The following is a 46,870-nucleotide window of genomic DNA, read 5'->3' on the forward strand; positions in this document are numbered from 1 at the left end:
CTTGTCGAAGCGGGGGGTGTCCTGCGGCTGCTGCTGCGGGGACTGCTGCTCGCCGGAGCCGCCCTCGATGGCCTGCTGCTGACCGGAGGTGCCCCCGGCCAGCTCCGCCTTCATGCGCTGGAGCTCCAGCTCCACGTCCGTGCCGCCGGAGAGGCGGTCCAGCTCGGCCTGGATGTCGTCCTTGGCCATGCCCGAGGGGTCGTCGAGGGCGCCGGAGGCGAGCAGTTCGTCGATCGCGCCGGCCCTCGCCTGGAGCTGGGCGGTCTTGTCCTCGGCGCGCTGGATGGCCAGGCCGACGTCGCCCATCTCCTCGGAGATGCCGGAGAACGCCTCGCCGATGCGCGTCTGGGCCTGGGCGGCGGTGTACGTCGCCTTGATCGTCTCCTTCTTCGTACGGAAGGCGTCGACCTTGGCCTGGAGTCGCTGTGCCGCCAGGGTGAGCTTCTCCTCCTCGCCCTGGAGGGTCGAGTGCTGCGTCTCCAGGTCCGTCACCTGCTGCTGGAGGGCGGCGCGGCGGGACAGCGCCTCTCGGGCCAGATCCTCACGGCCCAGAGCGAGCGCCTTGCGGCCCTGGTCCTCCAGCTTGGAGGACTGCTGCTGGAGCTGGTTCAGCTGGAGTTCGAGGCGCTTGCGGGAGGTGGCCACGTCGGCGACGCCGCGGCGGACCTTCTGGAGCAGCTCCAGTTGCTTCTGGTACGAGTAGTCGAGGGTCTCGCGCGGGTCCTCGGCCCGGTCAAGGGCCTTGTTCGCCTTCGCGCGGAAGATCATCCCCATACGCTTCATGACACCGCTCATGGGCTTCGCGCGCCCCCTTCTGACGGACTCCGGCTCACCGATCTGCGACAGAACCCACAGTACGGGCCCTGCCTCCATTACCGCACTGTTCGGGGACGGATGCGCTCATCCCCAAGGACGACTGCGTACGTTCCCGCTCCGGCGTGAGGAGTAGGTGCCTCCCGGGGTACCGGCGGGCGAACCGTCTGCAACGTCCCCTCTGTCCCCCTACAGACGAGCGGTGTTGCCGGATCGTTCCCCGCCTGGCTGGGGTCGAACCCCGGCCACCCCGTACCCTTGGGTTTTGTGTTCCGTAGCCGTGCCAAGGAAGAGAAGGCCCCCGCCTCGAAGGCGGCGGTGACCGACTCCAAGCAGACCCGTGACCCGCAGGCCCCCAAGGGCCGCCCCACGCCCAAGCGCAGTGAGGCCCAGTCCCAGCGCCGCAGCGTGGCCAACACGTCGGTGACGCGCAAGGACGCCGCCCGGCGCCAGCGCGACGAGCGGCGTGCCCAGATGGAGCGCCAGCGCCAGGCGCTGGCGGGTGGGGACGAGCGCCATCTGCCGGCCCGGGACAAGGGACCGGTCCGCAAGTTCGCGCGCACCTGGATCGACTCCCGCTTCAACGTCGCGGAGTTCTTCCTGCCGCTCGCCGTGGTGATCCTGGTGCTCAGCGTGGTGCCGGCGCCGGGCGTGCAGAGCATCGCGCTGCTGCTGTGGCTCATCGTGATCGTGCTCATCGTGCTGGACTCGGTCGTCACCGGCGTCCGGCTGCGCAAGCGGCTCACCGAGCGGTTCCCCGACGAGAACCGCCGTGGCGCCGTGGCGTACGCCCTGATGCGCTCCCTCCAGATGCGTCGGCTCCGGCTGCCGAAGCCGCAGGTCAAGCGCGGAGAGCGGCCCTGAGCGCAGCGTGCTTCCCCGAGGACGCCGCGCGGGTTCCGTCGGCCGGGCAGGACGCGCTGCGTGATGTCGTCCGGCGGGAGCTGGTGCCCCGGCAGCTCGACGAGCAGATAGCCGGGCGCTTCCCGGTCGGGCGGCGGCTGCGGGTGCTCGACGTGGGGATGGGCCGGGGGGCGCAGGCGCTGCGGCTGGCCCGCGCGGGACACGAGGTGACCGGCGTCGAGCAGGACCCGGGGGTGATCGCGGCCGCGCGGAAGACGCTGGCCTGCGAGCCGGAGGGCATCCGCGAGCGGGTGCGGATCGTGCAGGGGGACGGGCGGGACACGGGTGTCCATTTCCTGCCGGGGAGTTTCGACCTCGTGCTGTGCCACGGGGTGCTGATGTACGTCGAGGAGCCCGATCCGCTGCTGGCGGGGCTCGCGCGGATGCTCGCGCCCGGGGGGCTGCTGTCGCTGCTGGTGCGCAACGGGGACGCGCTCGCGATGCGGCCGGGGCTGTCCGGGGACTGGGACGGGGCGCTGGCCGCGTTCGACACGGACGTGTACCGCGGCGGGTCCGGGGCCGAGGTCCGGGCGGACCGGCTGGCGGCGGTGACGGCGACGCTGGCCGGGATCGGGGCGCCGCTGCACGCGTGGTACGGGGTGCGGGTGTTCACCGACCTCATGGACGTCGTTCCCGCGGAGCTCGGCCCGGTGATCGAGGCGGAGGAACGCGCCGGCCGCACGGACCCCTACCGGGGGGTGGCGGCGCTGCTGCACATCTGCGGGGTACGAGGCTGACCTGACGCTGCGCGTCGGCCGAGGGCCGCTCGGCACCGCCGAATGGGTGGTGAGTGGCTGGGCGCCGTCGCGGCGGGTTCGTGGTTTGCCGGGGTGACGAGTGGCCGGGGTGGCATGTGGCCGGGGTGGGGGCGGCCTGTTGGGCCGCCCCTCCGGGGGGGTCAGGACGCTTCGGCGTGCAGGCTCATCGGGCCGTAGATCTCCGTGGTGTCCTCGAAGAGTCGTACCTGGTCGGCGCCGCCTGCCGTGAGGTCCTTCCAGTGCTCCCCGAGCCAGGACTCGGCGTCCCCCTGCGTGGTGAACTCCTCGGGCTGCACCGCCGGCTGGACCTCCGTCCCGTCGGCCTTCTCGAACCGCCACGTCCACGCCGCCATGTACGCCTCCCTGGTGTCAGCACGTGCAGAGCCGAGACGGACCTTGATCCGGCTCCTGCCCGCAGCCTAGTCGGATGCGCAAGACCTGCGGCGACAGGTGAAAATCGGTGCGTGGAACTGACACTCCTCGGCACCGGTGCCCCCGCGGGCCTGCCCCGCCCCGACTGCCCCTGCGCGGCCTGCGCGACCGCGCTCGGGCCCGACGCGCGCGCGGCGACCGCGCTGCTCGTGGACGGGGCGCTGCTGCTGGACCTCACGCCGGGCGCGGCGTTCGCGGCGGCGCGGTCGGGCCGTTCCCTGGGCGGGGTGCGGCAGGTGCTGCTGTCCCACCCGCACGACGGCCCCGCGGTGGAGGTCCCGGCCGGGCTGCCACAACCCGTACGGGTGCCGGACGGACGGGAGTTGACGCTGCTGACGGGCCACCGGGTGCGGGCGGTGGCGATGGACGCGGGCGGCACCGGGTACGCGGTGACCGGTCCCGGCGGGCAGCGGCTGCTGTATCTGCCGCCGGGCGGGGCGCCTGCCGGTCTGGAGGAGGGGTCCGCGGAGACGTACGACATGGTGCTCGCCGACGTCGTGGGCCGGCCGGACGCGGTGGCCAGGCTGCGCGCGGTGGGCGCGGTCGGGCCGACCACGGACGTCGTCGCGGTGCACCTCGACCACGACGTGCCGCCCGGCGCGGAGCTGCGGCGGCGGCTGGCGGCGGCCGGTGCGCGGGCGGTGAGGGACGGGACGACGCTGGCGGTGGGGGCGTACGAGGAGGTGCCGGACGTGCCGCGGCGGACACTGGTGCTGGGCGGCGCCCGCTCGGGCAAGTCGGTGGAGGCCGAGCGCCGCCTCGAATCCTTCCCGGACGTGCTGTACGTGGCGACGGGCGGCGCGCGCAACGGGGACACGGAGTGGGCGGCGCGGGTGGCGGCGCACCGGGAGCGGCGGCCGGGTTCCTGGCGTACGGAGGAGACCTGCGACCTGGTGCCGCTGCTGGCGCAGGACGGGCCGCCGCTGCTGATCGACTGTCTGTCGCTGTGGCTGACGGACGCGATGGACGCGGTCGGGGCGTGGGACGACGCCGAGTGGTCCACGGGCGGGGAGCGGGCGCTGCGGGCGCGGGTGCGGGAGCTGACGGCGGCGGTGCGCGCGACCCGGCGGACCGTGGTCGCCGTGTCGAACGAGGTGGGGTCGGGGATCGTGCCCGCGACGGCGTCCGGCCGCCGCTACCGCGACGAACTGGGCCGTCTGAACGCGGCGTTCGCCGACGAGTGCGAACACGTCCTCCTGCTGATCGCCGGCCAGGCCCTCCCCCTGCGCGCCTGACCACCACCCGACCGTAAGCACGCCCCGCAGAGGAGCGCCCCGCACAGGAGCGCCCCGAAGGGGCGCGGGGCTGTCATCGATATGCGGCTCCGCCGCGCGGGCGCGACCAGCCACGACAAGCCCGCGGACGACGGACGACACCCAGCGGCACCCCCCGTCACGCCGCCCCCAGCGGAGCGCCCACCCGGGCGATCAGGCGGTACGTGTTGGCGAAGCGGGTGCGGCTGAGGAGGGGGGCCAGCGCGTGGTCGAGGGCCGTCGCGGCCGCGATCAGGGGGGTGGCCGCCCGCAGCAGAGGTCGGGGCAGGGTGTGGGTGAGGGCCAGGGAGAGCGCGGCGGCCAGGTCGTAGGGGGTGTGGGCGGCGCGGCGGTCGGTGGCGACGATCGTGCAGCCCCGGGTCTCCAGTTCCGCGCGGAGGTTGGCCAGCGGCATCAGGTGCAGATGGCGTGGCTGGCCGTGCGGGAGCCACCACTTGCCGAGCAGGGCGCCGAACGCGCTGTGCGGGTCGGGGAGTTCGACGACGAGGTGGCCGCCGGGGCGCAGGACGGCGAGGGCGGCGTGGATCTCCTCGCGCGGGTCCGGGGTGTGTTCGAGGTGGTGGAACATGCTGACGACGTCGTAGCGGGCGCGCAGCCGGGCCGTCAGCCGGGGATCGGTCAGCCGGCCCACGTACGCCTCCTCGATCCGCCCGGCCGCGCGCGCCTTGGTCACGCGCGGGGTGGGGTCGACGCCGTCGAAGGAGGTGTACGGGAACAGTTCGCGCGCCGCCTCCGGGAAGCGCCCGTGCCCGGTGCCGACGTCGAGCCAGCTCTCCGGCTCGGGGAAGCCGGGTGAGCGGAGCACCGCGCGGGCGGCGCCCCGGTGGCGGCGGGCGGAGCGGATGCGCTCGGCGAGGGGTTCGAGGTGCTCGTCGTAGAAGTCCCGGTGGTGGAAGGCGAGGCCCTCCGGGGTGAGGCGGGGGTTCTGGAAGGCGTGGGCGCAGTCGCGGCACTCGTCGACGACGAAGGTGCCGGGGGCGCGGTAGCGCAGGTCGGGGGTGCGCAGCCGGGTGCGCAGGCGTCGGGAGCCGCACCAGGGACAGTCCTCGCGGCGCGGTTCGTGGAAGGGGGCGGTGGTCCGCCGGGCGGGTGGCGTGGACGGCTCCGGCGGCATGGACGGCTCCCGATCTCGTACGACAATCCACTGCAAAACGGAACGTATGGGATCGCGATCTTGGCTGCAAAGAGGCCGTACGGGTGTGGTGCGGATGTGCCGGGAAAGCGTTCGTGCGCTGCCGGTACTGTTCGGCGAATGAGCTCGCTTAATCTCGACGACTTCTCCGATCTGATCGAGCGCCCCGACGGGGGCGTGCGCCGTGACGCCGAGGCGCGGCGGGAACGTCAGGTCGTGCCGCCCGGGTCCCTGGGCCGGCTCGACGACCTGGGTGAGTGGCTGGCGGCGGCACAGGGCGCGGTTCCGGTTCGGCCCGTGGAGCGGCCGCGGGTGGTGCTGTTCGCCGGGGACCACGGGATCGCCGAGCTGGACGTGTCCGCGCGGCCCGCGGGCGGTGCCGAGCAGCTGGTGCGGGCGGTGCTGGAGGGCGGCAGCCCGGTGGCGGTGCTCGCACGGCGGCTCGGGGTGCCGGTGCGGGTGGTGGACATGGCGCTGGACTGCGCGCCTGACGCCTTTCCCGAGGAGGTCGTACGGCACCGGGTGCGGCGGGGCAGCGGGCGGATCGACGTGGAGGACGCGCTGACCCCGGAGGAGGCCGAGGCGGCCTTCCGGGCGGGGGTCGCGGTGGCCGACGAGGAGGCCGACTCCGGTACGGACCTGGTGGTGCTCGGCGATGTGAGCGTGGGCGGGACGACGGCGGCGGCCGTGCTGGTCGCGGCGCTGTGCGGGACCGACGCGTCGGTGGTGACCGGGCGCGGCGGCCGGCCGATCGACGACCTGGCGTGGATGCGCAAGTGCGCGGCGATCCGGGACGCGCTGCGGCGGGCGCGGCCGGTGCTCGGGGACCAGTTGCAGCTGCTCGCGACGGTGGGTGGGGCGGACCTCGCGGCCATGACCGGGTTCCTGTTGCAGTGCGCGGTGCGGAAGCTGCCGGTGATCCTGGACGGGGTGGTGAGCGCGGCGTGCGCCCTGGTGGGCCAGCGGGTGGCGTTCCGGGCGCCGGACTGGTGGCTGGCGGGGCACGACAGCGGGGAGCCGGGGCAGGCGAAGGCGCTGGACCGGATGGCGCTGGAGCCGCTGCTCGACCAGGGTGTGAAGGTGGGCGAGGGCGCGGGCGCGCTGCTGGCGCTGCCGCTGGTGCAGGCGGCGGCATCGTTGTCGGCGGAACTGCCGGAGGTGCCGGAGACACCGGAGGTGCCGGCGGCGCCGGAGAAGTCCGACTGACCTGGTCCAAGGGGCCACGAGTCCTGCCGCCCGGGCGGCAGGGCTCTTTTCGTGCGTGCCGTCGCGGCGGGGGAATCACACCGAGCGATTGACGCTTTTGCCTACTTTGCGGGCCTATGATCACTTTTTATGGGTGATGGGCGTGCGAGGCGGAGTGCCGGTGAGTGGGGGGCCTCGGCCGCCGTCTGGTACCTGCGGGCGGTCGCCTTCGTCAACTTCCTCAGCGCCGTGTGGGTCTCGCTCGGACAGGACGTGCGGCGCCACAACCAGGCCGACTTCTTCACGCCGTACCTGCTGACCGCCGGCTTCGCCTCCGGTGTGTTCACCGCGTTCCTCGCCATCACCATGCGCCGCCGCAAGCGCGCCGCCTGGATCCTCAACCTGGCTCTGAGCGGAGCGTTCCTCGTCCTGTTCGCCGCCGCCATGACGTACCCGGAGATCCGCGCGTACGCCCAGAACTGGATCTCCTTCGTCCTCACCGCCGCTTTCGTCGCCGCCCTGCTCGTCGGCCGCCGCGAGTTCTACGCCAAGGGCGACCGTTCCAACCCCCGGCTCGCCGCCACCGTGGCCCTCGGCGGCGGACTCGCCGCCTCCCTGTTCGCGGCCCTCCTCGTCACGCTCACCAACCGCGCCCCGGACGCCGGGAGTTCGACCTTCGCCGAGCGCTGGCACTACGGCACCCTCCGCCTCGTCTCCGTCGCCGCGGACGAGACCCGCTTCCCCGCCGTCTCCACCCCCAACTGGGTCAACGTCGTCATCAACGTGCTCAGCACGGTCCTGGTCCTCGCCGTGTTCTACGCCGCCTTCCGCTCCCGCAGGGCCGTCGACCCGCTGACGGCGGAGGACGAGAAGCACCTGCGCGAACTGCTCGACCGGCACGGCGAACGCGACTCGCTCGGCTACTTCGCACTGCGCCGGGAGAAGAGCGTGGTGTGGTCGCCGACCGGCAAGGCGGCGGTGGCGTACCGCGTCGTCGGCGGGGTCTCCCTCGCCTCCGGCGACCCGCTGGGCGACCCCGAGGCATGGCCGGGCGCCATCGCGCCGTGGCTCGCCGAGGCCCGCGCGCACGGCTGGATCCCGGCGGTGATGGGCGCGGGCGAGGAGGCGGGCACGGTGTACGCCCGGCACGGCATGGACGCGCTGGAGCTGGGCGACGAGGCGGTCGTCGAGGTCGCCGAGTTCACCCTGGACGGGCGGGCGATGCGGACCGTGCGGCAGGCGTACAACCGGGTGAAGCGGGCCGGGTACACGGTGTGTGTCCGGCGGCACGAGGACGTGCCGGCCGACGAGATGGCGTGCTTCGTGGAACGGGCCGACGACTGGCGCGACGGGGCCACCGAACGCGGGTTCAGCATGGCGCTCGGCCGGCTCGGCGACCCGGACGACGGGCGCTGCGTCCTGGTCGAATGCCGGGACGCCGAGGGCGGGTTGAGGGCACTGCTGTCCTTTGTGCCGTGGGGTCCGCACGGGCTGTCCCTGGATCTGATGCGGCGTGACCGCGCGTCCGACAACGGGCTGATGGAGTTCATGGTCATCAACCTGCTCCAGGGGGCGCCGGGCATCGGGGTCTGCCAGGTCTCGCTCAACTTCGCGATGTTCCGGTCGGTCTTCGAACGTGGCGAGCGCCTCGGCGCCGGCCCGGTGCTGCGGCTGTGGCGGTCGCTGCTCGGCTTCTTCTCACGCTGGTGGCAGATCGAGTCGCTGTACCGGGCCAACGCCAAGTACCGGCCCATCTGGGAACCGCGTTTCCTGCTGTTCGAGAAGAGCGCGGACCTGCCGCGCATCGCCCTCGCCTCGGCGCGTGCCGAGGGGTTCCTGGAGGCACCGGGACTGCCGAAGTGGCTGCACCGCACGCACCTGGAGACGCGTCGATGAGGACCACCGGATGAGACGGCCGGGCCGCTGGGCCCGCACCGAGTGGGGGCCGCTGTACGCCGCCGTGCGCGAGCCCCTGCTGCGGCGGCGCGCGGCGGCGGTGCCGATGACCCTGGCGGCGGTCGGTCTGACGGCGGTGCTGCACGTCGCGCAGCACCGGTCGTGGGGGTACGGGTTCGTGCGGGACGTCGGCGCGGTGTGCGCCGCCGACCCGTTCTGGCTCGCCCTGCTGCGCACTCCCCTGTCGCTGTTCGTCCCCGCGCCCGACCTGCCGGTGTGGGGCGCGCTCGCACAGGTTCTGCTGGTCTTCGGGATCGCCGAGGTGTGCCTGGGCCGACGGCGCACCCTGGCCGTGGCGTACACGACGACGCTCGCCGGAACGCTGTACGCGCGCGTGGGCGTCGCGCTCGGGCCGGACCTTCCGCCGGGTCTGCCCGCCTCGGACGCCCACGTCGTGGACACCGGTCCGTCGGCCGCCGTGGTGGGCCTCGCCGTGTACCTGGGGTGGTGCTACGGCGCCCGGGTCACGGCCGGCGCGGTGGCCCTGGCGATGGTGGCCGAGGTCCTGGTGAAGGACAACCTCGCGGGCCGGGAACACCTGGCCGCGCTGGTGGCGGTGGCCCTCCTGTACGCGGCGGCGGAGCTGCGCGCCCGCGTGCGGACCTCCCCGGTGGCCGGACCCGGTCAGCGGCGCTCCGGGACGCGCACCGGATCGGGCTTGCCGCCGATCCAGTCCTGGAACGCGCGGGCCCGGCCCGTCCAGCGCCGGTCGTGGCGGTAGGCGCGCAGCAGGGCGCGGGAGCGGGCCCGGGGGCGGCGGCGGTAGAAGCGGCGGGCCCACGGGGAGCCGGGGCGGGCCAGCCGCAGGGCACCGACCAGGGCGACGACCGGGATGATCACACCGAACAGCGCGGTGCGGGTCTTGCCCTTGCCGAGGGCGAGCAGGGCGAAGAGGAAGTTGGCCACGACGCCGACAATGGCGGTGCCGCGGTCCTGGAGCTCGTCCTGCGAGAGGTCGTTGACGCCGAAGGGGGCGAACCCGGCGAGGAGCAGCCCGACCAGCGCCGCGGTGAGGACGACGACCTCGACGCTCTTGCGGCCCTCCTCGGTCCAGTAGACGTCGTCGAGGTGCAGGATCAGCGCGAACTCGTCGAGGACCAGGCCGGCACCGACGCCGAACACGACGGCGGAGCAGGAGGCGCCGAAGCCGTGCCGGCCGCTCGCGACGGCGCCGAAGCCGCCGATCACGGTGAGGACGACACCGGGGACCACGTGGTGGATGTGCAGCCCGCCCGCCCTGACATTGCCGAACGGACCCCGGCCGGCCCGGATCAGCCGGGTGACGACACGGGTGGCCACGAAGGTGAGGACGAACGCGGCGAGGGCGAGGAGCAGCGGGAGCTTGCCGGGTTCAATGATGTTCCGGTACAGCCACGGTCCCATATGCGCACTTTATCCTCAGGGCTCGGACGCCCCCCTCCTGACCGCCGGGTAACCTGCGCCGGTGTCCAAGACCCCCTGGCCCGACGGCCTGCGCTTCGCCTTCGGCACCCTGACCGTGCTGCCGGTCGGTGTCACCCGCTGGGACCGCGCGGCGGCCCGCGGCGGCATGCTCTGCGCCCCGCTGGCCGGCCTCGTGGTCGGCGGCTGCGCGGCGGCGCTGGGCGGGCTGCTGCTGTTCCTCGGCGCGGCCCCGCTGCTCGCCGCCGTCGCGACCGCCGCCGTACCGGCCGCCCTCACCCGGGGCCTGCACCTCGACGGGCTCGCGGACACCGCCGACGGGCTGGGCAGCGGGAAGCCCGCCGAGGACGCGCTGCGGATCATGAAGCAGTCGGACATCGGACCGTTCGGGGTCCTCACGCTGCTGTTCACGCTGCTCGCGCAGGTGGCGGTGCTGGCCCAGGCGTACGGCGGCTCCTGGGCCCGGGGCGCCGTCGCGGCGGTCGTCGCGGCCGCCGCCGCCCGGCTGGCGCTGACCCTCGCCGCCCGCGCGGGCGTGCCGGCCGCCCGGCCCGAGGGACTGGGGGCGGCGGTCGCCGGAGTGGTGCCGAGGGGCGGCGCGGCGGCGGCGACGGTGGCCGTGCTCGCGGCGGCGGCCGGCCTCGGCACGGCGCTCGGCGCGTACGACGCCGTCCGGACCGTCCTCGCGGTCGTGGCGGCCGTCGTCGCCGCCGAACTCCTCCTGCGCCACTGCGTCCGCCGCTTCGGCGGAGTGACCGGCGACGTCTTCGGCGCGCTCGCGGAGACCGCGGCGACCACCGCGCTCGTGGTGCTGTCGCTCGGCCGGGGGAGCTGACAACTGCGCGACGGCAAAGGGGTGTTCGGAACACGGGCCGCCGGACCGCGACACCGCGTGGGCGGAACGTTGCCGCTGCGCCACACGCAGGTGAACGACCGCAGCAACGAGCGGGCCCGCACACCCGCGTAGGCTCGTCCCGGGTGTTCGCCGACACAGTGAAGGCCCCGGTGAGGACGCACCCGCGCGACAGCTCTAGGGTCGGCTCCCGGGCCCGGTCGACCCACCCGCTCGACCACAGCAACTTCACATTGGAAGCGAGATTTCACCACCGTGACTGCTCTCACTCTCAGCACCGCCGCGGCGCCCGGCCTGCGGGCCGACGCGATCGTCGTCGGCGTCTCCAAGGGCGCCGCGTCCAAGTCCGGGGGCCTTGTCGTCGCGCCCGGCGCCGAGGCCGTGGACAAGGCCTACGACGGCGGCCTCGCCGGCGTCCTGGAGACCCTCGGCGCCTCCGGTGCCGAGGGCGAGGTGACCAAGCTGCCCGCCCCGGCCGGTTTCAAGGCCCCCCTCGTGGTGGCCGTGGGCCTGGGCGCGGAGCCCGCGAAGGACGCCGCCCCCGACACCGAGGCGCTGCGCAGGGCGGCCGGTGTCGCCGCCCGCGCGCTCGGCGGGACCAAGAAGGCCGCCTTCGCGCTGCCCCTGGCCGACGCCGCCGCGGTCGGCGCCGTCGCCGAGGGCGTGCTCCTCGGCGCCTACTCCTTCGACACCTACAAGGAGAACGGCACCCCGAAGGCCAAGAACGGCAAGGCCCCGCTCGGCGAGGCCGCGCTGCTCGGTGGCAAGCCCCGCGACGCGGCCCACAAGGCCGCCCTGGAGCGCGCCACCGCGGTCGCCGAGGAGCTCAACCGCGCCCGCGACCTGATCAACACCCCGCCGAACGACCTGGACCCGGCGGCGTTCGCGGCCGTCGCGCAGACCGCGGCCAAGGAGCACGGGCTCAAGATCCAGGTGCTTGACGAGAAGGCCCTCACCAAGGGCGGCTACGGCGGCATCCTCGGCGTCGGCAGCGGCTCCGCGTCCGCCCCGCGCCTGGTCAAGCTGTCCTACACGCACCCGAAGGCGACCAGGAGCCTCGCCTTCGTCGGCAAGGGCATCACCTACGACTCGGGCGGCATCTCCCTCAAGCCCGCCGGGCACAACGAGACGATGAAGTGCGACATGAGCGGTGCCGCCGCCGTGTTCGCCGCGGTCGTCGCCGCCGCCCGGCTGGGTCTCCAGGTCAACCTCACCGGCTGGCTGGCGCTGGCCGAGAACATGCCGTCGGGCTCCGCGGTGCGCCCCGGCGACGTGCTGCGCATGTACAGCGGCAAGACCGTCGAGGTCCTCAACACGGACGCCGAGGGCCGGCTGGTCCTGGCCGACGCGCTGTGGGCGGCCTCCGCGGAGAAGCCGGACGCGATCGTCGACGTGGCGACGCTGACCGGCGCGATGGTGCTGGCGCTGGGCAGCCGGACCTTCGGCGTCATGGCCAACGACGACGCGTTCCGCGCGACGATCGTCGACGCCGCCGCGGAGGTCGGCGAGGAGTCGTGGCCGATGCCGCTGCCCGAGCACCTGCGCAAGGGCATGGATTCGGCCACGGCGGACATCGCCAACATGGGCGAGCGGATGGGCAGCGGGCTGGTCGCCGGACTGTTCCTGCGGGAGTTCGTGGGCGAGGGCATCACCTGGGCGCACCTCGACATCGCCGGCCCGGCCTTCAACGAACAGGGACCCTTCGGCTACACGCCCAAGGGCGGTACGGGGTCCGCGGTGCGGACGCTGGTGCGGCTGGCCGAGCTGGCGGCCGACGGGGCACTCGCCTCCTAGCCAGGGAACGACGGAGCGCGGGCGACTGCGGGCCTGTTGTGGCTGATCGCGCAGTTCCCCGCGCCCCTTCGGGGCGCTCCGGTTGGCTCTAAAGCGATGCTTGACAGGGGGACGTGGGGTGTCTCACACCCCGGCCCGGCGTCTCGATCGCCTCCGACAAGTGCGAAGATGGGGCTCGGCAGGACAGGGCCCCCACCACAGGGCCGAAGACAGAGCGGCCGGACACCAGCCGCCGACCGGTCACCGACGACCGGCGTGGCGCACATGCATGGAGGACGTGACGTGGCGAACGACGCCAGCACCGTTTTCGACCTAGTGATCCTCGGCGGTGGCAGCGGTGGTTACGCCGCGGCCCTGCGCGGAGCGCAGCTGGGTCTGGACGTCGCCCTGATCGAGAAGGACAAGGTCGGCGGCACCTGCCTGCACCGGGGTTGCATCCCCACCAAGGCCCTGCTGCACGCGGGCGAGATCGCCGACCAGGCCCGCGAGAGCGAGCAGTTCGGCGTCAAGGCCACCTTCGAGGGCATCGACGTACCCGCCGTCCACAAGTACAAGGACGGTGTCATCTCGGGCCTGTACAAGGGCCTCCAGGGGCTGATCGCCTCCCGCAAGGTCACGTACGTCGAGGGGACGGGCCGGCTGTCCTCGCCGACCTCCGTCGACGTGAACGGGCAGCGCATCCAGGGCCGCCACGTCCTGCTGGCGACCGGCTCCGTGCCGAAGTCGCTGCCGGGCCTGGAGATCGACGGCGACCGCATCATCTCCTCCGACCACGCCCTCGTCCTGGACCGCGTGCCCAAGTCCGCGATCATCCTCGGCGGCGGTGTCATCGGCGTCGAGTTCGCGTCGGCGTGGAAGTCCTTCGGCTCGGACGTCACCGTCGTCGAGGGCCTGAAGCACCTCGTCCCGGTCGAGGACGAGAACTCCTCCAAGCTGCTGGAGCGCGCCTTCCGCAAGCGCGGCATCAAGTTCAACCTCGGCACCTTCTTCTCCAAGGCCGAGTACACCCAGGACGGCGTCAAGGTCACCCTCGCCGACGGCAAGGAGTTCGAGGCGGAGGTCCTCCTCGTCGCCGTCGGCCGCGGCCCGGTCTCCCAGGGCCTCGGCTACGAGGAGCAGGGTGTCGCCATGGACCGCGGTTACGTCCTGGTCGACGAGTACATGCGGACGAACGTCCCCACGATCTCCGCGGTCGGCGACCTGGTCCCCACGCTCCAGCTCGCGCACGTCGGCTTCGCCGAGGGCATCCTGGTGGCGGAGCGCCTGGCCGGTCTGAAGACCGTCCCGATCGACTACGACGGTGTCCCGCGGGTCACGTACTGCCACCCGGAGGTCGCCTCCGTGGGCATCACCGAGGCCAAGGCCAAGGAGATCTACGGCGCGGACAAGGTCGTCGCTCTGAAGTACAACCTGGCGGGCAACGGCAAGAGCAAGATCCTGAACACCTCGGGCGAGATCAAGCTCGTCCAGGTCAAGGACGGTGCCGTGGTCGGCGTCCACATGGTCGGCGACCGCATGGGCGAGCAGGTCGGCGAGGCCCAGCTGATCTACAACTGGGAGGCGCTGCCGGCCGAGGTCGCCCAGCTCATCCACGCCCACCCGACGCAGAACGAGGCGCTCGGCGAGGCCCACCTGGCCCTGGCCGGCAAGCCCCTCCACTCGCACGACTGACCCCTCGGTCGACGAACGCGACGACACAGACTTCCGCAACTCGTAAGGAGCAACCGAAACCATGGCGGTTTCCGTAACCCTTCCGGCGCTCGGCGAGAGCGTCACCGAGGGCACTGTCACCCGCTGGCTGAAGGCCGAGGGTGAACGCGTCGAGGCCGACGAGCCGCTGCTCGAGGTCTCGACCGACAAGGTCGACACCGAGATCCCCTCCCCGGTCGCCGGTGTGCTGGCCTCCATCAAGGTCGCCGAGGACGAGACCGTCGAGGTCGGCGCCGAGCTGGCCCTGATCGACGACGGCACGGGCGCCCCGGCCGCCGCTCCCGCTCCGGCCACCGAGCCCGCCGCGGCTCCGGCGCCCGCCGCCCCGGCCCCCGTGGCCGAGGCCCCCGCCGCGCCCGCCCCGGCGCCCGAGGCTCCGGCCGCCCCCGCGGCCCCGGCCGGCGGCGCCACCGGCACGGACGTGGTCCTGCCCGCGCTCGGCGAGTCCGTCACCGAGGGCACCGTGACCCGCTGGCTGAAGTCGGTCGGCGACTCCGTCGAGGCCGACGAGCCGCTGCTCGAGGTCTCCACGGACAAGGTCGACACCGAGATCCCCTCCCCGGTCGCCGGTGTGCTCCTGGAGATCGTGGTCGCCGAGGACGAGACCGCCGAGGTCGGCGCCAAGCTGGCCGTCGTCGGCGCTCCCGGCGCGGCCCCCGCCGCAGCTCCGGCCCCGGCCGCTCCGGCGCCCGCCGCCGCTGCCCCGGCTCCCGCCGCCCCGGCCGCCCCCGCGGCTCCCCCGGCCCCGGCTCCCGCCCCGGCCGCTCCCGCCGCCGCCCCGGCCCCGGCCGCTCCGGCTCCGGCCGCCCCGGCGCCCGCGCCGGCCGCTCCGGCCCCGGTCACCCCGGCTCCGGCGCCCACCGCGCCCGCCGGTGACGACGGCGCGTACGTCACCCCGCTGGTGCGCAAGCTCGCCGCCGAGCACGGCGTCGACCTCGCCGCCGTCAAGGGCACCGGCGTCGGTGGCCGCGTCCGCAAGCAGGACGTCGTCGCCGCGGCCGAGGCCGCGAAGGCCGCCGCCGCTGCCCCGGCCCCGGCTCCGGCCGCCGCCGCGCCCGCCGCGAAGAAGGCCCCGGCGCTGGAGGTCTCCCCGCTGCGCGGCCAGACCGTGAAGATGCCGCGGATCCGCAAGGTCATCGGCGACAACATGGTCAAGGCCCTGCGCGAGCAGGCCCAGCTGTCCTCGGTCGTCGAGGTCGACGTCACCCGCCTGATGCGCCTGCGCGCCCAGGCCAAGGACTCCTTCGCCGCGCGCGAGGGCGTCAAGCTCTCCCCGATGCCGTTCTTCGTGAAGGCGGCGGCCCAGGCGCTGAAGGCCCACCCGGTCATCAACGCCCGGATCAACGAGGCCGAGGGCACGATCACCTACTTCGACTCCGAGAGCGTCGGAATCGCGGTGGACTCCGAGAAGGGCCTGATGACCCCGGTCATCAAGCACGCGGGCGACCTCAACATCGCCGGCATCGCGAAGGCCACGGCGGAGCTGGCCGGCAAGGTCCGCGCCAACAAGATCACCCCGGACGAGCTGTCCGGCGCGACCTTCACCATCTCCAACACCGGTTCGCGCGGCGCGCTGTTCGACACGATCATCGTGCCGCCGGGCCAGGTCGCGATCCTCGGCATCGGTGCCACGGTCAAGCGCCCGGCCGTCATCGAGACCGAGGAGGGCACGGTCATCGGCGTCCGCGACATGACGTACCTGACCCTGTCCTACGACCACCGCCTGGTCGACGGCGCCGACGCGGCCCGCTACCTGACGGCCGTCAAGGCCATCCTGGAAGCAGGCGAGTTCGAGGTCGAGCTGGGTCTGTAACAGCCCGCGGCGACTGACTGTTCGATGCCCTTGCCCGGAATCCCCGGGCAAGGGCATCGATCTTTTGAGGGCGCAGCCCGAAAAAAAGGGGGCGCGGGGAACTGCGCGAGCGACCACGACGGCGCCGCACCCGCGCAACAACACAACGCACCGAGCCATTGTGTAACTCTCATCTCACCTGCACGGCAGCCCCGTCTCAGCCCCCCACCCCGCGGAGCGACCCCCGTATTGTCTAAACGTCAATCGCCTCGACCGAGGAGCCCTCATGACCGCGCCCGTCGTCCACTCGCTGCGCGAACAGATCCGCGAGCACATCGTGGAGGGGATCGTCAGCGGGCGCTGGCAGCCGGGCGAGCGCATCGTGGAGCGCCGTATCGCCACCGAGCTGGAGGTCAGCCAGACCCCCGTCCGGGAGGCCCTGCGCGAGCTGGAGTCGCTGCGCCTGATCGAGTCCGCGCCGAACAAGGGCGTGCGCGTCCGCAATCTGACCGCGGCCGACCTGGAGGAGAGCTACCCCGTGCGCGCCGGTCTGGAGGCCATCGCGGCGGAGCTGGCGGCCGGCCACCTCGCGGAGGACTGCTCGGCCCTGGAACCGCACGTGACGGCGCTGTACGACGCCGACCGCAGGTCCGACGGGACGGCCCAGGTGCGGCACACGGTGGCCTTCCACCGCGAACTGGTCCGGGCCGCGGGCAACTCGGTGCTGCTGCACACCTGGGAGGGCCTGGGCATCGAGGTCTTCACGGCCCTGTCCATCCGCTGGCTGGGCACGGTCCAGCAGTCGTACGCCGAGGAGCACGAGGAACTGGTGGCCGCGTTCCGGCGCCGCGACCCCCGTATCGCGGACATCGTGAAGGCCCATGTCCTGGGTTGCGCGCCCCGGGCATGAGGACCGGCCTCGACGCAGCTCACCTGCGAAAATCTAGGAAAAACACGTCACTCGGTGCCATTTCCCAAGGCACGCCGTGCCGACTTTCTCGTGATCAAGAGGTTTTGCCCCTCAACCCTTTGATCGATCATCGATCAGGGAGTTACAGTCGCCGACGGACTTCCACCCGAGTCCACCGCCCTGTCCTGCCAAAGACCAAGGGCACCCCGAACCCTTACCGATGAGGGAACCCCCTTCGACTGAGGAAGGCGGCGACATGACCGACCCCCACGCCATCCAGCCGAGCGAGCTCGACCAGCTCCCGGACCGCGACCCGGAGGAGACCGCCGAATGGCGGGCCTCACTGGACGCCGTCGCCAGGGAGGCCGGCCCGCACCGCGCCGCGTACCTGATGCGCCGCACGCTGGAGAGCGCCGAGGCGGGCGGCATCGCGCTGCCGAAGCTCCTCGAGACGGACTACGTCAACAGCATCCCCACCGCCGCCGAGCCCGCCGTACCGGGTGACGAGGCGATGGAGAGCCGGATCACCGCGTGGAACCGCTGGAACGCGGCCGCGATGGTCACCCGCGGCAGCAAGTACGGCGTCGGCGGCCACATCGCCACCTTCGCCTCCGCGGCCTGGCTCTACGAGACCGGCTTCAACCACTTCTTCCGGGGCAAGGAGGGCGACGGCTCGGGCGACCAGCTCTACGTCCAGGGCCACGCCTCCCCCGGCATCTACGCCCGCGCCTTCCTCGACGGCCGGCTGACCGAGCAGCACCTCGACCACTTCCGTCAGGAGGCCGGCGGCAACGGCCTGCCCTCCTACCCGCACCCGCGCCGCCTGCCGTGGCTGTGGGAGTTCCCGACGGTGTCGATGGGCCTCGGCCCGCTGTCGGCGATCTACCAGGCGCGGTTCAACCGCTACCTCACCAACCGCGGCATCAAGGACGTCTCCGACTCCCACGTCTGGGCGTTCCTCGGCGACGGCGAGATGGACGAGCCCGAGTCGACGGCGGCGCTCGCGCTCGCCTCCCGCGAGGGCCTGGACAACCTGACCTTCGTCATCAACTGCAACCTTCAGCGCCTCGACGGCCCGGTCCGCGCCAACTTCAAGATCGTGCAGGAGCTGGAGGCCCAGTTCCGCGGCGCCGGCTGGAACGTCGTCAAGTCGCTGTGGGGCTCGGCCTGGGACGAGCTGTTCGCGCTCGACACCACGGGCGCGCTGGTCCGCCGGCTGCGCGAGGTGCCCGACGCCCAGGTGCAGACGTACCAGACGCGTGACGCGGCCTACATCCGCCAGGACTTCTTCGGCAAGGACCCGGCGCTCGCCGAGATGGCGAAGCTGCTGAGCGACGACAAGATCCTGGAGTGCTTCCACCTCTCGCGCGGCGGCCACGAGGCGCGCAAGGTGTACGCGGCGTACAAGGCGGCGCTCGACCACAAGGGCGGCCCGACCGTCATCCTGGCCCAGACCGTCAAGGGCTTCACGCTCGGCGAGGGCTTCGCGTCGAAGAACGCCAACCACCAGATGAAGAAGCTGACGGTGGACGAGTTCCGGACCATGCGCGACCTGCTGGAACTGCCCATCCCGGACAGCGCGTTCGCCGACGGCCAGGTGCCCTACGGCCACCCCGGCGCCGACTCCCCCGAGGTCCGCTACCTCCAGGAGCGCCGCGCGGCCCTCGGCGGTCCGGCCCCGGCCCGCCGCACGCACGCGCTGCCGCCGCTGCCCGCGCCGGCCGACAAGGCGTTCGCCTCCTTCGACAAGGGCTCCGGCACGCAGAACGTGGCGACCACCATGGCCTTCGTCCGCCTCGTCAAGGACCTGGTCCGCGACAAGGAGACGGGCAGGCGCTGGGTGCCGATCGTCCCGGACGAGGCGCGCACCTTCGGCATGGAGTCGCTGTTCCCGTCGCTCGGGATCTACTCGCCCAAGGGCCAGACGTACGAGCCGGTCGACCGCGACCAGCTGATGTACTACAAGGAGGCCAAGAACGGCCAGATCCTCAACGAGGGGATCACCGAGGCCGGTTCGATGGCCGACTTCATCGCGGCGTCGACGTCGTACGCGACGCACGGCGAGGCGATGATCCCGTTCTACATCTTCTACTCGATGTTCGGCTGGCAGCGCACGGCCGACCAGATGTGGCAGCTCGGCGACCAGCTCGGCCGCGGCTTCCTGGTCGGCGCGACGGCGGGCCGCACGACGCTGACGGGCGAGGGGCTCCAGCACGCGGACGGGCACTCGCCGGTGATCGCGGCGACGAACCCGGCGGCGCTGTCCTACGACCCGGCGTTCGCGTACGAGATCGCGACGATCGTCAAGGACGGTCTGCGGCGGATGTACGGCGCGGCGGGACCCGACGAGGACCAGAACGTCTTCTACTACCTGACCGTCTACAACGAGCCGCTGCCGCAGCCCGCGAAGCCCGCCCTGGCGGACATCGACGAGGGCATCGTCAAGGGCCTGTACCGGTTCAACACGGCCGAGTCGGCGGGGCTCTCGCCGACGGCCAACGCCCCGCGGATCCAGCTGCTCGGCTCGGGCACGGCGATCCACTGGGCGCTGAACGCGCAGCGGCTGCTCGCCGAGGAGTGGGGCGTCGCGGCGGACGTGTGGTCGGCGACGTCCTGGACGGAGCTGCGCCGGGACGCCATGGAGGCGGACGCGGCGCTGCTGCGGGGCGAGGAACGGGTGCCGTACGTACGGCGGGCGCTCCAGGGCGCCGAGGGTCCGGTGCTCGCGGTCTCCGACTACATGCGGCAGGTGCCGGACCAGATCGCGCAGTGGGTCGAGCAGGACTACTCGTCGCTGGGCGCCGACGGCTTCGGCCTCTCGGACACCCGTGACGCGGCCCGCCGCCACTTCGGCGTGGACGCCCCGTCGATCGTCGTGGCGGCCCTGGCCCAGCTGGCCAGGCGCGGCGAGATCAAGGCGACGGCGGTGAAGGAAGCCCGCGAGAAGTACGGCCTGTAACACCGGCCTGTGACACCACCGGGCGACCGGGCACCGGCGGCGGGCGGGGAGCGCGACACGCGCTCCCCGCCCGTCGTGCCCCCGGGCATCATGTGGGGTATGCGGGCTGCTCGGCTGATCAAGATGGTGTTGCTCCTGCAGGGGCGGGGATCGATGACCGCCGCTGAGCTGGCGCGGGAGCTGGAGGTGTCGGAGCGGACCGTCACACGGGACGCGCAGGCCCTCTCGGAGGCGGGTGTGCCGGTCTACGCCGACCGGGGCCGCAGCGGCGGCTACCGGCTCGTCGGCGGGTACCGCACCCGGCTGACCGGCCTGGCCCGCAGCGAGGCGGAGGCGCTGTTCCTGTCCGGTGTGCCGGGCGCCCTGCGCGAGATGGGCCTCGCGGACGCGGCCTCGGCGGCCCGTCTGAAGGTGTCCGCGGCCCTCCTGCCGTCCCTCGGCGACGCCTCCCGCACGGCCGCGCAGCGCTTCCACCTCGACGCGCCGGCCTGGTTCCAGGAACCGCGCACACCCCCGCTGCTGCCCGCCGTCGCGGAGGCCGTGTGGGACGACCGCCCGGTCACCGCCCGCTACCGGCGCGGCGACACGGAGGCGGAGCGCGCCCTCGAGCCGTACGGCCTGGTGCTGAAGGCGGGCGTCTGGTACCTGTGCGCCCGGGTCCCGGAGGCGGACGCGTTCCGCACCTACCGGGTGGACCGCTTCACCTCCGTCGAGCCCGGCGAGGACCGGTTCGCGCGTGACGAGGGGTTCGACCTGCCCCGCTTCTGGGCCGAGCGCGCCGAGGGGTTCGCGCGCTCGATCCTGCGCGCCGAGGTGGTCGTACGGCTGTCCCCGGAGGGCGTGCGCAGACTGCCGTACACCGTGGACCCGGTCGCGGCCCGCGAGGGGCTGCGCGGTGCGGGCGAGGCGGACGCGGCGGGCTGGGTCACCGCGACGCTCCCGGTGGAGTCGCAGGAGGTGGCGCACGCGCAGCTCACGGCGCTCGGCCCGGAGGCCGAGGTGCTGGCGCCCCCGGCGCTGCGCGCGCGGTTCGCGCGCGACGCGGCGCGGCTCGGTGAGCTGTACGGCACATAACGATCCGTCGCACTCCGCGTGCGCCCCACCCTTCGAGGCCCGATGCTTGACCCGTGATGGACGAGATGGAGTTCTGGGAGCTGGTCGACGCCACCCGGGAAGCCGCCGAGGGCGATCCCGAGGACCAGGCCGACCTGCTCGTGGACCGGCTCGTCCAGCTGGACCCGGAGTCGGTCCTGGACTTCGCGCGGCACTTCGAGTCGCGCTACAACCGGGCCTACCACTGGGACCTGTGGGGCGCGGCGTGGGTGCTGCTCGACGGGGCGAGCGACGACGCGTTCGACTTCTTCCGCTGCTGGCTGATCGGCCAGGGCCGGGAGGTCTTCGAGGGCGCCGTGCACGACCCGGACGCGCTGGCCGAGCTGCTGACCGACTTCGACGAGGAGATCGACGGCGACGGCGAGGAGCTGGGGTACGCGGCGGACGAGGCGTACGAGCAGCTGACCGGCACGGTCGCCCCGGACCTGGGCATCCCCCCGGCCCCGGCGGAGCCGGAGGGTTCCCCGCTGGACTTCGAGAACGAACGGGCCCTGGCGGAGCGCTTCCCGAAGCTGTGGGACCGCTTCCGGGACTGAGCCCCCGGCCGGTCCCGCGTGTGCGTGCTCCCCGGACGGTCCGTCACCGGGGGCGGCCCTGGAGGCGGGCAGCGGCCAATCTGATCCCGGGGAGTTCGGCGGTCAGGGCCGCGCCCGGACAGGTCGTCGCGTAGCCCTCGTTGTGGCCGGCGATCGCGGGCAGGACGGCGGTGGTCCCGGCGGCGTAGCGGCTGAGGCCGTTGCTGGAGACCAGCCTCGCGCGGGAGCGGGGGTCGACGTCGGCGAGGCCCAGCTTCCAGGCGGCCAGCGCGGCGATCGCGTCGGTCATCGCGCGCGGCACGGGGGTGCCCGCGGTGAAGGTGCCGATCGCGGCGATGCCGGTGGTGCGGTGGTTGAAGCCCTGGGTGTGCGCCCCGGTGACGGCCCGGTCGACGCCGCCGGCGCGGCCCTCGTAGATGGTGCCGCAGCGGTCGACGAGGAAGTTGTAGCCGATGTCGTCCCAGCTGCGGGCGCCGGTCTGGCCGGCGTACAGATGGCGGATGACGCTGGGGGTGTCGGCGCAGTCGTAGGCGTTGGGCGAGTCGGTGTGGTGGACGAAGACGGCCACGACCCGGTCGTCGTAGCGCGGCGGCGGCTGGCTGTGCCGGGCGATGGTGACGTCGATCCAGGTCGTGCGCGGCAGGACGCGGGGCGCGGGGGCGTGGTACGGGGTGGCCGCCGGGCGGGCGCCCGCGGGCTGTGCGTGCCGGGCCCGGGCGGCCACGTCCTCGGCGCCGCGGGCGCACAGCACCAGGGCGACGGCGGCGGCGAGTCCGGGCAGGCAGCCGAGGAGCACCGGCACGACCCGGGGCGGCAGGACGGCGGGGCGCCGCACCCGCCCGCCTCGCGGTCTTCGGAGGGCACACATGGCTCCCACTGTGGGTGCGCCGTCTTCCGTCCGCGATGTGTGCTGTGCCACCCGGCGGAACCATCGTCCCGGTCCGGGACGTTTCTGGGGGTACACGCCCGTGCGGCTGGTTCCGGAGGTCACACGCGTGTGTCTGATCACCGGGCTCGTCCCGCGCGTACCACTGGTTCCGGGAGAAAGGCGGCCGCGTGGATCTGCTCGATCTGGTGCTTGTGCTGGTGGTCCTCGGTTACGCGGGGGCGGGTTACCGGCGTGGTCTGGTGGCCGGCTGTGTCTCGCTGGCGGGGTTCGTGGGCGGCGCGGCCGTCGGCGTGTGGGTGCTGCCCTGGGTGATGGAGCTGGTCACGCGCGGGACGACGACCGCGACGGTGACGGCGGTGCTGACGGTGCTGGTCCCGGCGGCGGTGGCGCACGAGTTGGCGGGGCGGCTCGGGCTGCGGCTGCGCGGGGAGCTGGAGCGGGGGCCGCTGCGGGTGGTGGACGGGCTGGGCGGCGCGGTGGCCAACGGGGTCGCGGTGCTGATCGTGGCCTGGGTCGCGGCGAGCGTGCTCGGCGCCTCGTCGTCGACGCCGGTGACGACGGCGATCCGGAACTCGGCGGTGCTCGGCGCCGTACAGGACGCCATGCCGGAGACCACGCCCGCGTGGTTCTCGCGCGCCACCTCCGCGCTCACGGAGGCGGGCTTCCCGCAGGTGTTCAACCCCTTCGAGAACGAGTCGACGGCCCAGGTCGCCAGGCCCTCCGGCGACAACGTCACGGCGGCGGCGACGGACGCGGCCCGGCTGAGCACGGTGAAGATCGAGGGCGCCGCGGGCACCCAGGGCCGCGAGGGCAGCGGGTTCGTGTACGCGCGGGAGCACGTGATGACGAACGCGCACGTGGTGGCGGGCATCGACACCCCGAGCGTGCGCGTGGGCGGGGTGGGGCGGTCGTACGAGGCGCGGGTGGTGCTGTTCGACCCGGACCGGGACGTGGCGGTGCTGTACGTGCCGGGTCTGGTCGCCCCGGTGCTGGGCTTCGACGACGGTGCCGCGCGCGGCGACTCGGCGGTGGTGGCGGGCTATCCGCAGGACGGCGGCCTCGACCTCCAGGCGGCGACGGTCGCGAGCCGGATACGGGCGACGGGCCAGAACATCTACAACGACGCCACGGTCACCCGGGAGATCTATTCGATCCGTTCGACGGTCCGCCCCGGCAACTCCGGCGGGCCGCTGCTGACGACGGACGGCCGGGTCTTCGGCGTGGTGTTCGCGCGCTCCACGTCCGACGACGAGACGGGGTACGTGCTGACGGTCGACGAGGTGTCCGCCGACGCCCGGCGCGCGGCGGACGCGACGACCCCGGTGGACACGGGGGACCTCGTCACCTCGTAGGGCGGGCGGGGGCCGCGGAAGGCCCGTGGCTCACAGGAAGCGGCCCATGAGCACGTCGTCGACGTAGCGGCCCTGGAGGAAGAACTCCTCGGGCAGTACGCCCTCGACGGCGAAGCCCTCCGACTCGTAGAGCCTGCGGGCGGGGGTGTTGTGGCCGAGGACGCGGAGGGTGAGGCGGCGGGCGCCGCGTCGGCGTGCCTCCGTCCCGGCGGCGCGCAGCAGCACCCGGGCGACGCCCCGGCCGCGGGCCTCGTCCGCGACGGCGAGGCCCTGGATCTGGAGCACATGGGAGTTGGCGGCGACGGGCACCGGGCGGACCATGCGGAGGTAGCCGACGATGCGCCGGTCGAGTTCGGCCACGAGCACGTCGTCCGCGTGGTGCCGGTCGTCGAAGAACGGGGGGTAGGGCGGCCGGGGCCGGGGCAGGACGGCGTGCAGCGGGGACCAGGTGCTCCGGTCGAGGAGTGCCAGTTCCTCGTCGTCGTCGGGCAGCGCGCCGCGTATGTACGGATCGGACATGACGGTCACCCTACGGCTCACCGTCGGGCCGGCGACCCGCTGTTCCGCGGTGGTCGGGCGGCATGCTGGGGGCATGGAACCTTCGCGAATCGCGGTGACCGGCGCGTCCGGTCTCATCGGCGGCGCCCTCGTGCGCTCCCTGACGGCGGACGGGCACCGGGTGGTGCGTCTGGTGCGGCGCGCTCCCCGGGGGGCGGACGAGGTCCGCTGGGACCCCGGGAGGGGTCAGGTGGACGCGGCGGGGCTCGCCGGCTGCGACGCGGTGGTCAACCTGGCCGGCGCCGGCATCGGCGACCACCGCTGGACGGACGCCTACAAGCGGGAGATCCGCGACAGCCGGGTGCTGGGCACGGCCGCGCTGGCGGAGGCGGTCGCCGGCCTGCCGGAGCCGCCGCGGGTCTTCGTGAACGGCAGTGCGATCGGCTTCTACGGCGACACCGGACAGCGCGCCGTCGACGAGGACGCGCCGCCCGGTGAGGGCTTCCTGCCGTCGCTGTGCGTGGAGTGGGAGGCGGCGACGGCGCCCGTGCGGGAGGCGGGCGTGCGGACGGCGTTCGCCCGCACCGGGCTCGTGGTGGCCCGCGGGGGCGGTGCCTGGGCCAAGCTGTTCCCGTTGTTCCGGGCGGGGCTGGGCGGGCGGCTGGGGGACGGCCGGCAGTACTGGTCGTACGTCGCGCTGCACGACGAGGTCGCCGCGATCCGTCATCTCCTGGACACCGACGGCCTGTCCGGGCCGTTCAACCTGACCGCGCCGCACCCCCTGACAAACCGTGAGATCACGGCGGCCATGGGCCGGGTGCTGCGCCGGCCGACGCCGTTCCCGGTCCCCGCGGCGGTGCTGCGGGCGGCGCTCGGCGAGCTGGCCGGGGACGTGCTGGGCAGTCAGCGGGTGCTGCCGAAGCGACTCCTCGAGTCCGGTTTCACGTTCGCGTTCCCGGGGGTCGAGGACGCGATCCGGGCCGCCCTGGAGTGAGCGCGGCCGGGTGCGCGGGCGGCGCCGCGAGGAGCGGGTGGGGAGCGCGGGACCGTATGCGACCGGCGTGCGACCGTGCCCTGCCGATGCGCGTCTGACCGGCGCCGGTCACGGCCCTAACCTCGATCCGAACTCGGGTATCCCTGGTGCCGGTTGGGGGCATCGCGTCCCCGCCGGCAGCGCAACGTCGAGGAGGGGCCTCGTGCTTGAGCCCGCGTACCAGGCGGACGTCGTCGTCGTGGGGGCCGGCGTCGCCGGACTCTCGGCGGCCCACCGGCTGACCAGCGCCGGAGTGACGACCGCTGTTCTGGAGGCCGCCCCGTACGTCGGCGGCCGCATGTCGACGGAGCAGGTCGACGGCTTCCGGCTCGACCGGATCGGCCAGCTGCTGTCGACCTCGTACCCCGAACTACGCCTGACCAAGGGGCTCGACGCCCTCGTGCTGCGCCCGTTCGCGCCGGGTGTGCTGCTGCACCGCGACGGGCGGCGGCACCGTGCCGCCGCCCCGGGGAGCGGAGGGAGCGCGAGGGGCGCACTCCATGCCGTGCGCGCCCTGGCAAGCGCCCCCAGGGGGGCGGCCGCCTCGCCCGTGCGGGTGGGGGCCCCGGTGGGCGGCGCCGTCGACCAGGCCCGGCTGGGCGTCGCCCTGGCCCGGATCGCGGGGATGCCCGTGCACCGCATCCTGGCCCGCCCCGAGCTGCCCGCGGCGCAGTCGCTCGCGGCGCGCGGGGTACCGGCGCGCACCGTCGAGGGTTTTCTGCGCCCCCTGCTCGCCGCGCTGCTGTGCGACCCGGAGCTGACCACGTCCAGCCGGTGTGCCGACCTCGCGCTGCGCGCCTTCGCGAGCGGCCGGCTGTGCGTGCCGGAGGGGGGCGCCGAGTCGCTGCCCGAGCTGCTGGCCCGCGCGCTGCCGCCGGGTGCCGTGCGCACCGGGGTCCGTGTCACGTCGGTGTCGACGACGTCGGTGACCACCGCCGAGCACGGGGAGATCCGCTGCCGGGCCGTGCTGCTGGCGACGGACGCGCGTGCGGCGGCCGAACTGCTGCCCGGGTTGCGGGTGCCGGACTTCCACCCGGTGACGGTGGTGCACCACACGACGGACAGACCGCCCGTCGTCGGCGCCTCGTTGCTGCTGGACGCGGACCGCGGCGGCCCGGTGGCGCACACCGCGGTGATGAGCGAGGTCGACCCGACGCGGGCGCCGGCGGGCCGGACGCTGATCTCCTCGACGGTCCTCGGCGCTCCCCCGCAGGACGTCGACGCGGCCGTGCGCACCCATCTGTCGCGGCTGTACGGCACGCCCACGCACCGCTGGGAGACCCTCGCCGTGCACCACACCCCGCAGGCGGTGCCCGCGATGCGCCCGCCGCACGACCTGCGCCGTCCGGTGCGGCTGATGGCGGGTCTGTACGTGTGCGGCGACCACCGCGACACCAGTACGGTCCAGGGCGCGCTGCACTCGGCGCACCGGGCCGCGTCGGCGATCCTCGCGGACCTCGGCGCGGCGGGTCCGATGCACCGCGCGGACCCGTCGCCGGCCGTGCGCAAGGCCGCCTGACGGACGGTCGGGACCGGGAGGGCGCCGCTCCCTCCCGGTCACCCGAGCGCGGCCACCTTCTCCCGGTAGCCGCGCGCGGGGGCCGCGTCCTTGTACGGTTCGAGCCGGCGCTCGAAGTCGCGCACGTACTCCACGGCCCGCGCCGAGCGCATCTCCACCGCCTGGCCCGCCGCCTCCGCGGCCAGCGCGCACGCCTGGTCGAGTTCGCCGAGCCCGAGCCTGGCGGTGGCGAGGACGATCCGGCAGAACAGCCGGCTGCGGGCGTACGCGGGGGCGCGCAGTTGCAGCGAGCGCTCCGCGTGCTGCGCGGCCGCGCGGAACTGCTGGAGGTCGCGGTGGCAGTGCCCGAACTCGTCGGCGAGCTGCGCCTCGTCGAAGAAGCGCGCCCAGTGCGGCACGTCGTCCCCGGGCCGTGCCGACTCCAGGGCTCGCTCGGCCCGCACCAGCGCGGCGGTGCACGCCCGCACCTCGCCGAGCACGCCGTGCGCCCGCGCCTCGGCGCAGTGCAGCAGGGCCTGCACGACCGGCGGGGCGTTGGTGCCCACCCCCTGCTGGGCGACGCGGGTGAGCTGGACGGCCTCCCGTCCGTGGGCGAGGTAGACGGCCTGGCGGCTCATGGTGACCAGGACGTAGGAGCCGTAGGCCCGGTCGCCCGCGGCCTGGGCGAGCCGCAGCGCCTGCACGAAGTAGCGCTGGGCGAGTCCGTGCGCGGCGATGTCGTACGAGGTCCAGCCGGCGAGCCGGGTGAGGTCGGCCGCGGCGGCGAACAGCCTACGGCCGGTCTGCTCGCCGTAGACGCCGCGCAGCATGGGCTCGCACTCGTGCTCCAGATAGCGCACCAGGGCCTGGCGGGCGTGGCCGCCGCCGTACTGGTCGTCGAGCGTGCGGAAGAGTTCGCCGACCGAGCCGAGCGCGGCGATGTCGCCGGCGGTGACCTTCTGTCCGGAGCCGCGGCCCGCGGGGCGGGGCGGGGCGGGCGGGACGGGCGGGGGCCGGTCGGGGAGGACCCGGGCGGCGGGGCGGCCCTGCGCGGGCACCCGGGCCACGGCCTCGCCACGGGCCACCCGGTCGTCGGGCCTGCCGATCAGCCAGTCCCGGCTGGGCACCACGAGCCCGGCGGGGGTGAACGCGATCTTGCGCAGCTCGGCGTGGCTGCCGGAGTCCTTGCGCCACAGCCCGCTGACGATGTCGACGGCCTCCTCGGGGGTGGAGGCGAACTCGAGGCCGGCGTACACCGGCGCGCACGCGTCCAGGCCGAGATCCTGGGCGCTGAGCCGGCGCCCGAGCCTGCGGGTGAAGACCTCGGCGATCAGGGCGGGCGTGGTGCCCCGGGGCTGCTGGCCGCGCAGCCAGCGGGTGACCGAGGTCTTGTCGTATCTGAGGTCCAGTCCGTGTTCCAGACCGAGCTGGTCCACGCGGCGGGCCAGACCCGCATGCGAGAAACCCGCTTCCGCGATGAGCGCGGCGAGCTGGCGGTTGGGAGTGCGCTGCGCGGGTCGTTCCGTCATCTGCGGTGCGGTCTCCTGACTTCCGGGCTGCCGATGTGCCCGGATTGCCGGTGAGCAGCCCTTATGGCCTCGTGGACGGCGCGAATGTAGCGGAGGGTGAACAGGCAGTCGCACACTTCCCCGTTCATTCATCCGATCGTGTGAGGATTGCCCCCGGGGCTGACGTGCACGGGCCGGACGTACAGTTGCTTGGGCGCGCCAGGTGCCCGACGCACACATCGCCTAGGGAGGCGTTTGCCGTGAGTGAGCTGCGGTTCGTCCGCATGGGGTTCGGCGCACAGGCCGTGGACTACCAGGAGGCGTGGGACGAGCAGCGCCGGGTCCACGCGGCACGGTTCACCGACGAGGTCCCCGACACCGTCCTGCTCCTCGAACACCCGCCCGTGTACACGGCGGGCCGGCGCACGACGGTCGACGAACGCCCGCTCGACGGCACCCCGGTCATCGACGTCGACCGCGGCGGCAAGATCACCTGGCACGGCCCGGGACAGCTGGTCGGCTACCCGATCCAGAAGCTCCCGCGCCCGGTGGACGTGGTCGCGCACGTCCGACGCCTGGAGGAGGCGCTGATCCGCGCCTGCGCCGAGTTCGGCCTGGAGACCACCCGGGTCGAGGGCCGCAGCGGGGTCTGGGTGCTGGGCGACCCGGTCGAGCAGCGCCCGCTGCTGGGCGGCCTCTCCCTCGACCTCGACCCGCGGCTGGCCGACGAGGAGTTCGACCCCCGGCTCAACGGCCCCGAGTACGCGCCGTCCAACGCCGGCCAGCGCCGTGAGGACCGCAAGATCGCCGCCATCGGCATCCGCGTCGCCAAGGGCGTCACGATGCACGGCTTCTCCTTCAACGTGAACCCCGACAACCGCTGGTTCGACCGGATCATCCCGTGCGGCATCCGGGACGCGGGCGTGGCCTCCCTCGCCGCCGAACTGGGCCGGGACGTGACGATCGAGGAGGTCCTGCCGGTGGTCGAGCGCCATCTGCGCGACGTCCTGGAGGGCGCGGACCTCAGGCCGCGGGTGATCGAGAGGGCGACCGCCTGATCCCGGGAATGCACCCTGGGGCCTTCAGGTTGGCCTGACATCAAGGGCCTGCAATCCACGGGCGTACGCTGGTGTGGGCCGAAGAATCGAAGATACTCACAGCAACAACAGGGAGCCGGTCGTGTCCGCAGTCTCACCCGACGGACGCAAGATGCTGCGCCTGGAGGTCCGCAACAGCCAGACCCCCATCGAGCGCAAGCCCGAGTGGATCAAGACGCGGGCGAAAATGGGCCCCGAGTACACGAAGATGCAGAGCCTGGTGAAGAGCGAGGGCCTGCACACGGTGTGCCAGGAGGCCGGCTGCCCGAACATCTACGAGTGCTGGGAGGACCGCGAGGCCACCTTCCTCATCGGCGGCGACCAGTGCACCCGGCGCTGCGACTTCTGCCAGATCGACACCGGCAAGCCCGAGGCGCTCGACCGCGACGAGCCGCGCCGCGTCGGCGAGTCCGTGGTGACCATGGACCTCAACTACGCCACGATCACCGGAGTCGCCCGCGACGACCTGGAGGACGGCGGCGCCTGGCTGTACGCGGAGACCGTGCGCCAGATCCACGCGCAGACCGCGGGACGCGAGGCCGGGCGTACGAAGGTCGAACTGCTGGCCCCCGACTTCAACGCGGTCCCCGAGCAGCTGGCCGAGGTCTTCTCCTCCCGCCCCGAGGTCTTCGCGCACAACGTCGAGACGGTCCCCCGCATCTTCAAGCGCATCCGCCCCGGCTTCCGCTACGACCGCTCCCTCGCGGTGCTCACGGCCGCCCGCGACTACGGCCTGGTCACCAAGTCCAACCTGATCCTCGGCATGGGCGAGACCCGCGAGGAGGTCGGCGAGGCGCTGCGGCAGCTGCACGACGCGGGCTGCGAGCTGGTCACGATCACGCAGTACCTGCGCCCCTCCGTGCGCCACCACCCCGTGGAGCGCTGGGTCAAGCCGCAGGAGTTCGTCGAGCTGAAGGAGGAGGCCGAGCAGATCGGCTTCTCCGGCGTGATGTCCGGCCCGCTGGTACGGTCCTCCTACCGCGCCGGGCGCCTTTACCGGATGGCGGTCGAGAAGCGCGGCGCGTACGTCGCCAGCCAGGCCGTCTGACTCCTCGTCACCTCCCCGCGGCGCACGGCCGCAAGGACAGTGTGTGAAATCGCGCACAAGTGACTACCGGCCAGTAGCGGCCGGATCGACGCGGCCCTGACCGTCCTCGCAGATGAGGGCGCACGTCAGGGCCGCGTCACCGTTCCGGGCCCCCGTATCAAGGTTTCATCGGTGTTTGACCGGTGGGTCACGCCCTGGTAACACCAAGCAGTGACCCTGGACTCACGCCACGTACACCCGCCACCGAGGGGGACCCCCGTCATGCAGGCCGCGCCGGTTCGTGCCACTCCCATCCCGTCCGTCACCGACGCCCTCCGTGCCGTCGAGTCGCTGCTGATGAGCGGTGGTCAGCGCACCGCCCGCCGCAACGCCTGGACCTCCGTCCTGGAGGACCGCCGCCGCGCCAAGGACCGGGTCGAGGCCGAGCGCGTGCTGGAGCAGGCCGCCTCCGTGCGCCCCTGACACGACTCCCCGCCGCTCCCCCACGGCTCCGCCCGCTCCTCCACGGGACACTGCCGTCGTCGGCGCTCCCGGGGCCACGTAGACTTCGTGGCATGGCGAGGAAGGACACGGCAGCGGACGCTGCGAATCCAGGGCGACTGAAGCAGATCGCCCTGACCTACAAGATGACCCGCAAGGCCGACAAGAAGATCGGTCTTGTACTCGCGGCGGTCGGAATCGTCACCTTCGGTGTCTTCCTCGCGATCGGCTTCTTGATCGGTCACCCCATCTATCTCGGCATCCTGGGCCTGTTGCTCGCCTTCCTCGCGACGGCGATCGTGTTCGGCCGCCGCGCCGAGCGGGCCGCCTTCGGGCAGATGGAGGGCCAGCCGGGCGCCGCGGCCGCGGTGCTGGACAACGTCGGCCGGGGCTGGACGACCACACCGGCGGTGGCGATGAACCGCAGCCAGGACGTGGTGCACCGGGCGGTCGGCAAGGCCGGCATCGTCCTGGTCGCCGAGGGCAACCCGAACCGGGTCAAGACCCTGCTGGCCGCCGAGAAGAAGAAGATGGCCCGCATCGTGGCGGACGTCCCGGTGCACGACGTGATCGTCGGCACCGGCGAGGGCCAGGTCGAGCTGAAGAAGCTGCGCACGACCCTGCTGAAGTTCCCGCGGGTCCTGACCGGCCCCCAGGTGACCACCACCAACGACCGACTGCGCGCCATGGGCGACCTCATGAGCAACATGCCGCTGCCCAAGGGCCCGATGCCGAAGGGCATGCGGATGCCGCGCGGCGGCCCCAAGGGCCGCTAGGGCCGCCAGGTCCGCGTACCCGTACCGCACGAGAAGGGGGCGCCCGGAGTCAGGCTCCGGGCGCCCCCTTCGTCGTGGGGCCGGCTCCCCGTCGTGGGGCCGGCTCCCCCTGGACTAGATCCGCACCTCGACGGTCCGCGCCAGCCGGTCGTGCAGACCGCGGCCGTCGCGGTCCCAGATCAGGGCCGGGATCGCGAGGCACAGCAGGACCGTGCGCAGCAGGGCGCGCGCCGGGTTCACCCGGCCGGTGGCGAGGTCCACCACCCGCAGCCGGAACAGCCGCTTGCCGGGGGTGAAGCCGACCGTGCCGACGGTGAGGGCACCGAGGACGAGGAAGATCAGCAGCGCCCAGTTGCTGGTCGACGGGGTGTAGCCGTCGGTGACGAGGCCGTATGCGATCAGCACGCACAGCGCCCAGTCCACCAGCAGCGCGCCGAGCCGCCGCCCCGGGCGGGCGATCGAACCGGGCCCGTCCTCGGGCAGACCGAGCTGCTCGCCCCGGTACCCGAAGTCGGCTCCGGCGTCCTCCATGGCCGCGCGCGGCCCGGACAGCCACGATCCCACTGCTTGCCTGTTGTCCACCCGTCCACGGTACTGCGCCCGTATATGACCGGGGGACGGCGGGGTGTCCCGGGGCTACGGTGGAGGCGAGGGCGGTTAACTTCAGCGAAACAAATGGGTCACGCCCGAGAAATCACCCGTCCCTAGGGTCGACGGCAACGTGTGCCACCGCACTGGCCGCACGAACGAACTACCACCCCGGCGAGGACGGTCGGGAGTAGGAGGAGCTGGATGTTCCAGAACGCCGACGAGGCCAAGAAGTTCATCGCGGACGAGGACGTCAAGTTCGTCGACGTCCGCTTCTGCGACCTGCCGGGCGTGATGCAGCACTTCACGGTGCCCGTCGACGCGTTCGACCCGGACGAGGAGCTGGCCTTCGACGGGTCCTCGATCCGCGGCTTCCAGGCCATCCACGAGTCCGACATGGCGCTGCGCGCGGACCTGTCGACCGCCCGGGTGGACCCCTTCCGCCGCGACAAGACGCTGAACATCAACTTCTTCATCCACGACCCGATCACGGGCGAGCAGTACTCGCGCGACCCGCGCAACGTGGCCAAGAAGGCCGAGGCGTACCTGGCGTCGACCGGTATCGCGGACACCGCGTACTTCGGTCCCGAGGCCGAGTTCTACGTCTTCGACTCCGTCCGCTTCGCCACCACCGCGAACGAGTCCTTCTACCACATCGACTCCGAGGCCGGCGCCTGGAACACCGGTGCCCTGGAGGACAATCGCGGCTACAAGGTGCGCTACAAGGGCGGCTACTTCCCGGTCCCGCCGGTCGACCACTTCGCCGACCTGCGCGCCGAGATCTCCCTGGAGCTGGAGCAGGCCGGCCTCAAGGTCGAGCGCCAGCACCACGAGGTGGGCACCGCCGGCCAGGCCGAGATCAACTACAAGTTCAACACGCTGCTGGCCGCCGCGGACGACCTCCAGCTGTTCAAGTACATCGTGAAGAACGTCGCCTGGCGCAACGGCAAGACGGCGACCTTCATGCCGAAGCCGATCTTCGGCGACAACGGCTCGGGCATGCACGTGCACCAGTCGCTGTGGCAGGGCGGCTCGCCGCTGTTCTACGACGAGCAGGGCTACGCCGGCCTGTCGGACACCGCCCGCTACTACATCGGCGGCATCCTCCGGCACGCCCCGTCGCTGCTGGCCTTCACCAACCCGACGGTGAACTCCTACCACCGCCTGGTGCCGGGCTTCGAGGCGCCGGTCAACCTGGTGTACTCGCAGCGCAACCGCTCGGCCGCGATGCGCATCCCGATCACGGGCTCGAACCCGAAGGCCAAGCGCGTCGAGTTCCGCGCGCCCGACTCCTCCGGCAACCCGTACCTCGCGTTCTCCGCGCTGCTGCTCGCGGGCCTGGACGGCATCAAGAACAAGATCGAGCCGGCCGAGCCGATCGACAAGGACCTGTACGAGCTGGCCCCCGAGGAGCACGCGGGCGTCCCGCAGGTGCCGACCTCGCTGCCGGCCGTACTGGACTCCCTGGAGTCGGACCACGAGTTCCTGCTCGCGGGTGACGTCTTCACGTCCGACCTGATCGAGACGTGGATCGACTTCAAGCGCACGAACGAGATCGCCCCGCTCCAGCTCCGTCCGCACCCGCACGAGTTCGAGCTCTACTTCGACGTGTGAGCCACCCCTGTGCGAGGCCGTGCGTGAGGGCCGCCACCCGCGACGAGCGGGTGGCGGCCCTCAGCCGTGTCCGGGTCGGCCCGCAGGGCTCACCTCACCACGAGGATGACCACGGCTCCATTGTTGAAACCGTTGTTGAAGCCGTTGTTGAAGCCGTTGAACCCGCCGAAGAAGCCGCTGCGGTTGAAGTTGCCGAAGCCGTTGCAGTTGCCCCACCAGCCGCCGTTGAAGCAGCCGCGGTTCGTGGAGACCTGGTTCGGTGTGGCAGCAGAAGCCGTGCCCGCCGTGGCGATCGTCGCGCCACCGGCCAGGAGTACGCCCACGGCCGACGCCGCTACGAGACGCCTCGCGCGTTGTGCCTTCATGGAAACACCTTCCTTCCACCCTTCGTGCGGTGTTGCTGCACGGGACGGATTTGCCGCGGCCACGGGTCGCCGGGCGCGGTCACAGGGAATGCCGCCTGATGAGAAGAAGCGGGGCGGAGGGTCCCCGGCGGGGGGCCGCGCCCGCGGCGGGGGTACCCGCCCTGCGGCTCTCACTTCATGAGCGTAGCCGTCCGTCGACCACCCGGCATCCCGGACAATCCGGGCGCATCCGGTTGCCTGCGCAACCTTTTGGCCTTCACAGATCTCCTGCTTCCGGGAGATCATCCTCCCCGGTCCGGTCCGTACGAGAGAGGTCACACGGGGATGAGCGAACAGGACGACTGGCAGGACGAGTTCGATCACCGGTGGGCGAACTCGGCCGAGCACAAGGAGCCCTCGGCCCGGGCCCGGATGCTCGCCGCCCGCTGGAAGCAGAACCCCCCGGACCCCGCCCCCTTCCACCCCGCCCGCGCCCCGCCGCTCCTCCTGGGTCTCCACGGCACTGGTCCTGACCTGCGTGGCGACGGTGATCGTCCTCCTCGGCTGGGCCCAGACCCGGTCGCCCCACTAGCCCTCGCGCCGGCCTCCGTGAGCCTTTGCTGGTCCTAGGGATGTTCGGGAGCGCTTCATGGGCGACGGCCGATGCACACTGGGCAGTGGGACGAGTGCGCTGACTGCGGGGTGAGGCAGATGCAGAGTCGCTTCCGGAGCGATCGGCGGTTGACCACGCGCATGGGGATCACGCTGTTCCTGCTCGGGTTGCTGTACGTGGCGTTCGTCGCCGCGCTGATCGTGTTGCTGAAGTCCTGGGTGCTGGTCGTGGTGATCGCGGCGGGTCTGCTCGTCGCGCAGTACTGGTTCTCCGACCGGGTCGCGCTGTACGCGATGCACGGCCGGATCGTGGAGCGGGAGCAGTATCCCGAGCTCCACGGGGTGATCGACCGGCTGTGCGCCCAGGCGGACATGCCCAAGCCGGCGGTCGCCGTGTCCGACATCGACATGCCGAACGCGTTCGCCACCGGCCGCAATCCGGATCACGCGGTGCTGTGCGTGACCACCGGACTGCTGCGGCGCCTGGAGCCGGCCGAGCTGGAGGGCGTGCTCGCGCACGAGCTGTCCCACGTGGCGCACAAGGACGTCGCGGTGATCACGGTCGCCTCGTTCCTCGGGGTGCTCGCGGGGCTGCTGGTGCGCTTCGCCTTCTACTCGCAGCTCTTCCGGGGCCGCAAGGACCAGAACACCCTGGTGGTGTTCGCCGGGATCATGGGCGTCTCGGCCGCCGTGTACGCGCTGAGCTTCCTGCTGATCAGGGCCCTGTCGCGGTACCGGGAGCTGGCCGCGGACCGCTCCGCCGCGCTGCTGACCGGCCGCCCCTCGGCGCTGGCCGCCGCGCTGACCAAGGTCTCCGGGGACATCGCCCGCATCCCGACGAAGGACCTGCGGACGGCGCAGGCGTTCAACGCCTTCTACTTCACCCCGGCGCTCGGTGCCGAGCCGGGTCTGTCCCGGTACTTCTCGACCCACCCCACCCTGGAACAGCGGCTGGAGCAGCTGGGCCGGATCTCCGCCGAGCTGGGTGAGGCGGCGGCGCCGGGGAGGGCGGGCTGAGCATGGGGCTGCTGGACATCCTGCTGGGCCGTACGAAGCCCGTCGCGCCCGATCTCGACCAGTTGTTCGCGCTGCCCTCGGCGGCCGTGACCCTCCAGGCCGCGGCCGGGTTCACCCCCACCGGGAGCGGCGCGGTGTGCTTCGCCACGGTCGAGGGCGCGGCCTTCGAGCAGACGCACCGGGAGGTCCAGGCCCTGCTCGACGCGGACGCGGACCGGGGCGACGGCCCGCCGGTGGAGCTGGTGCGGGACGGCTACGGCTACTCCTGGCTGGTGTCGCGCCGCTCACCCGACCAGCTCCCGCAGCTGGTCAACGATCTGCACGCGGTGAACAGCTCGATGGAGGTCAACGGCTTCGGCCCGCAGCTGCTGTGCTCGCTCGCCGGGTTCGAGAACGGTGACGACGGGCGTCGGCTGGCGCTCGTCTACCTCTACAAGAGGGGCACCTTCTACCCCTTCGCCCCGCTCCCGGGCCGGGGCGAGCGCCGGGACAACGCGCTGGAGCTCCAGATCAAGTCCGTCCTGGCCGACGACCTGCGTGTCGAGCAGGACCTGAGCCGCTGGTTCCCCGTCTGGGGCGCCCCCGGTCTGTGAGCCCCGGCACCCGGCCGGTGGGCCGGTCCGGCCCTACACCCCGGGCGTCGACCGGATCACGCCCGCGCCGATCGCCGACGTGAGGGCGGTGTGGTCGGTGGCGGTCTGGCCGGCGTAGGCGAGGGCGAAGGCGGTGACCGCGCGGTCGAAGGTGTCGGCCGCGCCGAGGTACGCGGCGATGGCGATGCGGTCGCCGGAGCGGGCGTGGGCGCGGGCCAGGACGGTGCCGCACAGCCGGGCGTAGGCGAGCAGGCCGTCCGGGGTCATCCCGGCGACGTCGGCGGAGCCCTTCATGTCGCGCAGTTGGCGCCAGTAGAAGGCGCGGCCCTGCGGTCCCGTCGTCCAGCCGAGGAAGACGTCGCCCGCGGCCTGGAGCAGCCGCTGCCCCGCCACGACCCGGTGCCCGGGGTGGACGTACGGGCCGGTGGGCAGGTGTTCCTCCAGGACCGACCTGCGGGCCTCCTTGATCTGGAGGAACAGCGGGTCGTCGGTGTCCCGGCCGGCGAGCAGCACGACGAAGCAGCGGGTGCCGACGCTGCCGACGCCGACGACCTTGCGGGCGGCGTCCACGTAGCGGTAGCGGTCGAGCAGGTGGCGGCGCTCCTCGGGGAGCGTGGAGCGGTAGTCGCTGAAGATCTTGCGCAGGGAGGCCGCGTCGGAGGCGCCGGCGGGTTCGAGGAGCGGCGGGTCGTGGACGATGCGCCGGCGCCCGTCGACGACCTCGGTGAGCCGTCCCAGGGCCTGGAGGCTGGTGCGGCGGCGGGCCCGGGTCAGGCTGGCCTCGGCCCGTCCGCGCCGACGGGCGCAGCGCAGCAGCGGGACCAGGCTGTCGGCGTCGATGCGCTCGTACCAGACGGCGAGTTCGCCGAGCCGGGCCAGCCGACGTATGGAGGTGCGGTACGCAGTGACGGCGGCCAGGACCGCGCGACCGGCCTTGGCCTCGGGGTGGCCGTTCTCGCGGCCGGCGACGGCGACGGACGCGGCGAGCCGTTTGACGTCCCATTCGAACGGGCCGGGGAAGGTCTCGTCGAAGTCGTTCAGGTCGAACAGGAGGGCGCGTTCCGGGGAGGCGTACACCCCGAAGTTGAGCAGGTGCGCGTCGCCGCACAGCTGCACGGTCAGTCCGGTGTGGGGCTGCGCGGCGAGGTCGGCGGCCATGACGGCGGCTGCGCCGCGCAGGAAGGCGAACGGGGAGGCGGACATGCGGCCGTAGCGGATCGGCAGCAGCTCGGACAGGCGGTCGCGGCCCTGACGTTCGAGTACGGCGACGGGGTCGGGGCGGTCGACGGGCGCCAGCCAGTCCGCGTGCGCGGAGCGGGGCACGCGTTTGCGGGCGGCCCTGCCGTGATCGGCCCGCTCGGCGGGGGTGCCGGCCCGAGCCGGTACGGTCATACGACGGCCCTCCCTCGACGTCCGGTTCCGCCACCTCCTGATCGCAGTGAACGGCCTGCCCCGCCCCCCGCGCACGTCGTGTGGTCGATTCGGGTGACGGCCGCGGGGAATCCCCCGGTGGCTTTCGGAGGGGTGTTGTCAGTGGGGGGCGGGAGGATGGGGACGGTGGTCGAGCCGACGGGTGGAGGCGGTATGGGCGGCGGGGTGCGGCACATCGGTACGGTCGAGCGGCGGGCCAGGCTCGCGCTGCGGCACCGGCTGGCCGGTACGGCGCGCGCGGCGACGCCCGAGGAGGTGGCCGACGCCCTGGTCGCGCTGCACGGCACGGACCCGGCGACGGTGTACCTCGCGGTGGGCGCGCGGCTGGCGGAGCCGGTCAAGACGGTGCCGGAGACGGAGCGTGCGCTGTACGAGGACCGCACGCTGGTGCGGATGCACGGCATGCGGCACACGGTGTTCGTGTTCCCGACGGCGCTGACCGCGGTGGTCCACGCGTCGACGGGCCTGACGGTCGCGGCGCGCGAACGGGCCAAGCTGCTCGGGGACATGGCGACGGCGGGCGCCCCGGACGCGGCCTGGCTGGCGGAGGTCGAGGCGTCCGCGCTGGCCGCGCTGGCCCGGCGCGGACAGGCGACGGCGGCGGAGCTGGCGGCCGACGAGCCCCGCCTGCGCGAGCGGTTCGTGTACGCGGCCGGGAAGGGGTACGAGGGAGTCCACACCGTCTCGACCCGGCTGCTGAGGGTGCTGGGCGTGGAGGGCAAGGTGGTCCGGGGCCGACCGCAGGGCTCCTGGACGTCGGGCCTCTTCCGCTGGGCGGTGGCGCCCCCGCATCCCGAACTGGACGCGGCGCGGGCCCAGTCGGAGCTCCTCGAACGGTGGCTGACGGTGTGCGGCCCGGCGACGGAGGCGGACCTCAAGTGGTGGACGGGGTGGCGGGTCACGGAGGTCCGCAGGGCACTGGCGGCGATCGGCGCGCAGGAGGTGTCGCTGGACGACGGCACGACGGGGCATGTCACGCGCGGCGACACCGGACCGGTGCCGGAGCCGGAGGAGCCCTGGGCGGCGCTGCTCCCCGCGCTGGATCCGACGGCGATGGGCTGGCAGCGGCGGGACTGGTATCTGGCACCCGAGCTGCGGCCGCACCTCTTCGACGGCAGCGGCAACGTGGGACCGACGGTGTGGTGGAACGGCCGGGTGATCGGCGGCTGGGCCCAGCGCGCGGACGGCGACATCGTGTGGCGGGTCCTGGACCCGACGGCGGGACGCGAGGCGGAGCGGGCGATCGCGGCCGAGGCGGAGCGCCTGTCCGGCGTACCGGCCGGGTCGCGGGTGACGCCCCGCTTCCGGACCCCGCTGGAGAAGGAGCTGTCGTCCTGACGGGGCGCGGACGACGGGGGGCACCCGCTTCCGGGCGCCCCCGTCCGAGGGGCGCCCGGCGCCGGGTCAGCGTGAGTAGCGCATGAACGCCCGGACCATGTGGCACGTCGTGTCCGACGGCGGGTGCACGCCGATCCGCTCGGCCGTGCTGCGGATCGTCTCGTTGCGGGCCTGACCGGGCATGTACACCCCGGAGTCGAGCAGGGCGATGGCCAGCCGCATCGCCTTGAGACGGCGGTTGTGCGTGACGTACCAGTCGCGCGGCCGTCCGGCCGGCAGCGGGCGTTTCGCCACGGGCGCGCAGGGCAGTTCGAGCGGGACGGGGCGCTTCACGGTGGACTGGGTGGGCTTCGGCTTCACGGCGGCAGCGGGCACGGGCATCCTCCTGTCGCGATCAGGGCACCGCACGGAACTCCCGGCGACACCCTCGAACACTGCTTCTATTCTACCGTCCCCCACTGACAAAAGCCCCTGGCCACAAGGGCTTTGGAGGGTGCTGGGGCAGGAGGGAGAAGGGGGTTTCGGGAGGGTGGGAACAACGTGGGCGCGGACGAGATCAGGGCCGTGCTCGATCGGCTCGGCCTCGAACCGTGGGACATCACCCGCACCCAGGAGCCCGAGGCGAAGGAGCTGGGGCTCGGGGAGTGGCCGAAGGGCGACGACGCCCGGGACCGGTGGATCGGGGCGCTCGCCGCGCACCCGAGGCTGATCCAGCGGCCCACGGTCGGCGGGGCCTCGCCTCGACTCCGGTGTGACGCAGGTTACTTGGGAGACTTGTGCAACCCCTGAGTAACCTCGCGCGGCCTCCCGTACCTAGCGGCGTACGCACCCCCCAACCTCTTCAGGAGGCGCGGATGTCGCGCAGGAGAACTCTCGGGACGAAGAAGAAGGTCGCCCTGCTGGCCGGTGCCGCGGTGATGGCCGGTGGTGGAGCCTTCGCCCTGGCTGCCACGTCCAACGCCGCGCAGTCCCCCCACACGCTGTCGGCCGCGAACTCGACGGTGTGCCAGGGGCTGGCCACCGCCCTCGGCAACAACCAGACGTTCATCGAGGGCCAGCGGGCCGCCCCGGACGCCCAGTCCGAGGCACGGATCGCCAACCGTGAGGCGGTCATCGAGCAGATCAAGGTTCAGCAGAAGGCGTCCGGTTGTGTTGTCGGGGAGTCGGCTCAGGGCTCCCAGGACACGCCGCCCGCCCAGGGCGCACAGCAGGGCCAGGACCAGCAGCAGGCGGGCGGCGCGGCCGACGCCGGCGGCGCCGCGGACGCCGGTGCCGCCTCCGGTCAGCAGGTGTGCAACGGCTCGACCGTCACCCTCTCCGGAGAGGCCGGCGCCCCCGCGGCCTCCAGCAACCAGTTCCCGTCCGGGACCACGCTGAAGGTCACCAACCTGGACAACAACAAGTCCACGACGGTCAAGGTGACGTCCGTGTCCGGCAGTTGTGTGCTGCTCAACAACTCCGCGTTCGAACAGGTCCGGGAGCCGGGCAAGTTCCTGATCCGCCGTGCGCTGATCGAGAAGGTGGGGTGACGCTCGTCGGCGACGGCAAGGGGGCCGCTCCGTTCCGGGGCGGCCCCTCACCCGTTCCCCGGGCCCTCACCACGGGGGACCGGACACGGAACGACCGGGTAACACGGGGTTCACATCCGGGCAATGATCGGGAAATCGCCTGTTGACAGGCTGCCGGGCAGCACCGAGCGGCGCCCCAGTGCCGCAGCGCCGCTCCACCCGCACCTGCGCAGACACACCCCGAAGGATGGGCCCGTGAGCTTCAAGGCTGAGTACATCTGGATCGACGGCACCCAGCCGACGGCCAAGCTGCGTTCGAAGACGAAGATCCTCGCCGACTCGGCCAAGGGCGCCGAGCTGCCGATCTGGGGCTTCGACGGGTCCTCCACCAACCAGGCCGAGGGGCACGCCTCGGACCGCGTCCTCAAGCCGGTCTTCTCCTGCCCTGACCCGATCCGCGGCGGGGACGACGTCCTCGTCCTGTGCGAGGTCCTCAACATCGACTTCACCCCGCACTCGTCCAACACGCGGGCCGCGCTGGCCGAGGTCGCCGTGGAGTTCGCCGCGCAGGAGCCGATCTTCGGCATCGAGCAGGAGTACACGTTCTTCGACGGCTCCCGTCCGCTGGGCTTCCCCGACGGCGGCTTCCCGGCCCCGCAGGGCGGCTACTACTGCGGTGTCGGCGCCGACGAGATCTTCGGCCGTGAGATCGTCGAGGCCCACCTGGACAACTGTCTGAAGGCGGGCCTGGGTCTGTCCGGCATCAACGCCGAGGTCATGCCCGGCCAGTGGGAGTTCCAGGTCGGCCCGCTGTCCCCGCTGGAGGTCTCCGACCAGCTGTGGGTGGCCCGCTGGCTGCTCTACCGCACCGCCGAGGACTTCGGCGTCTCCGCGACCCTCGACCCCAAGCCGGTCAAGGGCGACTGGAACGGCGCGGGCGCGCACACCAACTTCTCCACCAAGGCCATGCGCGAAGGCCCCGAGGGGTACGCCGCGATCGTCACCGCGTGCGAGTCGCTCGGCGAGGGCTCCAAGCCGCTCGACCACGTCAAGCACTACGGCGCCGGTATCGACGAGCGCCTGACGGGCCTGCACGAGACCGCCCCGTGGGACAAGTTCTCCTACGGCGTCTCCGACCGCGGCGCCTCGGTGCGCATCCCCTGGCAGGTCGAGAAGGACGGCAAGGGCTACCTGGAGGACCGCCGTCCGAACGCCAACGTCGACCCGTACGTGGTGACGCGGCTCCTCGTCGACACCTGCTGCTCCGCCCTGGCGAAGTCCGGCCAGGTCTGATCCCGGCTCCCACCGCTCCTGCCGAGGGGGCGTCCACCGTCACGGTGGGCGCCCCCTCGCACTGTCCGGTGTCCAAGAAGCCGTGTGGTGCCGAGGAGCCGTGGGGTGTCCACGGAGTGGGACGGGGACCGGGGAACGGACAGGTGGGCGTCCGAGCAGTGAGAGGAGTCTCCTGCGGAAGGCCCCCGTCTGCTTCAATGGGCGCATGGCCAGCTTCCAGAGCAGCACCGCGACGGGTCGCCATGACCTCGAGCCGTTCTGGCCTTCCCGTCAGCATCACGACTTCGACCGGGTGTGTTGCCGCGCGATGAACGCGCCGGCCCTCTAAAGCCGTACACCCCGGCCTTCGTCCGGCGCGAACGACGTACGTCCCCGACGGGCCCGACCACGAATCGCGGCCGTCGGCCTCCCGACGAACCTCTCGCGTGAAAGAGCTGACCCCTCATGGCGACCACTCGTTCCCGGAACACCGCCCCCCTCACCGCATCGTCCCCCAACAGCGCCCGGCACCGGCTGCGAGCCGTCGACCGGGACGAGGTCGTCGCCGTCGCCGACTTCCTGCCGCCGGGCGCCACCTGGCTGCCGGCGCCGCAGCACACCCTCCCGAGCCTGCCCGGACAGCCACCGATGATCGGCTACCTGGTGCTGGTCCCGGCCGACCAGCAGCCGCCGTTCCCCCCGGTCGCGGTGCCCGCGCCGGCCGAGGCCGACGAGCCGCTGGTGAGCGTCGACCCCGTGCAGCGCACCGCGCGGGTGGCGGGCCGGGACCTCGACCTCACGTACCTGGAGTTCGAGCTGCTGGCCCATCTGGTGGCGCACCCGGGCCGCGTCCACACCCGCGACCAGCTCGTGACGACGGTGTGGGGCTACGGCCACGTCGGCGACGGCCGCACGGTCGACGTCCACATCGCCCGGCTGCGCCGCAAGCTGGGCCCGGAGCACCGGGCCTCGATCCAGACGGTCCGCAGGGTCGGCTATAAGTACATGCTGTGAGCCCCCCTTCGGCCAGACTGATGCCATGAGCATCCGGACGAACGGCGATCGGCGAGTGGTCGGGGCACGGGCCCGCGCGGCGGCGCTGAGCGGCGTGCGCGGGCTCGGGCTGGCCCTGGTGACACTGCCGGGCGCCCTCGTCTGCTGCACGCTGACCGTCGTGTCCCTCGTGCTGATCCCGCTCGGGGTGGGGCTGGTCACGACGCCGTGGCTGCTGACGCTGGTGCGGGTCTGCGCGGACGGGCGGCGGGTCCTCGCGGCCGAGTGGCGCGGGGTGCGCATCCCGGCGACGTACCGGCCCGTGCCGGAGGGCGCCCGGCCCTGGGCGCGCACCGCCCTGATGCTCCGTGACCCGGCGACCTGGCGGGACCTGCGCTGGCTGCCGGTCGACATGACGGCCGGGTTCGTCACCGCTCTGGTGTCCGCCGCGCTCGTCCTCTATCCGCTGGAGGGGTTCGCGCTGGCGGCCGGCCTGTGGCGGCCGGTCGTGGCCGCGGGCGGTCCCTACTGGTACGGCTTCGTGCGCATCACCGACCAGACCTCCGCGTTCGGCGCCGCCGCCCTGGCCGTCGTGATCCTCGTGGCCGCCCTCTTCCTCGCCTCGCCCGCGCTCACCGCCCACTTCCTCCTCACCCGCGCGGTGCTGGGCCCGAGCCGGGGCGAACTCGCCGAACGGGTACGGGTGTTGACGGAGACCCGGCGCGACGCGGTGGACACCTCCGCGGCCGAACTGCGCCGCATAGAACGCGATCTGCACGACGGCGCGCAGGCCCGGCTGGTCGCCATGGGCATGGACCTCGGCACCATCGGGATGCTGATGGAGAAGGACCCGGCGCGGGCCCGCGAGCTGCTCGCGCAGGCCCGCCGCAACTCCGCCGAGGCCCTGGACGAGCTGCGCGACCTGGTGCGCGGCATCCATCCGCCGGTGCTCGCGGAGCGCGGGCTCGGTGACGCCGTACGGGCGCTGGCGCTGCGGCTGCCGCTGCCCACCGAGGTCGCCGTGGACCTGGCCGGGCGGGCGGACGCGCCGGTCGAGTCCGCCGCGTACTTCGCGGCCAGTGAAGTGCTCACCAACGCGGTCAAGCACTCCGGCGCCGAGCGGATCTGGGTGGACCTGCACCACACCGGGGGCATGCTGCGGATCACGGTCACCGACAACGGCCGGGGCGGCGCCCGGGTCGGCGCGGGCTCGGGGCTGTCCGGGGTGGAGCGGCGGCTCGGTACATTCGACGGTGTCCTGGCCGTCAGCAGTCCAGCGGGCGGTCCCACCATGGTGACCATGGAGATTCCGTGCGCGTTGTCCTAGCCGAAGACCTGTTCCTGCTGCGCGACGGACTGGTCCGGATGCTGGAGGCCTACGACTTCGAGATCGCGGCGGCCGTCGAGTCGGGCCCCGAACTCACGCGTGCGCTGGCCGAGTTGGCACCCGACGTCGCCGTGGTGGACGTACGGCTGCCGCCGACGCACACCGACGAGGGGCTGCGGTGCGCGCTCCAGGCCCGCAGGGAGCGGCCGGGGCTGCCGGTCCTCGTACTGTCGCAGCACGTGGAGCAGCTGTACGCACGGGAGTTGCTGGCCGACGGCGAGGGCGGGGTCGGTTATCTGCTCAAGGACCGGGTGTTCGACGCGGAGCAGTTCGTGGACGCCGTGCGGCGGGTGGCGGCGGGCGGTACGGCCATGGACCCGCAGGTGATCCAGCAGTTGCTGTCCCGCAGGGCCGCGGGCGCCGGCGACCGGCCGCTGGGCGGGCTGACGCCGCGCGAGCTGGAGGTGCTGGAGCTGATGGCGCAGGGCCGCTCCAACGCGGCGATCGCGGCCCAACTCGTGGTCACGGAACGGGCGATCGCCAAACACACCTCCAACATCTTCGCCAAACTGGGACTTGAGGTGTCGGACGACGACAATCGGCGCGTCCTGGCGGTGCTCGCCTACCTGGACCGGGATCGCTGAACCGACCCAATTTTTTTGCAACTCCCGCTGCTCAGGGGCCGGTTGGGGCCCGATGGGCGAACAGATCTCCGAGGAATTCCTGAGGCGGCTGAACACCCCCGGGACCGGGTGCGTATGAATGGGCGCAGCTTCACTCCTGTCGGGCGCCTCGATGCTGCCCCGCAAGGAAGTCAGAGGAGTTCCATGGGACGCAACACACGAAAACGCCGTACGCCGCTGGCCACGAAGGCCATTGCCGCATCGGCGGCCCTAGCGCTCGGTGGGGGCGGGCTGATCTGGGCGAACTTCTACGCCTCGGCGCACGAGTCGAACTCGGGCCAGAACTACACGAAGGCCGCCGGCGCCCAGGTCGCCACGATCTCCTGCCCGGACGTCGGCCAGAAGCTGACGAGCGTACCGGGGCAGGCCCGTACCGATGTCGACGGTGAACTGGCCAATCTCGACCGCCAGATCACCGATGCCTACCAGCGGCTCGCGACCACGCGGGACGCGCAGGCCAGGGACGCGAGTTTCGTCCAGAACGACATCCTCCAGCCGCTGAAGGAACGCCGGTCGGTGATCATCGACCGCATCAAGCTGGAGATCACCCGGGTCGGCGGCACCACGCCCGCCGGTCTGGAGACGCTCGCCGGGTGCACGGGCACCGGTACCAACCAGACGACCGCGGGCGGCCAGCAGAACGGCGGCGGTCAGCAGCAGGCCGGTGGCGGTCAGCAGCAGAACGGTGGTGGCCAGCAGCAGAACGGCGGCGGCAACACCGCGGCCCCCACCCAGGGCGCCGGCCAGAACGGCGGCGGTCAGCAGGCCAACAACGGCGGTCAGGCGGGCAACGGCCCGGCGGCCTCCGACTTCGTCGACATCACGAAGGTGCAGGCGAACGTCGCGGCGAAGCCGCGGGCGAACCGCAACGGCTCGTCGGGCACGTTCACCACCCGGTGCGGCGTCAACGCCAACAAGAACCACAACACCGACAACGTGATCGTGGCGCCCGGCGTGACCAACGGCGCGCACCACCTGCACGACTACGTCGGCAACCAGAAGGTCAACGCGTTCTCCAGCAACGACACCTTCCTCCAGGGCGGGACGAGCTGCCAGAACAAGAACGACCTCTCGTCGTACTACTGGCCCGTGGTCCGCGTCCAGGACGGCACGCAGGACTTCGACCAGAACGCGGACGGCGGTGGCAAGGAGGGCAACGTCGGCCGGATCATCGTGCCGTCGCAGGCCCAGATCAAGTACGTCGGCAGCCCGACCAGCAAGGTCGTCGCGATGCCGCAGTTCCTGCGCATCATCACCGGTGACGCCAAGGCGACCACCAACGGTACGGCGAACGCCAACGCGCACTGGAGCTGCACCGGCTTCGAGAACAAGGTCCAGCTGACGGACAAGTACCCGATCTGCCCGCGCGGCAGCCAGGTGGTGCGCACGTTCGCCTTCCAGAGCTGCTGGGACGGCACGAACATCGACAGCGCCAACCACCGCACGCACGTGGCCTTCGCCGACGCCCAGGGCAACTGCCAGAACGGCTTCAAGGCGATCCCGCAGCTGACGATGCGGCTGGTCTACAACCTGCCCCGGCCGAGCCTCCAGAACGGCCAGGTGAAGAACGCCTACGCCGTGGACGGCTTCCCGGAGCAGCTGCACAAGCCGATCACCGACCACGACGACTTCATCGCGGTCACGACCGGCGGCCTGGCGAACAAGATCGCCAACTGTGTCAACCGGGGTCAGCGCTGCTAGTGCGGCACCCGTGAACGACGGAAGCGGGGGGGGGGGGGGGCCCCCCCCCCCCCCCCGGCGGGGCGCCGCCCCCCCGGCCCCGGGGGGGGCGGGGGGGGGGGGGGCGCGCACGACCGCGCCGCCCCCGGGGCGGCCGCGCGCCGGGGCCA

General features: G+C 72.9%; 42 protein-coding genes and 2 pseudogenes (1 of these 44 only partly in view). 33 read left to right on the top strand and 11 right to left on the bottom strand.

Annotated elements, in window-relative coordinates:
* Nucleotides 1-795: the 5' portion of a PspA/IM30 family protein gene (locus AB0F77_RS17800; RefSeq protein WP_361948747.1), read on the bottom strand. The gene continues 6 nt to the left of window position 1, outside the view; the window shows 795 of its 801 coding nt (coding positions 1-795); it begins with the start codon at nucleotides 793-795; the stop codon falls past the left edge of the window.
* 246 nt (nucleotides 796-1,041) lie between these two features.
* Between AB0F77_RS17800 and AB0F77_RS17805 the strand changes: the two genes are divergently transcribed.
* Nucleotides 1,042-1,677: a DUF3043 domain-containing protein gene (locus AB0F77_RS17805; protein WP_361948875.1), complete on the top strand. Its 636-nt coding sequence runs from the start codon at nucleotides 1,042-1,044 to the stop codon at nucleotides 1,675-1,677.
* A gap of 83 nt (nucleotides 1,678-1,760) precedes the next feature.
* Nucleotides 1,761-2,453: a methyltransferase domain-containing protein gene (locus tag AB0F77_RS17810; protein WP_361948750.1), complete on the top strand. Its 693-nt coding sequence runs from the start codon at nucleotides 1,761-1,763 to the stop codon at nucleotides 2,451-2,453.
* Between the two features lie 161 nt (nucleotides 2,454-2,614).
* On the opposite strand, the gene AB0F77_RS17815 is transcribed toward AB0F77_RS17810, so the two are convergent.
* The gene (locus AB0F77_RS17815) at nucleotides 2,615-2,827 is read right to left on the bottom strand and encodes a hypothetical protein (RefSeq protein ID WP_361948753.1); all 213 of its coding nucleotides are present in this window, start codon (nucleotides 2,825-2,827) and stop codon (nucleotides 2,615-2,617) included.
* Between the two features lie 111 nt (nucleotides 2,828-2,938).
* On the opposite strand from AB0F77_RS17815, the gene AB0F77_RS17820 reads away from it, so the two are divergent.
* A complete protein-coding gene (locus AB0F77_RS17820; protein WP_361948756.1) occupies nucleotides 2,939-4,141 on the top strand; it encodes a bifunctional adenosylcobinamide kinase/adenosylcobinamide-phosphate guanylyltransferase in 1,203 nt (400 codons plus the stop codon).
* Between the two features lie 157 nt (nucleotides 4,142-4,298).
* On the opposite strand, the gene AB0F77_RS17825 is transcribed toward AB0F77_RS17820, so the two are convergent.
* A complete protein-coding gene (locus AB0F77_RS17825; protein ID WP_361948759.1) occupies nucleotides 4,299-5,294 on the bottom strand; it encodes a class I SAM-dependent methyltransferase in 996 nt (331 codons plus the stop codon).
* Nucleotides 5,295-5,432: 138 nt separating this feature from the next.
* On the opposite strand from AB0F77_RS17825, the gene cobT reads away from it, so the two are divergent.
* The 3 genes from cobT (at nucleotide 5,433) to AB0F77_RS17840 (ending at nucleotide 9,174) form a co-directional block, all read left to right on the top strand.
* Nucleotides 5,433-6,518, top strand: a complete 1,086-nt coding sequence (gene cobT / locus AB0F77_RS17830) for a nicotinate-nucleotide--dimethylbenzimidazole phosphoribosyltransferase (RefSeq protein WP_361948762.1) — start codon at nucleotides 5,433-5,435, stop codon at nucleotides 6,516-6,518.
* Nucleotides 6,519-6,647: 129 nt separating this feature from the next.
* Nucleotides 6,648-8,393, top strand: a complete 1,746-nt coding sequence (locus AB0F77_RS17835) for a phosphatidylglycerol lysyltransferase domain-containing protein (RefSeq protein ID WP_361948765.1) — start codon at nucleotides 6,648-6,650, stop codon at nucleotides 8,391-8,393.
* Between the two features lie 10 nt (nucleotides 8,394-8,403).
* Entirely contained in the window at nucleotides 8,404-9,174 is a 771-nt protein-coding gene (locus AB0F77_RS17840; protein ID WP_361948768.1) for a hypothetical protein, read from the top strand.
* Here AB0F77_RS17840 and AB0F77_RS17845 read toward each other — a convergent pair.
* The gene (locus tag AB0F77_RS17845) at nucleotides 9,078-9,836 is read right to left on the bottom strand and encodes a hypothetical protein (protein WP_361948771.1); all 759 of its coding nucleotides are present in this window, start codon (nucleotides 9,834-9,836) and stop codon (nucleotides 9,078-9,080) included. The two genes, AB0F77_RS17840 and AB0F77_RS17845, sit on opposite strands and share 97 nt — an antisense overlap.
* Nucleotides 9,837-9,897: 61 nt before the next feature.
* On the opposite strand from AB0F77_RS17845, the gene AB0F77_RS17850 reads away from it, so the two are divergent.
* From AB0F77_RS17850 to AB0F77_RS17885, 8 genes are all read left to right on the top strand, one after another.
* Nucleotides 9,898-10,689: an adenosylcobinamide-GDP ribazoletransferase gene (locus AB0F77_RS17850; protein WP_361948774.1), complete on the top strand. Its 792-nt coding sequence runs from the start codon at nucleotides 9,898-9,900 to the stop codon at nucleotides 10,687-10,689.
* 273 nt (nucleotides 10,690-10,962) lie between these two features.
* Nucleotides 10,963-12,501, top strand: a complete 1,539-nt coding sequence (locus AB0F77_RS17855) for a leucyl aminopeptidase (protein WP_361948777.1) — start codon at nucleotides 10,963-10,965, stop codon at nucleotides 12,499-12,501.
* Between the two features lie 282 nt (nucleotides 12,502-12,783).
* Complete coding sequence (gene lpdA / locus AB0F77_RS17860; RefSeq protein ID WP_361948780.1) at nucleotides 12,784-14,172, top strand: dihydrolipoyl dehydrogenase; 1,389 nt, start codon at nucleotides 12,784-12,786, stop codon at nucleotides 14,170-14,172.
* Nucleotides 14,173-14,233: 61 nt separating this feature from the next.
* Nucleotides 14,234-16,024, top strand: a complete 1,791-nt coding sequence (gene sucB, locus AB0F77_RS17865; protein WP_361948783.1) for a 2-oxoglutarate dehydrogenase, E2 component, dihydrolipoamide succinyltransferase — start codon at nucleotides 14,234-14,236, stop codon at nucleotides 16,022-16,024.
* A gap of 265 nt (nucleotides 16,025-16,289) precedes the next feature.
* Entirely contained in the window at nucleotides 16,290-16,913 is a 624-nt protein-coding gene (locus AB0F77_RS17870; protein WP_361948785.1) for a GntR family transcriptional regulator, read from the top strand.
* 256 nt (nucleotides 16,914-17,169) lie between these two features.
* The gene (gene aceE / locus AB0F77_RS17875; protein WP_361948788.1) at nucleotides 17,170-19,872 is read left to right on the top strand and encodes a pyruvate dehydrogenase (acetyl-transferring), homodimeric type; all 2,703 of its coding nucleotides are present in this window, start codon (nucleotides 17,170-17,172) and stop codon (nucleotides 19,870-19,872) included.
* 99 nt (nucleotides 19,873-19,971) lie between these two features.
* Nucleotides 19,972-20,946 (top strand): WYL domain-containing protein, encoded by a 975-nt coding sequence (locus AB0F77_RS17880; RefSeq protein WP_361948791.1) that lies wholly within the window; start codon nucleotides 19,972-19,974, stop codon nucleotides 20,944-20,946.
* Between the two features lie 56 nt (nucleotides 20,947-21,002).
* Nucleotides 21,003-21,521: a DUF4240 domain-containing protein gene (locus AB0F77_RS17885; RefSeq protein WP_361948878.1), complete on the top strand. Its 519-nt coding sequence runs from the start codon at nucleotides 21,003-21,005 to the stop codon at nucleotides 21,519-21,521.
* 43 nt (nucleotides 21,522-21,564) lie between these two features.
* On the opposite strand, the gene AB0F77_RS17890 is transcribed toward AB0F77_RS17885, so the two are convergent.
* Nucleotides 21,565-22,323 (bottom strand): peptidoglycan recognition protein, encoded by a 759-nt coding sequence (locus AB0F77_RS17890; RefSeq protein WP_361948881.1) that lies wholly within the window; start codon nucleotides 22,321-22,323, stop codon nucleotides 21,565-21,567.
* A gap of 254 nt (nucleotides 22,324-22,577) precedes the next feature.
* Between AB0F77_RS17890 and AB0F77_RS17895 the strand changes: the two genes are divergently transcribed.
* Complete coding sequence (locus AB0F77_RS17895) at nucleotides 22,578-23,762, top strand: MarP family serine protease (RefSeq protein WP_361948794.1); 1,185 nt, start codon at nucleotides 22,578-22,580, stop codon at nucleotides 23,760-23,762.
* A gap of 30 nt (nucleotides 23,763-23,792) precedes the next feature.
* Here AB0F77_RS17895 and AB0F77_RS17900 read toward each other — a convergent pair whose 3' ends face one another.
* Entirely contained in the window at nucleotides 23,793-24,281 is a 489-nt protein-coding gene (locus tag AB0F77_RS17900) for a GNAT family N-acetyltransferase (RefSeq protein WP_361948797.1), read from the bottom strand.
* Between the two features lie 73 nt (nucleotides 24,282-24,354).
* On the opposite strand from AB0F77_RS17900, the gene AB0F77_RS17905 reads away from it, so the two are divergent.
* Nucleotides 24,355-25,254: a TIGR01777 family oxidoreductase gene (locus tag AB0F77_RS17905; protein WP_361948800.1), complete on the top strand. Its 900-nt coding sequence runs from the start codon at nucleotides 24,355-24,357 to the stop codon at nucleotides 25,252-25,254.
* Between the two features lie 202 nt (nucleotides 25,255-25,456).
* Complete coding sequence (locus AB0F77_RS17910; RefSeq protein ID WP_361948803.1) at nucleotides 25,457-26,812, top strand: NAD(P)/FAD-dependent oxidoreductase; 1,356 nt, start codon at nucleotides 25,457-25,459, stop codon at nucleotides 26,810-26,812.
* A 38-nt stretch (nucleotides 26,813-26,850) separates the two neighbouring features.
* On the opposite strand, the gene AB0F77_RS17915 is transcribed toward AB0F77_RS17910, so the two are convergent.
* Complete coding sequence (locus AB0F77_RS17915; protein WP_361948806.1) at nucleotides 26,851-28,320, bottom strand: regulator; 1,470 nt, start codon at nucleotides 28,318-28,320, stop codon at nucleotides 26,851-26,853.
* Nucleotides 28,321-28,559: 239 nt separating this feature from the next.
* Here AB0F77_RS17915 and lipB point away from each other — a divergent pair, with 239 nt between their 5' ends.
* The 4 genes from lipB to AB0F77_RS17935 all read left to right on the top strand — a co-directional run bounded on the left by lipB (nucleotide 28,560) and on the right by AB0F77_RS17935 (nucleotide 31,700).
* On the top strand, nucleotides 28,560-29,357 hold the full coding sequence (gene lipB, locus AB0F77_RS17920; protein WP_361948809.1) for a lipoyl(octanoyl) transferase LipB: 798 nt from the start codon (nucleotides 28,560-28,562) through the stop codon (nucleotides 29,355-29,357).
* A 121-nt stretch (nucleotides 29,358-29,478) separates the two neighbouring features.
* A complete protein-coding gene (lipA, locus tag AB0F77_RS17925; protein ID WP_361948812.1) occupies nucleotides 29,479-30,444 on the top strand; it encodes a lipoyl synthase in 966 nt (321 codons plus the stop codon).
* A 261-nt stretch (nucleotides 30,445-30,705) separates the two neighbouring features.
* Nucleotides 30,706-30,906, top strand: a complete 201-nt coding sequence (locus tag AB0F77_RS17930; protein WP_361948815.1) for a hypothetical protein — start codon at nucleotides 30,706-30,708, stop codon at nucleotides 30,904-30,906.
* Nucleotides 30,907-30,998: 92 nt separating this feature from the next.
* Complete coding sequence (locus tag AB0F77_RS17935) at nucleotides 30,999-31,700, top strand: DUF4191 domain-containing protein (protein WP_361948818.1); 702 nt, start codon at nucleotides 30,999-31,001, stop codon at nucleotides 31,698-31,700.
* A 114-nt stretch (nucleotides 31,701-31,814) separates the two neighbouring features.
* Here the strand turns inward: AB0F77_RS17935 and AB0F77_RS17940 are convergent, their stop codons facing one another.
* Nucleotides 31,815-32,282: an RDD family protein gene (locus AB0F77_RS17940; RefSeq protein ID WP_361948821.1), complete on the bottom strand. Its 468-nt coding sequence runs from the start codon at nucleotides 32,280-32,282 to the stop codon at nucleotides 31,815-31,817.
* A gap of 210 nt (nucleotides 32,283-32,492) precedes the next feature.
* Between AB0F77_RS17940 and glnA the strand changes: the two genes are divergently transcribed.
* Nucleotides 32,493-33,902: a type I glutamate--ammonia ligase gene (glnA, locus tag AB0F77_RS17945; RefSeq protein ID WP_361948824.1), complete on the top strand. Its 1,410-nt coding sequence runs from the start codon at nucleotides 32,493-32,495 to the stop codon at nucleotides 33,900-33,902.
* An 89-nt stretch (nucleotides 33,903-33,991) separates the two neighbouring features.
* Here the strand turns inward: glnA and AB0F77_RS17950 are convergent, their stop codons facing one another.
* Complete coding sequence (locus tag AB0F77_RS17950; protein ID WP_361948827.1) at nucleotides 33,992-34,267, bottom strand: hypothetical protein; 276 nt, start codon at nucleotides 34,265-34,267, stop codon at nucleotides 33,992-33,994.
* A gap of 324 nt (nucleotides 34,268-34,591) precedes the next feature.
* Here AB0F77_RS17950 and AB0F77_RS17955 point away from each other — a divergent pair.
* The 3 genes and pseudogenes from AB0F77_RS17955 (at nucleotide 34,592) to AB0F77_RS17965 (ending at nucleotide 36,468) form a co-directional block, all read left to right on the top strand.
* Nucleotides 34,592-34,838: pseudogene (locus tag AB0F77_RS17955) on the top strand (hypothetical protein).
* Nucleotides 34,839-34,957: 119 nt separating this feature from the next.
* Entirely contained in the window at nucleotides 34,958-35,875 is a 918-nt protein-coding gene (gene htpX, locus AB0F77_RS17960; RefSeq protein ID WP_361948830.1) for a zinc metalloprotease HtpX, read from the top strand.
* A 2-nt stretch (nucleotides 35,876-35,877) separates the two neighbouring features.
* Nucleotides 35,878-36,468 carry a hypothetical protein gene (locus tag AB0F77_RS17965; protein WP_361948832.1) on the top strand — a complete coding sequence of 197 codons (591 nt, stop codon included), beginning with the start codon at nucleotides 35,878-35,880 and terminating at the stop codon, nucleotides 36,466-36,468.
* Between the two features lie 33 nt (nucleotides 36,469-36,501).
* On the opposite strand, the gene AB0F77_RS17970 is transcribed toward AB0F77_RS17965, so the two are convergent.
* On the bottom strand, nucleotides 36,502-37,860 hold the full coding sequence (locus tag AB0F77_RS17970) for a DUF2252 domain-containing protein (protein WP_361948835.1): 1,359 nt from the start codon (nucleotides 37,858-37,860) through the stop codon (nucleotides 36,502-36,504).
* Between the two features lie 192 nt (nucleotides 37,861-38,052).
* On the opposite strand from AB0F77_RS17970, the gene AB0F77_RS17975 reads away from it, so the two are divergent.
* A complete protein-coding gene (locus AB0F77_RS17975; protein ID WP_361948884.1) occupies nucleotides 38,053-39,237 on the top strand; it encodes a winged helix DNA-binding domain-containing protein in 1,185 nt (394 codons plus the stop codon).
* Between the two features lie 66 nt (nucleotides 39,238-39,303).
* Here the strand turns inward: AB0F77_RS17975 and AB0F77_RS17980 are convergent, their stop codons facing one another.
* The gene (locus AB0F77_RS17980; RefSeq protein WP_361948838.1) at nucleotides 39,304-39,612 is read right to left on the bottom strand and encodes a hypothetical protein; all 309 of its coding nucleotides are present in this window, start codon (nucleotides 39,610-39,612) and stop codon (nucleotides 39,304-39,306) included.
* Nucleotides 39,613-39,786: 174 nt separating this feature from the next.
* Between AB0F77_RS17980 and AB0F77_RS17985 the strand changes: the two are divergent.
* From AB0F77_RS17985 to AB0F77_RS18015, 7 genes and pseudogenes are all read left to right on the top strand, one after another.
* A pseudogene (locus tag AB0F77_RS17985) lies at nucleotides 39,787-39,963 on the top strand (arsenate reductase family protein); the annotation flags it as partial.
* A gap of 128 nt (nucleotides 39,964-40,091) precedes the next feature.
* Entirely contained in the window at nucleotides 40,092-40,766 is a 675-nt protein-coding gene (locus AB0F77_RS17990; RefSeq protein ID WP_361948840.1) for a hypothetical protein, read from the top strand.
* A gap of 234 nt (nucleotides 40,767-41,000) precedes the next feature.
* On the top strand, nucleotides 41,001-42,038 hold the full coding sequence (gene glnII / locus AB0F77_RS17995; RefSeq protein WP_361948843.1) for a glutamine synthetase: 1,038 nt from the start codon (nucleotides 41,001-41,003) through the stop codon (nucleotides 42,036-42,038).
* 444 nt (nucleotides 42,039-42,482) lie between these two features.
* Nucleotides 42,483-43,031 carry a winged helix-turn-helix domain-containing protein gene (locus tag AB0F77_RS18000; protein ID WP_361948846.1) on the top strand — a complete coding sequence of 183 codons (549 nt, stop codon included), beginning with the start codon at nucleotides 42,483-42,485 and terminating at the stop codon, nucleotides 43,029-43,031.
* Nucleotides 43,032-43,056: 25 nt separating this feature from the next.
* Nucleotides 43,057-44,337 (top strand): sensor domain-containing protein, encoded by a 1,281-nt coding sequence (locus tag AB0F77_RS18005; RefSeq protein WP_361948849.1) that lies wholly within the window; start codon nucleotides 43,057-43,059, stop codon nucleotides 44,335-44,337.
* Nucleotides 44,322-44,981, top strand: a complete 660-nt coding sequence (locus AB0F77_RS18010; protein ID WP_361948852.1) for a response regulator transcription factor — start codon at nucleotides 44,322-44,324, stop codon at nucleotides 44,979-44,981. Before AB0F77_RS18005 ends, AB0F77_RS18010 begins: the two co-directional genes overlap by 16 nt.
* A 183-nt stretch (nucleotides 44,982-45,164) precedes the next feature.
* On the top strand, nucleotides 45,165-46,721 hold the full coding sequence (locus AB0F77_RS18015; RefSeq protein WP_361948855.1) for a DUF1996 domain-containing protein: 1,557 nt from the start codon (nucleotides 45,165-45,167) through the stop codon (nucleotides 46,719-46,721).
* The last annotated feature ends 149 nt before the right edge of the window (nucleotides 46,722-46,870 follow it).

Source organism: Streptomyces sp. NPDC026672 (assembly GCF_040638185.1).
Classification (GTDB): domain Bacteria; phylum Actinomycetota; class Actinomycetes; order Streptomycetales; family Streptomycetaceae; genus Streptomyces.

What these genes read in the sequence shown, in the direction of transcription:
- AB0F77_RS17815 (WP_361948753.1), bottom strand. Translation starts at nt 2,827, where the DNA reads ATGGCGGCGTGGACGTGGCGGTTCGAGAAGGCCGACGGGACGGAGGTC.
- AB0F77_RS17825 (WP_361948759.1), bottom strand. Translation starts at nt 5,294, where the DNA reads ATGCCGCCGGAGCCGTCCACGCCACCCGCCCGGCGGACCACCGCCCCC.
- cobT (WP_361948762.1), top strand. Translation starts at nt 5,433, where the DNA reads ATGAGCTCGCTTAATCTCGACGACTTCTCCGATCTGATCGAGCGCCCC.
- AB0F77_RS17835 (WP_361948765.1), top strand. Translation starts at nt 6,648, where the DNA reads ATGGGTGATGGGCGTGCGAGGCGGAGTGCCGGTGAGTGGGGGGCCTCG.
- AB0F77_RS17840 (WP_361948768.1), top strand. Translation starts at nt 8,404, where the DNA reads ATGAGACGGCCGGGCCGCTGGGCCCGCACCGAGTGGGGGCCGCTGTAC.
- AB0F77_RS17845 (WP_361948771.1), bottom strand. Translation starts at nt 9,836, where the DNA reads ATGGGACCGTGGCTGTACCGGAACATCATTGAACCCGGCAAGCTCCCG.
- sucB (WP_361948783.1), top strand. Translation starts at nt 14,234, where the DNA reads ATGGCGGTTTCCGTAACCCTTCCGGCGCTCGGCGAGAGCGTCACCGAG.
- AB0F77_RS17870 (WP_361948785.1), top strand. Translation starts at nt 16,290, where the DNA reads ATGACCGCGCCCGTCGTCCACTCGCTGCGCGAACAGATCCGCGAGCAC.
- aceE (WP_361948788.1), top strand. Translation starts at nt 17,170, where the DNA reads ATGACCGACCCCCACGCCATCCAGCCGAGCGAGCTCGACCAGCTCCCG.
- AB0F77_RS17880 (WP_361948791.1), top strand. Translation starts at nt 19,972, where the DNA reads ATGCGGGCTGCTCGGCTGATCAAGATGGTGTTGCTCCTGCAGGGGCGG.
- AB0F77_RS17885 (WP_361948878.1), top strand. Translation starts at nt 21,003, where the DNA reads ATGGACGAGATGGAGTTCTGGGAGCTGGTCGACGCCACCCGGGAAGCC.
- AB0F77_RS17900 (WP_361948797.1), bottom strand. Translation starts at nt 24,281, where the DNA reads ATGTCCGATCCGTACATACGCGGCGCGCTGCCCGACGACGACGAGGAA.
- AB0F77_RS17905 (WP_361948800.1), top strand. Translation starts at nt 24,355, where the DNA reads ATGGAACCTTCGCGAATCGCGGTGACCGGCGCGTCCGGTCTCATCGGC.
- AB0F77_RS17915 (WP_361948806.1), bottom strand. Translation starts at nt 28,320, where the DNA reads ATGACGGAACGACCCGCGCAGCGCACTCCCAACCGCCAGCTCGCCGCG.
- AB0F77_RS17930 (WP_361948815.1), top strand. Translation starts at nt 30,706, where the DNA reads ATGCAGGCCGCGCCGGTTCGTGCCACTCCCATCCCGTCCGTCACCGAC.
- AB0F77_RS17935 (WP_361948818.1), top strand. Translation starts at nt 30,999, where the DNA reads ATGGCGAGGAAGGACACGGCAGCGGACGCTGCGAATCCAGGGCGACTG.
- glnA (WP_361948824.1), top strand. Translation starts at nt 32,493, where the DNA reads ATGTTCCAGAACGCCGACGAGGCCAAGAAGTTCATCGCGGACGAGGAC.
- AB0F77_RS17950 (WP_361948827.1), bottom strand. Translation starts at nt 34,267, where the DNA reads ATGAAGGCACAACGCGCGAGGCGTCTCGTAGCGGCGTCGGCCGTGGGC.
- htpX (WP_361948830.1), top strand. Translation starts at nt 34,958, where the DNA reads ATGCAGAGTCGCTTCCGGAGCGATCGGCGGTTGACCACGCGCATGGGG.
- AB0F77_RS17965 (WP_361948832.1), top strand. Translation starts at nt 35,878, where the DNA reads ATGGGGCTGCTGGACATCCTGCTGGGCCGTACGAAGCCCGTCGCGCCC.
- AB0F77_RS17970 (WP_361948835.1), bottom strand. Translation starts at nt 37,860, where the DNA reads ATGACCGTACCGGCTCGGGCCGGCACCCCCGCCGAGCGGGCCGATCAC.
- AB0F77_RS17975 (WP_361948884.1), top strand. Translation starts at nt 38,053, where the DNA reads ATGGGCGGCGGGGTGCGGCACATCGGTACGGTCGAGCGGCGGGCCAGG.
- AB0F77_RS17990 (WP_361948840.1), top strand. Translation starts at nt 40,092, where the DNA reads ATGTCGCGCAGGAGAACTCTCGGGACGAAGAAGAAGGTCGCCCTGCTG.
- AB0F77_RS18000 (WP_361948846.1), top strand. Translation starts at nt 42,483, where the DNA reads ATGGCGACCACTCGTTCCCGGAACACCGCCCCCCTCACCGCATCGTCC.
- AB0F77_RS18005 (WP_361948849.1), top strand. Translation starts at nt 43,057, where the DNA reads ATGAGCATCCGGACGAACGGCGATCGGCGAGTGGTCGGGGCACGGGCC.
- AB0F77_RS18015 (WP_361948855.1), top strand. Translation starts at nt 45,165, where the DNA reads ATGGGACGCAACACACGAAAACGCCGTACGCCGCTGGCCACGAAGGCC.